Raw genomic sequence first — 57671 nt, 5'->3', positions numbered from 1 at the left:
TCGCTGGAGCAGCTGCGCAAGCAGTCTCCGGCCGCGGCCAAGCTGCTGGAGATCTGTGCGTTCTTCGCGCCCGAGGCGATCCCGACCCGGCTGCTGTACACGCCGCGCTTCACCCAGCCGCTGCTGCCGTACGACCCGGCGCTGCACGACCCGATCCGGCAGGGCCGGCTGATCCGCCAGATCGGCCGGTACGCCCTCGCCTCGGTCGACTCCGGCCAGACCATCATGCAGATCCACCGCCTCGTCCAGGCCGTGATCCAGGGCAGCCTCTCGGCGCAGGAGCGGGAGGAGAACCGCCGCCACGTCCACCAGGTGCTGGCCACCGCCGAGCGCGCAGATCCGGACGAGGTGCCCAGCTGGCCCGCGTACGCCCGGCTCCTGCCGCACGTGCGCGGCTCCCAGGCGAACTCCTCCTCCGATCCGTCGGTGCGGCTGTTCGTCGTCGACGTGGTGCGGTATCTGTGGTCGCGCGGCGACTTCAGCAGCAGCCAGGAGCTCGCCGAGGAGACCGTCGCGATCTGGCGTGCCGACCCGCGCATCGGCGAGGACCAGGTCACCCTCCTGCTCGACTTCCACCTGGGCAACGCGCTGCGCTCGCAGGCCGAGTTCGACCGGGCGCTGGAGATCGACAGCCGGGCGCTGGAGCTGCTCAAGGAGAAGGTCGAGGAGGAGGACGACCCCTACATCGTCATGACCGCCGGTGGCCTCGCCGCGGACCTGCGCGCGCTCGGGCGCTACGAGGAGGCCCGCGCACTGGCCGAGGAGACCTACGCCCGGGCACAGCGCACGTTCGGCGACGAGCACGACCGCACCCTGCTCGCCGCCAACAACGTGGCGGTGTCGCTGCGGCTGGTCGGCGACTTCAAGGGGGCGGCCGCCTACGACGAGGACACGCTCGCCCGCCGGCGGCGCATCTTCGGCGAGCGCAACCTCAACACCCTGCTCGCCGCGAACAACTACGCCCACGACCTGCGAGCCATCGGCCGGTTCGACGACTCGCGGGAGCTGCTCGAGTCGACGCTGCAGATGTACCGCAACCTGCTCGGCGACTCGGCCCCGGCGACCCTGCGCGCGGCCAAGAACATGGCCGTGACCCTGCGCAAGCTCGGCGACATCCGCGCGGCCCGGCAGCTGACGAACGACACCCTGCAGCGGTACCGGGACATCCACGGCGAGGAGCACCCCGACACGCTGTCGTGCCTCATGAACGCGGCGTTCGAGGAGTCGGCGCTGGGCAACGGCGACGCGGCCGAGCGCGTCGCCCGGCAGGTGCTGGCCGGCTACGAGAGCCTGTACGACGAGAAGCACCCGTTCCGGCTCGCCGCGCTGAACAACCTGGCGATCTTCGCGCGGCTCAACCAGCGTGCCGATGACGCCCGGGCGTTCTCGCGCCAGGCGTGCGACCGGTTCGATCAGGCGGTCGGCCCCGAGCATCCGTACACCCTGTCGAGCCGGATCAACCTCGCCAACGTGCTGTTCGACGACGGCGACGTGCACGGCGCCCGCGAGATCGAGGAGCCCGTCCGGCTGATATTCGAGAAGGTTCTCGGCGAGGACAACCCCGACACGCTCGCCGCGTCGGCCAACCTCGTGGTGAGCCGCCGCCGGACCGGCGCCGGCGCGAGCGCTGAGGAGCTGTACAAGGTCACGCTCGAACGCAGCCGGCGCACGCTCGGCGAGAACCACCCCAACACCGTGGCGATCAAGGAGGGCCGTCGCCTCAACTGCGACATCTCCCCGCCGCCGACGTAAGCCCGGTGCCGCACGACGAAGGGCCGGGGCCGTGGTCGCGTGGTGACCACCGCCCCGGCCCTTGCCGTTGGCCGTCGTGGCGACCCCGAAACGACCGACGCCCGGCGGATCTCCGCGGATTCGCGGTGCCCGCCGGGCGGCGTGTGTCGGTCCGGTGCGGCCGCTGCGGTGAGGGCTGGCGCCGGTTTCGGCCGGCGTCACCCTCCTCGGGTGCCGCTCGGCGCAAGCGTTAGAGGGAGGACCCGAAGGCCGAGTAGGTGAGCAGTTCGCGGTGGTCCCGGTCGAACAGCCGTTGCATCACGCTGTCGAGCGTCGTCGTGGTCTCCGCCTTCAGCACGACGGTCTGCAGCCGCTGGTGTGCGAGTCGGACTAATTCTTCGCGTTCACCGGCGCCCGCGGCGTCGCGCGCCCCTGCTTCGTACATGCTTCCACCTTGGATGAGAGTGCTTCGGGTATTGAAAGGTGATCCCCCCGTCAGGCGAACCCGGGGATGGTCTCTGCATTGCCGTTTCCAATGCTGCCCTGTCAACGTGTCGGCGGCGTTACCCGTTCTGGATGACGGCGTCGTCGATCGCGCTGGCACTCTGCCGGGTGGCGGCATGCCATTACCACGGCAGAAGTATGGCACACTCCGGCGAAGGATCTAGGCGCCTCTGGGCGCAGACACCAGGCCCGCGAGGAGTTCCCTGGCCGCGTGCCGGGAATCCGCGGATTGCAATTTGAGCACGGCGGCGCGGGCGACGTCGGGGCGGCGCTCCAGCAGTTCAGCGACGGGGTCCGGCCGGCGCTCACGGTGCCCGATCCACGCCCGCGCGATCGCCAGGCCGAGCCACGCGTCCACGTCGGCGCCGTCGCGATCCAGCCGTGCCAGGCAGGCCCGGCCGGCGCCGTCCGGGTCGTGGCGCAGCAGCATCGCGCCCGCGTCGTCAAGGCCGGGACCAGCCGGTTCGCCCGAACCGGCCAGCTCGGCCGGGTCGGTCCGCCCGTCCAGCCACGGGCGCAGCACGCCGAGGATCCCCGTGGCGTCGACCGGGCGGACGGGCGCGGCGTGCGGCACCGTGCCCGCCGGGCCGAGCCGGTCCGCGCGCTGCCCGGCGCGGATCGCGTCGAGCAGCAGGCCGGGCTCGGCGTCGTCCGGTTGCCAGTTCAGCAATCGCCAGCGCACCGTTTGGGCGAGTACGAATAGGCGGGCGTGAAAGGCGATGGGCTCGTAGACCTCCTCGGCCACCCACCCGTCCAGGGTCCCCGCGAGGACCGTCACGAATTGTTCACCGGCCGGCGTCAATTCGCCGCTGTTGATCAACGAGTGGGCGGCGAGGCGGTTCATCTCGCCCCAATAGACGAACTGCGCCTCGGCGCGGGCGGTGTCGCCCTCGGCGGCCCGCCGCCGGCAGCGCCAGTAGTCGGTCACTCCGGCGTGCGCGTAGACGCCCTGCAGCAGCGCCCCGGCCGGGCGGGGATCGAGCCGCCAGGGCGCGTACAGCGACGCGTGACCCCCGCCGAAGTGCAGGTCCATCAGGTCGAGCAGGCCGCCGAGCTTGGCGTGCATGTGCTCGTGGATCATCAGCAGGGCCACGTCGGCGGCGGTGTCCGGCACCGACATCGCGATCGAGCCGTAGGCGTGCCGGGACGCCGAGCTCACCATCATGCCGCCGTGACTCACCGGGACGACCGAGCGCAGCGCGGCCCGCATCGCCGCCGCGTGCGCCGGGTGGTCCCGCTCGATGAGCAGCCAGGCGTCCTGCAGCAGCTTCGCGAGGTGGTCGGACTCCGCCTCGCCGAGGTAGGGCAGCGGCCGGTAGCCGTAGCAGTCGCGGTACGGGTCCTGGTCCTCGATCGCCAGCGCGTGCCCGCCCGCCAGGGCCACAACGCGCCGCGGCCGCCAGCCGGGGCCGTCGACGCGGACCACGGCGCCGTGCGCCCCCTCGAAGCGGGCGCCCCCCGCGTCGCCGACCGCGCGCGCCGGGCCGTCGCCGAGCCCTGCCGCCTCGCCCAGCCCGGGCACCGCGACCACGCCGGAACGGGTGGGCACCTCGATATCGAAGGCGACGCCACAGGCCAGCGCCGCGGCCGTCGCGATCGCGGCGAGGTGGCCCACCGTCGCCGCGAGGTCGGCGGGGGCGCGGCCGTCGGCCAGGTCGGCCAGGCCGTTGAGGCATGCCATCGCCCAGGAGTCCACGTGCGGATGGGCCAGCACCGCGTCCACCGCGGCCGGGTCGGCCTCCTCGGCCCGCGCCAGCACCTCCATCGCCGCGGCGACCACCGCGGCGTGCTCCGTGCCGCGCGCGTCGCGGCCGACCATCGCCACGAGCGTCTTGCGCTTGGCGAGCTGCCCCTCGCCCAGGACCGCGATCGCACCGGCGTCGCCGTAGCCGGACGCGACGGCGACGAACTGCACCGGACTCAGCCCGCTCATGCCACCACCGCGCCGATCGTCAGGTCGGTGCGGACCCGGCCGGTAATGTGGGTGATCAGGGCGCGCAGGTCGTCGCTGTACACCGACGGGTTGTCGAACCCGGCGGCCGGGCCGGCCTCGGCGTGCGCGGCCGGTTCGGCGTACCGATGCGCCCGCAGGCCGCCGCCGCAGATCGCCGCCACCGGGCACGGCTCGCACGCGGACGGCAGCCTCGCGGGCGCGACCCGCGTCAGGTGCTCCAGCACGTCGCCGAAGCCGTGGGTGGCCACGTGCAGGCCGGTCGCTGGGCCACCCGCGAAGGTGGTCTTCAGCGCGTCGGACTGTTCATATGAGCCGTCGGTCTCGATCGTGACGATGCCGAGCGCCTCACCGCCGATCGCCTCGGTCTCGCTCGGCAGCCCGAACATGCGCGCGATGATCGACTCGAACAGCCGGATCCGGGTCGGCGCGGGACGCTCGTCATACCACGCGTCGAACACGGCCACGAGCCACTCCGCGTAACGCAGCGGCCGGTCGCGCTGCGGCGGGGGATTGGTCCAGTTGCCGTGCGGCAGCAGCAGGTCGAGCTTCGGCGGCCGGAACCGCAGCAGCGCCTGGTACACCTCGACCGGGTCGTTGCGCACGTCGATCGTGCACAGCAGGCCGTTGTAGACGGCCGCGTGCTCGGGCCGCATGAGCTTCGCGATGCCGGCCGCGATCCGGTCGTAGGAGCCGCGGCCGTTGGCGTAGCGGCGGTGCCGGTCGGTCGCCTCCTGGCCGCCGTCGACGCTCACCCCCACCCGCACCCCGTAGCGGTGGAACAGCTCGAGGAACTCCTCGTCGATCAGGATGCCGTTGGTCTGCATCAGGAACTGCACGCCGGGTAGCGCGTCGCGCAGCGTGGCGAGCGTCGCGGCGACGGCCTCGTGCCCGGCCAGCAGCGGCTCGCCGCCGTGCAGCACCACTTCGAGGCCGTCGATGCCCTGCTGGGCGGCGTGTTCGCGGATGCGCCGGGCGATGTGCCCGACGGTCTCGGGACTCATCACCGTCGGCTGCCGGCGCCAGCTCTGGTCGATGCTCTCGTAGACGTAACAGTAGTCGCAGCTCAGATTGCAGCGACTCTCGATCTTCAAGATCAGTTGGCGCATCGGCGTGCCCACGGGGAGTCATCTTTCGCAGACTTCGGGGGCTTGTCCAGAGATTGCCCGGACATCCCCCTCGTTGGGTAGTTGGCGACACCCGGCGAATCCGCGGGTGACCCTCGCCAATATTAGATATGCGGTTGGATTGAGCGCCGTCGGGCTCGTATATTTACCGCTTTGCCATTGTTCGTTGTCGCGCGCACGGGAGGGCGCCGGTGCACGAGCTCGTCTTGGCCGGCGGGCGGAGGCTGCAGTACGAGGTCTCGGGCAAGCCCGACGGGCGGCCGGTCGTGCTCCACCACGGCATGCCGGGCAGCGCCAGCGGTCCCAAGCCCCGCAACAGCGTCCTGTATCGCGCCGGCATCCGGCTGATCTGCTATTCCCGGCCCGGCTACGGCGACTCGACCCGCCACGAGCGGCGCACCGTGGCCGACGCCGCCGAGGACGTGCTCGCGCTGGCGGGCGCGCTGGGCCTGGACCGCTTCGCCGTGCTCGGCCGCTCCGGCGGGGGACCGCACGCGCTCGCCTGCGCGGCGCTGCTGCCGGAGCGGGTCACCCGGGCCGCAGCCCTGGTCAGCTTCGCACCCCGCGACGCGATCGGTCTCGACTGGTATCGCGACATGGCCGCGTCCAACCAGCGCTCCTACGTCGCCGCCGAGGACGGGGGCGAGCTGATGGAGGCGCAGCTGCGGCACGAGTCGGACCGGGTGAACGCCGACCCGCGGCACCTGCTCACCCGGCTGCTGCCGGAGATGCCGGGCGCCGACCGGCGCATCGTCGCCGATCCGGGCATCGAGAGCCAGCTGCTGCAGACCTACGCCGTGGCCGTGCGCGCCGGCGCCGGCGGCTGGATCGACGACCTGCTGGCGCTGAGCTCCGACTGGGGCTTCGACCTGGGTGACATCCGGGTCCCGGTGCGGCTGTGGCACGGCGCCGAGGACCAGTTCGCGCCAGCCAGCCACACCCGCTGGCTCGCCGAGCACATCGCCGGGGCCAAGGCCGAGATCGAGCACGGCAAGGCGCACTTCGACGCGCTGACCGTCATGCTCGACCTGATGTGCTGGCTCGCCGCCACCGGCTCGGCCCCGCGCGCCGCCGCGTAGCCGGCGTGCGCCCGGGACGGCGCTACGCAGCGGGGCGCTCGGTGACCACCCGGGCGAGGAACGCCTGGAAATGGTCCAGGAAGCGCCGCAGGAACTGGGCCGTGCCGGCGTCGGTGACCTCGCCGGCGTCGGTGATCAGGCCGGGTTCGAACCGGATGTACGCCTCCGGGGCCGTCATCTGCGGAGAGTCGCAGTAGTTGAGCACGCCGTGCAGGTGCTGTTGCGCGATCGCGGTCCCGATCTTGCCGGGCGACGCACCGATGATCGCGGTGGGCTTGTGCGTGAACGAGTTGTGCCCCCACGGGCGGCTCGCCCAGTCGATGGCGTTCTTCAGCGCGCCGGGGATGGACCGGTTGTACTCCGGGGTCACGAACAGCACCGCGTCAACGGAGGCGATGGCGTCCTTGAGCGCCCGGCCTTCCGCCGGGTAGCCGGCGTCGTAGTCGTAACTGTACAGCGGGAGGTCCCTGATCGGGATCTCCACGAACTCCAGCTCCGGTGGGGCCATCCGAACCAACGCCTTGGACAGCGCGCGGTTGATCGAAGCGGTCGCGAGGCTACCGACGATGTAGCCGACCTTGTACCTGGTCATGCCGGCTCACCTGCCCGTTCGCGCGGAGGTCACGCGCGATGTGCGAAACGCGCTTCGGTCAGTACGGGTCGATCGTCTGCGGCGCGGCGCCCGGCGGGCCGTCGCCCAGCGCCGCCGCGTTCGCGGCCGCGGCCTGGGCGTGCGGGTGACCCGCGGGCAGCACCGTGGCCAGGGCGGCGGCGGCCGTCGCGGCCGACTCGCGGGCCAGGGCCAGGTTGGCCCGGTCGCCCGTCGCCGCGGCCGCCACCGCCAGGTTGACCTCTGCGATCAACGCCAGCGGGTGCCCCCGGCCGAGCCCCGACCGGTACAGCTGCAGCACCTGCTCCAGCTCCGCGCGCGCCCGCTCGGCCCGGTCGGTCGCCAGCAGGCTCAGCCCCCAGCTGTGCCGGCACGCGAGGGCGTCCGGGCCGGCCTGCCCGGCGAAGCCGGCCATCCGCAGCCAGGCGTCGCCCAGCAGCGCTGCCGCCTCCTGCGGCCGGCCCGCCGCGTGCAGCGACACCGCCAGGTTGGCCCGGGCGGCCACGGTCGCCGGCGCGCCCGGGCCGAGGGTCTCCTCGCAGGCCTCCGCGACCGCGCGCAGCAGGGTGACCGACGCCGTGTACTCGCGGGCGTCGCGCAGGTCGCGGCCCAGGCCGGCGGCCGTGCGCAGCACCGCCGGGTGCCGGTCCGGGCCCGGGAACGGCCGGCGCCGGGCGACCCGCTCGTCGCAGCGGCGGGCCGCCCGGTATCGCCCGGCCGCCCGGTATGCCGTGGCGAGGCCGGTGAGCGCGTCGAGCGTGCGGGCGTGGTCCCGCCCGACGGCCCGTGACCACGAGCGATACGCCCGCAGCGCGAGCTGCATCGCCTCCGTGTAGCGGCCGAGCCCCCGCAGGTCGGCGACGAGCCGGTCGAGGGTCACCAGCGTGTTGGGGTGCTCCGGGCCGAGCAGCCCGGCCTGCGCCCGGGCCACCTCCTCGTCGGTGCGCAGCGCCTCGGCGAAGCGGCCCTGCTCGCGCAGCACGGTGGCGCGCAGGCCGCGCAGGTGCAGCAGCTGCCAGTCGGCGCCGCCCGGGTCGCCCAGCCGGTCCTGGGACCACTCGGCCTCGGTGCGCCCGGCCAGCTCCGCCGCCTGCGCCAGGGCGCCCTCGTGCAGCAACCGGCGGATCCGGTCGAGGACGAGCTCGCGCACCGCCTCCTCGCGGCAAGCGGCCGCCCGGGACACCGCCAGGTGCGGCCAGATCAGGTCCAGCTGCGGCCAGTCCTGGCGCTCGTCGACGTCGCGGCCCTTGGCCAGGCCGGCCAGCACCACGTGGGCCTGATGGCGCACCTGCGGCTGCTGCGGGGCCGGGGTGCGCTCGCGCACGACGCGCTGCAGCAGCGGGTGCATGTGGATCCGCTCGACGCCCAGGTCGGGCTCCAGCAGCCCCAGCCGGCTGATCTGCTGCACCAGTGAGGCCAGGGTGAGCCGGTCGGCGACGAGCTTCTCGTAGGGCTTGAGCACCTCGGCCATGGCGTCGCTGTACACGACGTGCGTCGCGGTGTCGCTGTGCAGCACCGAGAACAGCTGCAGCAGCCGGTAGGCGACCGGGGACTCGCCCTCCAGCCGGGTCAGGGAGTGCTCCCACACCGCCTCCACGGCGGGCATGCCCAGCCCGCCGTCCTCGATCCGGCGCAGGTACTGCGCGGCGGACTCGCCGGAGACGCGCAGCTGCTCGGCCGCGGCGCTCAGCGCCAGCGGCAGGTCGCCCAGCGCCCGCGCGATCCCGGCGGCCCCCGCGGGGTCCAGGCCCGGCATGTGCCGGCCGAGATACAGCACGCTGTCGTTCGGGTCGAACGCCCCGACCTCCATGCGGGCGAACCGGCCGTCCCACGAGCGGTTCCGCGAGGTGATCACCACGTGCCCGGCGCCCTGCGGCAGCAGCGTGCGGACCTGTCGGTAGCTCTCCGCGCCGTCGAAGACGACCAGCCAGCGGCGGTGCGGCGCGCCCAGGCGCAGCGCCGAGAGCGCCGCGGCGCTCGCCCCTGCCTCGCCGGCCGGTGCGACCCCGAGCGCCCGCGCCAGGTCGGCGACGCCGGCCTCGGCCCGGTCGCAGTCCACCCACCACACCAGGTCGTAGGCGCCGGCGTAGCGGTGCAGGTATTCGACCGCGAGTGCGGTCTTGCCGACGCCGCCGATGCCGTGCAGGACCACGGGGGTGACGTGGTGCGGGCCCGCCTGCCCGGCCCGCAGCAGCCGGCGGCGCAGCGCCCGCAGCTGCGCCTCGCGGCCGGTGAACCCGGCCGTGCGGTCCGGGACCCGGCGCACCACCGGCGGCGCACCCGGGTAGCGCAGCCCGGCCGGCGGCCGCGTCCCGGCGGTGCCGCCGGCCAGGTGCAGCAGCCGGTCGACGGCGTCGCCCTCGGCCAGGCCGCGCAGCCGCACCGCGGGCGGCTCCGGGAACGCCGCCACGGCGGGCACGTCGTCGACGTACACCCCGAGCGGCGGCCGGGCCGAGGCCGCGTCGACCGGCTGGCGGGCCGCCTCCGCCGCGGCCCGGCCGGCCGAGATGATCCGCAGCTCGCGCCCCGCCTCCGGGGATGGGGCCGGCGTGGCCCGCTCGCCGGCGTCCTGCACGTGCAGCCCGGCGGCGGCGAGCGTCGCGATCACCCAGTCCGCCCAGGCCTGGTCGGCCGGCTCGTAGTGCACCACCAGCCGGCCTTCCGGCCCGCCCGGACGGCGCTGGAAGACCTCCGCGGTGCGGTGCCGCACGCCGTCGTCGACCGGCGGCAGCCCCCGCACGCCGGGGCCGCCGAGGTGCCAGGCGAGGCGCTCGTAGGCGGCCAGCACCGAGCCGCGCCGGCCCGGCTGCTCGGTCAGCACGGCCATGGTCTCCTCGTACGCGTAGGCGTGGTGGTACGGCACCTCGACGGCCCGCCAGTACGCGTCGCGCTCCCGCTCGCTCATCCCGGTCGGCAGGTCCGGCATCCGCTTGCGGGCCGTGCGCAGGCCGGCCTCGGCCCGCTCCCGCTGCGCCGGGTCGACCCGCATCGGCACCGGCAGGATCCGCTCTGGGCGGTCCGTGCCGCGCATGGTGCGGCGTGCCTGTGCCGCGCCGTCGATGCTCTTGCCGCTGAGCGTGAAGCAGTTGAGCACGACGTCGGGCAGGTGCGAGACGCACACCAGCGCCAGGTCGCCGAGCCCGGAGGGGCTGTCCACGAGGGTGAGGTCGTAGTTGGTCGTCATGTGCCGGCGCAGCGCGTCGAAGAACAGGCCGCCGCCCTTGGCGTAGAAGGCGTCCCAGTCCATGGCCCCGAGCGAGGGTGTGAACGCCGGATCGTGCCGGCCCGCGGGCAGGTAGTCGATGCCGCCGCCGGGCGGGAAGTGCTCCCACGACAGTCGCAGCGGCCGGGGCGGCTCGTAGGTGCCGGCCCGCTCGAAGCGGCGGATTAGGTCGCTCACCCCGCCGGTCTCCTCCGGCCACGGTTGCCCGGGCCGCTCGAGGAAGTGGTCGAAGTACTTGTGCAGCCCCGGCGACTCCAGGTCCCAGTCCACGGCGAGCACCCGCCGCCCGTTGGCCGCGAGGATCCACGCGACGTTGGCCAGCGCCATCGTGCATCCGGAGCCACCGGCGAACGAGTAGAACGTCACGATCCGGCCCTCGCGAAGCTTCGGCATTCATCGATCCTGCCCGAGGAACGACCCGTCGCCAACGAACATCGATCGACTCGCCGAATTGACGCCTGTCAGTAGCGCCGCGATTACCGCACACTGGAGGTACATCGATGGGGGTCGAGTCGGGGGTGGGCAGATGGCGGTGCCGGAGTGGGGTGGATCCCGGACGAGCGTGTCGATCGTCCGGGGGGTTTTCGCCGTCATCGGCCTGGCCGCCTTCGGGCTCGGCTGGGCCGGGATGTACGAGTACAAGGAGGGCAAGCACCCCCTCGACGTGCTCTACTTCGTCCTGCAGCTCTACGTGCTGGGCTCCGACGCGCTGCAGGACGGCGGCCCGTTCCCGTGGCAGCTGGAGGTCGCCCGCCTGCTCGCCCCGCTGTTCACGCTGCTCACCGTCGTGGAGACCGGCCGCCTGCTGCTGGCCAACGAGGTGCGCCGGTTCCGCTCCCGCACCGCCAGCCGGCACGCGGTGGTGTGCGGCGACACCCCGTTCGCCAAGGCGCTGGCCCGACAGCTGTTCAACACCGGCCACCGCGTCGTGCAGGTGCGCGCGCGGGCGTTCGGCCCGCTGGAGCTGCGCCACCGCCGGATGCTCGGCGTCAGCGGCGACGCGCGCTCGGCGAACGTGCTGCGCGCCGCCGGCCTGCGCCGCGCCCGGTACCTCTACGTGTGCGGCGACGACGACCAGGTCAACCACGCCATCGCGGTCGCGGCCGGCACCGAGTTGCAGCTGCGCCGCACGTCGCCGTGGATCTACGTGCAGGTCAACCGTCAGCAGACCTGCCACCTGCTGCAGGCACGCCGGCTCGGCGCCGCCGGCACGAACCGGTTCCGGCTGGACTACTTCCACGTCGACGACGTCGCCGCCCGCCGGCTCTACCAGCGCCACCCGCTGCGCCGCGCCGGCGAGCGGCCGCTGCGGCTGCTCATCGCCGGCGAGGGTTCCTTCCCCCGGGTGCTGCTCGTGGAGACGGCCCGCTTCTGGCGCGCCGCCGGCGGCGCACCGGACGGGCTGCACGTCGACATGATCGGCCCGGACGCCGGGCGGACCGTGGCCACGCTCGCCGCCCGCTTCCCGTTCCTGGAGCAGTCCTGCCGCATCCGCGCCTACAACGAGCTGCTCGACACGTGGCTGCCGCGGGTGGCGCGGCCGGCCCGGTACGACCGCATCTACCTGTGTCACCACGACGAGCAGCGGATGCTGGACCTGGCGCTGGAGAGCCCGCACCTGTGGCACGCGGTCACCGAGGCGGTGTTCGTCGCCACCTACCACAGCGCCGCGCTCGCCGACGCGTTCCACGGCGGCGAGCACAACGACCTGCTCGACGAGGTCGGCGGGCGGCTGCAGGTCTACCCGATCCTCACCCGCGCGTGTGACGCGCGGCTGATCACCGACGACCTGACGGAGCGGCTCGCGCGGGAGTTCCATCAGCGCTACCTCACCGCGACCGGCCGCGGCGGCACCGCCGGCGGCGTGGAGTGGGCCCGGCTGTCGGAGTCGATGCGCAACGCCAACCGCGCCCAGGTGCAGGGGATCGCCGCCAAGATGCGGGTCCTCGGCTGCGTCATCGCCGTGCGCAACGGTGAGGACGCGATCATCACGCAGGAGGAGAACGAGCGGCTGGCCCGGCTCGAGCACGAGCGGTGGTGCGAGGAGCGGGCCGGCCAGGGCTGGCGGTACGGCCCCCGCGACGACCGCCGCCGGCGCCACCCCGACCTGATCGGCTGGGACGAGCTCGGCGAGCCGAGCCGGGAAAAGGCGCGCGACGCGGTCCGCTCGATGTCCGACATGCTGGCCGACGAGGGCTTTACCATCGTTCGGCTGAACGAGCCGGTCGGGATCGCGGCGTAGTGTGGCCGGGAGGGGAGAACCCATGCGGATCGGGATCACCGGCCACACCAATCTCACCGACGGGGCCGCGGCGGTGATCTACGGCGCGCTGGTGCGCCACCTGCGCGCCTTCGACGGTGCCGAGATCGTCGGCGTCACCTGCCTCGCCGACGGCGCCGACCAGCTCTTCGCCCGTGCGGTGCGCGAGGTCGGCGGCTCCTACGAGGTCGTGCTGCCTGCCCCCGACTACCGCCGCATGGTCCCGGCCGAGCGCCGCCGCGACTTCGACGCGCTGCTGGCCGGCGCCCGCGTCGTGCTGCCCACCGGCGAGCGCCGCTCGGGCGCGCCGGCCTACGTCGCCGCCAACCGCATCATGCTGGAGCGCGTCGACCACCTGGTCGCGGTGTGGGACGGCCACGAGCGCGACGACCCGGGCGGCACCTCGGACGTGGTGGCCCTGGCGAGGATCCGTGGCGTCCCGATGACGGTGATCTGGCCGGCCGGCGCCGAACGCACGTGACCGCCGCAGAGCTCGAGGTTGGGATCGCACATGCATGAAGACCAGCTGCTGCCCGCCGAGCCGGGGATCCGCGCCATCGCACGCGAGCTCTACCGGCACGCCAAGGACCTCCCGCTGATCAGCCCGCACGGCCACGTCGACCCCGCGCTGCTGGCCGACGACCGGCCCTTTCCGGACCCGGCCCGGCTCATCGTGGTGCCGGACCACTACATCACCCGGATGCTGGCGAGCCAGGGCATCGCCCCCGCCGCCCTGGGCGTGCCGTCGCTGGACGGCACGCCGGTGCAGACCGACGGGCGCGCGATCTGGCGGCTGCTCGCCGCCAACTGGCACCTGTTGCGCGGCACGCCCTCGCGACTGTGGACCGAGCGGGTGCTCACCGAGGTGTTCGAGGTGCCGGTGGAGCTGGGCCCGCGCACCGCCGACGAGGTCTACGACGCGATCGCCGCCCGCCTGGCCGGCCCCGGCTTCCGGCCCCGTGCGCTGTTCGAGCGGTTCAACATCGAGGTGCTGGCCACCACCGAGTCGCCGCTGGCCGACCTCGGCGCGCACGCCAAGCTCGCCGCCGATGGCTGGGGCGGCCCGGGCGGCCGGGTGATCACCACGTTTCGCCCCGACGACCTCGTCGACCTCGACTGGCCCGGCTGGGCCGAGCGCGTCGCGCAGCTCGGCGCCGGGACGTATGCGCAGTTCCTGGACCGCCTGCGGGAGCGCCGCCGCGCGTTCATCGCGGCCGGTGCCACCTCCAGCGACCACGGCCATCCCAGCGCCGCCACGCTCGCCCTGGACGCCGCCGAGGCCGCCGCGCTGTTCGACCGCGCCCTGCGCGGGCGGGCCGAGCCGGGCGACGCCGAGCGCTTCCGCGCGCACATGCTCGTCGAGTTCGCCCGCATGTCCGTCGAGGACGGGCTCGTCATGCAGCTGCACCCGGGCGCGGTACGCAACCACAACGCCGCCCTCCACGCCCGGCACGGCCGCGACGTCGGCGGTGACATCCCCGGGCCGACCGAGTACGTGCGCGCGCTCAAGCCGTTGCTGGACGAGTTCGGCACCGACCCGCGGTTCCGCATCGTGCTGTACACGCTGGACGAGACGACGTTCACCCGCGAGCTCGCTCCGCTCGCCGGCGGCTACCCGGCGGTCTTCCTCGGCGCGCCCTGGTGGTTCCTGGACAGCCCCGAGGGCCTGCGCCGCTTCCGCGAGGCGGTCACCGAGACCGCCGGCTTCTACAACACCGCCGGGTTCGTCGACGACACCCGCGCGTTCTGCTCGATCCCGGTCCGTCACGACGTGGCCCGGCGCGTCGACGCGGGTTTCCTCGCCCGGCTCGTCGCCGAGCACCGCCTGCCGCTGGACGAGGCCGCGGAAACCATCGCCGACCTCGCCTACCACCTGCCCAAGCGCGTCTACCAGCGTACCGTCCACAATGGAGTAACGACATGACCCGCGTGGCGCGCCTGAGCCGGTCCACGGTGGACCGCCTGGACCCCGCCGCCCGCCCGGCGATCCGCCCCGGCGAGGCCGCAACCGGCATCCTGCACCTCGGGCTCGGCGCCTTCCACCGCGCGCATCAGGCGGTCTACACCGAGGACGCGATCGCCCGGGGCGGCGGTGACTGGGCGATCGCCGCGGTCGCGCCCCGCTCCCGGGCCGTGATCGAGCCGCTGCTGGAGCAGGACCTGCTCTACAGCGTGCTGACGCTGGACGGCGAGCGGGTGCGCCCCCGGGTGCTCGGCGTGCACGCCCGGGCGATGCACGCGGCGAGCGACCCGGCCGCCGTCGAGGCATGCCTCGCCGACCCGGGCATCCGCGTCGTGACGCTGAGCGTGACGGAGAAGGCGTACCGCGCCGGCTCCGAGGTGCTCGGCCTGCTGGTGCGCGGGCTGCGTGCCCGGGCCGCGGACGGCGCGCCGGTGGCGCTCGTCAGCTGCGACAACCTGCCCGGCAACGGCCACCGGCTGCGCGCCCTGGTCACCGCGGAACTGGGGGAGTCCGTCGCGGACTTCGTGAGCTTCCCGTCCACCATGGTGGACCGGATCGTGCCCGCCAGCACCGAGGCCACGCTCGCCGTCGCCGAGGCGTCGCTCGGCCTGATCGACCGGGCCGCGGTCGCCGCGGAGCCGTTCAGCCAGTGGGTGATCGAGGACGACTTCCCCGGCGGCCGGCCCGCGTGGGACCTCGCCGGGGCGATCCTCACCGGCGACGTCGCGCCCTGGGAGCGGCTCAAGCTGCGGGTGCTCAACGGCGTGCACTCCGCCCTGGCCTACCTCGGCGCGCTCGCCGGCGCCCCGACCATCGACCGGGCGCTCGCGCTGCCCGGGATGCGCGCGGCCATGGAAGGCCTCATCCGGGCGGACATCGCGCCGACGCTGTGCCCGCCCGAGGGGCTCTCGACGCAGCGGTACGGCGACAGCGTGCTCGAGCGCTTCGCGAACCCGGCCCTGCGCCACCGTACGCTGCAGGTCGCCACCGACGGCACGCAGAAACTCCCGCAGCGGCTGCTGGGCACGATCGCGGACCGGCGGGCGGCCGGCGCCGTGCCGCGGCACGCGACGCTCGTGCTCGCCGCCTGGATGCGCTTCGTGCGCGGCTACGCCGACGACGGCAGCCCGCTGCCGCTGGACGACCCGCTCGCCGACCGGCTGCGGGCCGCCCCGTCGCTGCTGGAGCTCGACGCCGTGTTCCCGCCCGGCTTCGCCGACGACGCCGAGCTGCGCGACCAGCTCGCCTCGTGGGGCCGTTCGCTGCAACGCCACGGCGTGCTCGGCACGCTGGCGGCGCTGCGGTAACGACCACCGCAGCGCCCGCCGGTGGCCGCCATATGCGCCGTACCGGGTAAGAATTCGGTCGCCGCCCACGCGCGGCGCGACCTAGGCTTTCCGGCATGGCGAACGCGCGGGGCGGTGGGCTGCGACCCGTGCAGGACGTCGTCTCGCGGATCCGCTACGACGCCACCCTCGACGCCGCCCGTTTCCACGTCGGCTACGAGGAGCGCGGCGCCGGCATCCGCGAGACGCCGCTGCTCGCCTTCGTGAGCGGCGGCGACGTGCCGTGGCACCGGGTGCGATATGTCAAGGCCGGCCCGGTCGTCGTCTGGGACCGCCGGGCCCGCGTGGACCTCGTCTTCGGCTCCGGCGACGGGCCGCCCGCCGACCTGGCCGCGCTGAGCGCCGACGCTGCGCGGCGCACCCGGCCGCCTGCCGTCACCGCGGCCGCCAAGCGCGGCGTGTCGGCGTTCGACGCGGCCGCCTGCCTGCGATACGACCCGGCGGCCGGCGACTGGGTGCCGGCCGAGCCATCCCGGCCGCCCGCGCCGGTGCACGTCGACGCCGTCCAGGTCGCCACGTTCAACGTGCTTTCCGACGCCTACGACCGTGAGCTGACTTACCCCGAGCGAAGGGTGCCCGCCTGCGTCGAGCTGCTGGCCGGCCTCGGCGCCGACGTGATCGCGCTGCACGAGGTCACCCACGACCTGTGGGCGGCGCTGCTGGCGGCGCCGTGGATGCGGGAGCGCTACTGGATCTGCGCCGGGCCCGACCCGCGGATCGGCTACGGCACGACCCTGCTCGCGCGGTGGCCGCTCGCGCTGGAGGTGCACCGGCTCTCGGCGTACAAGCGCCTCGTGCTCGGCCGCGCCGAGCTCAACGGCCGGTCGGTCGGCTTCGTCGCCGCCCACCTGACGAGCGACCACACCGAGGGGGCCGAGCAGCGCCGGGAGCATCAGCTGCGGGTCATCGCCGAGCGGCTCGGGCGCGGCGACCTCGACGCCGCCGTCGTGCTCACCGACCTCAACGCGGGCGACGACGCCGCGCCCGCCGTGCCCGGCTACGTCGACGCGTGGCGGGCGCTGCACCCGCACGACGCCGGGTTCACGTTCGACCCGGCGGTGAACCCGCTCGCCGCCGTCGCCTCCCGCACCGGGCGCGCCGCGCGGCTGGACCGCATCCTGGTCCGCGGCCCGCTGACGCCGATCGTCGCCGAGCGCTTCGGCGACCGGCCGTTCGCCGAGGACGGCGGCGAGCCCCGCTTCGTCTCCGACCACTTCGGCGTCACCGCGCTACTACAACCGGCGCGAAGGACCGTCGACGCGCCGTCGGTGCACACCTCCGCGCTGGTGGTGCGCCCGCCGCAGTGGGTGTGGGCGCCGATCCAGGCCGTCCGCGCGGCGCACGACCCGGCGCACCGGCGCTGGATGCCGCACATCAACCTCGTCTACGGGTTCGTGCCCGAGGCCGAGTTCGAGGCGGCCGCGCGGGTGGCCGCCGCGGCGGTGGAGGGCCTGGGCCCGATCCGGATCCGGCTGGCGACGCTGCGGTGCTTCGAGCACCGCGGCAGCACCACCGTGTGGCTGGAGCCGCAGACCACGCCGCCGGGCGCGCTACGGCGCCTGCAGGCCGCGCTCGCCGCGCGGTTTCCCGGGTGCGGCGAGCAGGACACCCGCGGCGCGCACGGGTTCACGCCGCACCTGACGGTCGCGAAGCTCACCGGGCCCCGGGCGCGGATCGCGGAACGGGTCGCCGCCATGCAGCGTGACTGGCACCCGGTCGAGTTCACCGTGACCGTCGCCGACCTGATCAGCCGCCGTGGCGACGAGCCGTTCGCGGTGCGCCGCAGCGTGCCGTTCGCGACCGGCCACGAAACGGCCCGGCTCCTCGTCGCCGACGCCGCCGCGGCGGTGCGGCCCGGCTCGCGGGTGCACGTGATCGGCTCGGTCCGCCTGGGCCTGGACACCTCGGCCATCCCGGACACGGACCTCGACCTGCTGTGGGCCACCCCGCGCCCCGCGGCCGGCGACCCGCTGGGCGAACTCGCCGCGGCGCTGCCCGGGGCGCGCAGGGCCGGGACCGTGGTGCCGGTCCTGCGGGCCACCGTCGCCGGGGTCAGCGTCGACGTGCAGCACGTGGCCGTCGCCGACGTCGACCGCCTCGACCCGGACGATCCCGCGCTCGACGACGCCGCCCGGCGCGCGGTGCTGGCCGTCCGCGACGCCGACGCGCTGCTGGAGGGGCTCGACCCGGCCGTGTTCCGGGCGCTGCTGTCCCGCGTCCGCGCCTGGTCCCGCGAGCGCGAGCTCGACGGCGCCGCGTGGGGCCTGGTCGGCGGCTTCACCTGGGCCGTGCTCACCGCCGAGGCCCTGCGGCACAACGCGGCCGCCTTTGAAGGCCCTGACGGCCCTGAAGGCCCGGAAGGCATTGAAGGCATGGACGGGTTCCTGCGGCACTGCGCCGGCCACCCGCGCCGGCCGCGCTCAGGAGACCGGCACGCGTACTGGCCGGTGTACTCGCCGACGCCGCCCGGGGTGAACACGACCCGCACGATGACCCGGTCGACGGCCGCGCTCGTCACCGCCGCGCTGCGCGGCGACCCGCCGCCGGCCCGCCACGACCGCGTGGTCGAGCTGCCGCCCGACGACGACCTCGACGGCCGGATCCTGGGGCTGATCCTGGCGCTGGAGCACGCCGGCGCACGGGTCCGTCCGTATCCGCGCCGCCGCGCCCTGGGCCTCGACGGCGGCGACCCCGCGGCGATCGCGGCCGCGCTGGCGGACCTCGGGTCGCATTCACCCGGGTGAGCGGTGCGCAGCGTCGATCAGGTCCTGGACGAGGTGATCCAGCAGCTGGCATAGCATGGCGATCGTGGGGTGGATCGTCGAGGACCTGGGCCGGTTCCTGTTCGGCAAGGATCCGGCGGTCCACCCGAGGACGCGGCTCGGCCGGGCGCTGCCGCTGATCGGCGCCGTGGCCGGGATGGTGTCGGTCCTGCCGGCGTATCAGTACTACCTCGGCAACGCCCGCGGGTCCGGCGACCGTGACTGGCTGCTGTTGATCGTCGCCTCGGGGCTCATCGCCGCGCCGATCGCGCTGGTCGCCACCCGGCCGCTGCTGGCCTGGCGGATCGCGTTCCTCGCGGCGATCCTCACCCCGCTGCGCATCCAGCTCGAGCAGGGCACACCCTGGCCATGGCAGCCATTGCAGATGCTCAGCTATCCGCTGATCCTCGCCGTCGTGGCGATCCGCCACCCGCGCGGCGTGGTGCTGTGGACCGGCGTGTCCGCGTTCCTGCTCGTCACGCTGTACGTCCGGCCACCCAACATCGCCGGGCTGCTCCTGCTCGTCATGGCGATCCTCGTCGTCGGCGACCAGATCCGCCGCCGCCGCGAGGTGCAGCGCGCGCTCGCCGAGGAGGAGGAGCGCTCCGAGCTCGCCCAGGCGCGGCGGGCGGTCGCCGAGGAGCGCAACCGCATCGCGCGCGAGCTGCACGACGTCGTCGCGCACCACATGTCGCTGATCGCCGTGCGGGCGGAGACGGCCGTCTACCGCATCGAGGGCGTGCCGCCGGCCGTGGCCGAGGAGCTGCAGGCCATCGCCGGCACCTCGCGCGAGGCGCTCACCGAGATGCGACGCCTGCTCGGCGTGCTGCGCGACGACTCCCTTCCGCTGACCGAGCCGCAGCCGACCCTCGACGAGCTCGACGGGCTGGTCCGGGAGGCGCGGGAGGCGGGCGTGCGGGTGAAGTTCTCGCCGGTGCCGGGCACGCCGGTGCCGCCGGGCGTCGGGCTGGCCGCGTTCCGCATCGTGCAGGAGGCCCTGAGCAACGCCCGCCGTCATGCGACCGGCGCGCCGGTGACGATCACGATCCGCAGGCACGAGTCAGACCTGGTGGTCCTCGTGCGCAACGAGCCGACCGGCGCGACGCCCGGGCCGGTGGGCAAGGGCAAGGGCCATGGCCTGCTCGGCATGCGCGAGCGGGCCACGGCGGTCGGCGGGACCCTGCTGGCCGGCCCGGTCGCCGACGGCGCGTACGAGGTCGTCGCCACCCTCCCGCTGAACGGAGCCGCATGATCAAGATCCTGATCGTGGACGACCAGGCGATGGTCCGGCAGGGCTTCGCCGCGCTGCTGGCCGCCCAGCCCGACTTCACCGTCGTCGGCGACGCGGCCAACGGCGAGCAGGGCGTGACGCTGGCCCGCGACCGCGCCCCCGACGTCGTACTCATGGACATCCGCATGCCCGTCCTCGACGGCCTGGAGGCCACCCGGCGCATCCTCGGCGCCGCGCCCGGGCTGCACCGGCCCCGGGTGCTCATGCTCACCACGTTCGACCTGGACGACTACGTGTTCGAGGCGCTGCGATCCGGCGCGTCCGGATTCCTGCTCAAGGACGCGCCCGCCGCCGAACTCGTCAACGCGGTGCGGGTCGTCGCGGCCGGCGACGGGCTGCTCGCGCCTTCGGTGACCCGCAAGCTCATCGAGCAGTTCGCCGCCCGGCCGCGCGCCGTGGCCCACCAGCCGGCCCGGCTGCGCGGCCTCACCCCGCGCGAGGTCGAGGTGCTGCGGCTCATCGCGCGCGGTCGGTCCAACGCCGAGATCGCCGAGTCGCTGGTCGTCGCCGAGCAGACCGTGAAGACCCACGTGAGCCGGGTGCTGCAGAAGCTCGACCTGCGCGACCGGGCTCAGGCCGTCGTGTTCGCCTACGAGACCGGGGTCGTCAACGCGGGGGAGCAGTAGTCCCGCGGTACGACGCGCGGGATGGCTCCCGGGGATGACGCGCCCGCGCGCGGCGGCCGCCTACCTTCGCGCGCATGTACACGCTGGACATCCTCATCGGTTGGTACCGCGAGCACGCCGCCGACCTGCGCGCGGCCCGCGAGGAGCAGCGCGAGCTGCTCGCACAGCGCCCGATGCGCCCGAAGCTCGACGACATCGAGGCAGAGATCAGCTACCTCACCGTCCGGGCGCTGCGCCCGCACACGGTCGTCGAGATCGGCTCGTACCACGGCTGGTCGACCTCGTGGCTGCTGCGCGCCCTGCGCGACAACGGCGACGGCGTGCTGTACACCTACGACCTTGTCGGTCACGCCGCCCGCACCCTGCCCGACGAGCTGACCCGCACCCGATGGCGGTTCACCCGCGGCGACGTGCGCACCACCGAACTGCCCGACGACCCGGGCTTCCTGCTCGTCGACGCGCGGCACACGGCCGGCTTCGCCCGCTGGTACACCGCGGCCGTCCTGGACCGGCTCAAGCCCGGCGTCGCGGTCGCCGTGCACGACGTCTTCCACGGCCGGCGGCCCTGGCCCAACAGCGAGGGCGCGGTGCTGCTGCGCTGGCTGCGCGAGCGCGGGCTCGGCTACCTCACCGCCGCCCGCCGCGGCGACCCCGACCTGCGCGAGCACCTGCTGGGCGTGAAGCGTCGGCTGCGCATGTCCGCCCCCGTGCACGCCGGCACCCACGACCCGATGGTCTTCTTCGGTACCGCGGAGGTATCCGATGACCGCTCCGCGGTATGACGATCGCACGCCCGCCCCGTTCCTAGCTTCCCGGCATGCGAACGCTGCTGCTGCTCCCCGTCGCCGCTGCCCTGCTCACCGCCTTCGGCCCGACCCAACCGGACGCCACCGCGCCGCCGCTGCCGATCCACAGCGGGCGGTACCCCGACGGCCGCGCCCTGGAGGTCGTCGGCGACCCGTCCGCCGCCCGGACCGTCGTGCTGCTCGTCCCCGGCGTCGACACGACCGTCGCCGACTTCGACCGCATTCTGGCCGTCGGACGGGCGGACAGCAACGACCGTGGAGCGCGGGTAAGACCAGCGGTGACGTTGGCGCAGCGCGGCGAAGCGGTAACCCACCGGAAGTCTGCCGCGAAAGCGGCGTGACAGTCCGGAATCTCCCGCCTTCCAGGCGGGAGAGGACGTCAATTCGTCCTCGGCAGCGAGATCCTCCGCGCGCTGGCCGGCATCGCCCTCGGAGCGGTTTCGTATCAAGCCTTGTAGCCCCCTTCGATGTCCGCCTTCGCGGCTATGCTGCCGGCTATGGTGGACTTCGATGTCTTGGTGCTCGGCGGTGTCGGGGTGGACACGATCGTCCGGGTGCCTGAGCTGACCGTCCCGCCGGGCGACTACCTGCCGGTGCCCCCGGTGCGTGACTACGTGGCCCACTCGGGCAACGGCGTGGCGCTCGGCTTCCACGCGCTGGGCCTGCGCACCAAGTTCGCCGACCACATCGGCGACGACCCGCAGGGCGAGCTGATCCGAGCCCGCTACGCCGCCGTCGGCCTCGACTTCAGCGGCCACCCGGCCCCCAACGGCACCCCGCGCAGCGTCAACCTCGTCGACGCCGGCGGTCGCCGCTTCTCCTTCTTCGACGGCCGCCACCCCGAGGGCATCGTGCTGCCGGAGGAGTTCTACCTGCCCCTCGTCGAGCGCGCCGCGCACGTGCACGTCGCTACCGCCCGCACCCCGGCGGTCTGGGCAGCCGCCCGGAAACTCGGCATCTCCACCTCGACCGACGTGCATGCCTGGAACGGCACCGACGACTGGGCGTGGCCCATGGCCGGCGAGGCCGACCTCGTGTTCCTGAGCTCCGCAGCCGCGCCGGATCGCATCGACGACATCATGAAGCGCATCGCGGCCGAGGGCCGCGCCTCGGTCGTGGTCGCCACCGAGGGCGAGGCCGGCAGCCGCGTCCTGGCCGGATCGGACGGGGCTGTGCGACGCTTCCCGGTGGCCCGCCCGGAGCGCCCGGTGGTGGACAGCAACGGTGCCGGCGACGCGTACAGCACCGCCTTCATGAGCCGGTGGCTGCAGGGCCGCCCGGTGCCGGAGTGCGCGCTGGCCGGCGCGGTCTCCGGCGCCTTCGCCTGCGGGGCGGCCGGCACCCACGAGGAGCTGATCACGGAGCCGGAGCTGGCCGCGGCGGTCATGCGCGCGGCTGCGGGTTTCCGGGACGTCGATCCTTCCCGGACAGCCGCATAGAGCCTTCCTTCTCGGCCGGCCGTATCTGGTCGTCTTTCCCGGCCGCCCGCAGCGGCAGGAGCAGTGCGGGAATCGCCGCGAACGCGGTGAAGCCGGTGACCCACCAGAAGGTGTCCGCGTAGGCGGCGGCCGGCGCGCCAGGGTGGTGGGCCATCCGGTACTGCAGGATCGCCGCCAGCACGGCCGCGCCGACCGAGGCGCCGACGGTTTGCACCATGGTGATGGCGCTGGTCGCGCCGGGGATCATGGTGAGCGGCAGGCCCTGGTAGGCGGCGGCCGAGACCGGGACCGCGACAGCGGCGATCCCGATGCCCCAGACCAACAGCGCACCGGCCAGGACGAGGTCGCCGGTGTGCGAGGTCACCCGCGTGTAGGCGATGGCACCGACCGTGGTCACGGCGATTCCGGTGAGTACGACCGGACGCGCGCCGATGCGGTCGGTCAGCCGGCCGACGTAGGGCAGGGCGAGGATGGTGCCGAGGCTCTGTGGGGCCAGGAGCAGGCCGGCGGTGAGCGCGTCGTGGCCGCGGACCTGCTGGTAGTATAGAGGGATCAGCATCAATGCTCCGAAGATTGACAGCCGTGACACGAAATTGAGCGCCGAGGCGGCGGCCAGTGCCCGGTGCGTGAACAGGCGCAGATCGAGCACCGGGGCGCCGGACGTGCGTAGCGCGTAGACGATGAAGGCGGCCAGCAGGACCGCGCCGACACCCAGCGGGAGGAGCCCGCCGCCGGGCGCGCCGGTCCGGGACAGGCCGAGGACGAGCAGGGCGACGGCGGGCGACAGCACCGCCAGGCCGGGCAGGTCAAGGCGCCGGAACTGCCGCCGACCGTCGTCCGGGATGCCGCGGTAGGACAGCGCCAGCGCGAGCAGGCAGACAGGTACGTTGACGTAGAAGATCCAGCGCCAGTCGAGTCCGTCGACGATCAGGCCGCCGAGCAGCGGGCCGCCGACAGGCGCGAGCTGCGTGGGTACGGCCGAGATCGCCATCACCCGGCCACGGCGCTCCGGGCCCGCGGCGTGCGCGAGGATCATGATGCTCAACGGGACGATCATGCCGCCGCCGATCCCCTGTGCGACGCGGAACGCGATGAGGCTGCCCACCGACCAGGCGGTGCCGCACAGCATCGAACCGACCATGAACGCGGCGAGCGCGAACAGCCACATGGTCCGGATGCCGAAGCGCTCGGCCAGCCGGCCGGCCAGGGGGACCACGATCGCGATCGACAGCAGATAAGCGGTGTTGACCCACTGCACCGTGGCGATGGGGGCCTGGAAGACGCGGGTCATGCCGGCCAGCGCGACGGTGACCATCGTCATGTCCAGCATCGCGGTGATGGTGCCGGTGACGACGACGGCGCTGAGCCTGAGTACAGCGCGGTCGAGGCGCGCGACAGTCTCACCCATGAACTGCACTATACGGTGCAGTGTAGTTGCTGGCTACACTGCACCGTATAGTGGTGGACATGTCGAACGCCCCGGTCCCGCTCCGTCAGGGCTCACCCGTCAAGCGCGTCGCGATCGCGCGCGCGTCGCTTGAGGTCTTCGTGCGGGAGGGCTACGCGCGCGCGAGCGTCGACGCCATCGCCGCGAGCGCGGGCGTCTCCAAGCGCACCATCTACGACTACTACGGGGACAAGGAGCAGCTGTTCCTGTCGACCCTCCGGGAGACTCAGGAGGCGCAGACGGCGGCGTTCAACGAGCTGCTGGACCGTACCCTCGGCCGGTTCGATGACGTTGAGGCCGCCCTGATCCGCTTCGGCCGCGAGTTCGCCATCGAGATCGCCCGATCAGCGGAGCGGGCGGCCGTGATGCGCCTCATGATCGCGGAGGTGTCGCACTTCCCGGCCCTGTTGGAACGGGCCTCCGCCGGCTCCGTCCAGCGTGCCCTCGCCGACCGGCTGGCCGAGCTGGCCGAGCTGGGCCTGCTGGACGTCTCGGACCCGATGGAAGCCGCCGAGTTTCTGGGGCTGCTGGTCACCGGCCGCGTGAACAACCGATCCTGGTACGGCGCAGTGCAACTCGACGATGCCGAGATCACCCGCCTTGCCGTGGGTGGCGTGCAGATCTTCCTGCGCGCCTACGGCCGCCCACGCGAGAGATGATCGGAAGCATGACTGCATTGTTCGCGGACCTCGGTGTCACCTCGCCCGTCATCGCGGCGCCCATGGCCGGTGGGCCCACCACGCCGGCCCTGGTCGCGGCGGCCGGGCGGGTCGGGGCGCTCGGGTTCCTCGCCGCCGGGTATCGCACGCCGGACGACCTCGCCGCCCAGATCGACGCCGTGCGGGCGGGCGGGACGGAGGCGTTCGGGGTCAACGTGTTCGTGCCGAACCCGGTGCCCGTCGACGCGGCCGAGTTCCGGCGGTACGCGGAGGAGTTGCGTGCCGAGGGCGAGCGGTTCGGGCTGGACCTGGCCGCGGCCGAGCCCGTCGAGCACGACGATCACTGGGCGGAGAAGGTCGACCTGCTGCTCGCCCGGCCGGTGCCGGTGGTCTCGTTCACGTTCGGGCTGCCGCCCGAGGGGGTCGTCGCGGCGCTACGGCGGGCCGGCACCGTCGTGCTGCAGACGGTCACGTCCACGCAGGAGGCGCGCGCCGCGGCCGACGCCGGGGTGGACGGGCTCGTCGTGCAGGCGTCGGCGGCCGGGGCGCATTCGGGGACGTTCACGCCGGAAGTGATGCCCCGGGACGTACCGCTGCCGGATCTGCTGCGAGCGGTGCGGGCGACGGTGAACCTGCCGCTGGTCGCGGCCGGCGGGATCGCGACCGCGGCCTCCGTCGCCGACGCGCTGCGGGCCGGGGCCGCGGTGGCGATGGTCGGCACGGCGCTGCTGCGCACGGACGAGAGCGGCGCCTCCGCGGTGCACAAGGCCGCCCTGGCTGAGCGGGCGGGATCGGACACGGTCGTGACGCGGGCGTTCAGCGGGCGGCCGGCGCGGGCGCTGCGCAACCTGTTCGTGCAGCGATACCACGAGCGCGCTCCGCTGGGCTATCCGGCGGTACACCACCTGACGACGCCCCTGCGCCGCGCGGCGGCCGCGGCCGGTGACGCCGAACGGGTCAACCTGTGGGCGGGCACCGGATTCCGGCACGCGACCGACGGCCCGGCCACGGCGGTGCTCACGGCGCTGGCGGCCGACAGCTAGGCTTACGATCTTGGAGCGTGGCATGACCGGGTGGACGATCGAGGAGCGCCCCTGGGACGACCCGGCCGGCGCGGCGTTGCGGGCGGCCCAGCGCGCCGAGCTCGACGCGCGCTACGGCGCCGGTGACCACGAGCCCGGCGCCGCCCCCTCGGCCGCCGACGTCGACCTCTTCCTCGTCGCCGTGCGCGGCGGCGCCGCGGTCGGTTGCGGCGCGCTGCGCCGGCTCGGCGCAACCACGGCGGAGATCAAGCGGATGTACGTCACCCCGCCCAGCCGCGGCACGGGCGTCGCGGCGGCGTTGCTGCGCGCGCTGGAGGCGGCCGCAGCCGAGCGCGGGTGGCCGGTCCTGCGCCTGGAGACCGGCACCGAGCAGCCCGACGCGCGGCGTTTCTACGAGCGGGAGGGGTACCGGCGGATCCCGCTCTTCGGTGTCTACGAGGGCTCGGCGCTCTCGGTCTGCTACGAGCGGGTCCTCACAGCCGGCTAGCCCAGCTCGGCGACGGCGGCCTCGGCGCGCGCTGTGGCGGGGGCGTGGTGCAGCGCCCGGGCGAGTCGCAGCGCCTCGCGCGCGCCCTCGAGGTCGCGCAGCGCGAGCGCGCGGATGCGGCGCAGGTCGGGCTCGGAGAAGCCGCTCTGCCCCGGCAGGCCTCGCTCGATCGCCGCGTCCGCCACCGCTGCGGCCTCGTCGCGCCGGTCCAGCGTGAGCAGCGCGTCGGCGAAGAGCGCCTCGAGCCGCCCGAAGCGGCGCATCGCGTCGCCCAGGTGCTCGCGGGCGGCGGTCATCCGCTCCAGCCCGGCCGTGTCAGCAGGGTCACCCGTGCGTACCTCCGTCCAGCCCAGGACCAGGCCGGCCAGGCTGCGGTACTCCGGATGCCCGCCCCGCTCCGCGAGCGCGAGGGTTTCGCGGGCCGCCGCGCCCGCCGCCACCGGGTCGTCGCGGTCGGCGGCCACGACGGCCACGAAGTACGCGACGTACATGTCCAGGAACAGCTCGCCGACCAGGGCCGCGCGCTCCCGGGCGGCGCGCAGGTGCGCCTGCGCCGCGGCGTCGTCGCCGAGCAGCCCGCAGACGATCGCGGCCGGCGCGTGCGCGCCGATGATCGGGTCCCAGTTGACGATCGGGAAGATCCGCAGGTCGCCGCCGGGCAGCGCCTCGAGCGCGGTCTCGAAGCACCGGTGCGCGCGGGGCAGGTCGAGCACGGTGAGCGCGGCGTGGCCCTCGTGCACCTCGGCGACGAGCGCCGCCCACGGGTCGCCACCCTGCTGGGCGGGGGCGCGGGCCACCGACACGGCGCGCTGCACGTCTCCCGCCGCCGTGTGGAAGGAGGCGTACCCCCACAGCGCCGGCAGCACGTCGAGCACCGGACGCCCGCGCAGGCGCAGCAGCAGCGGCTCCATGGCGGCGTACTGCTCGGCCACGAACGGCGCGAGGTAGCCGTGCGTCGCCTGGTGCATGTAGGCGAGCCGGATGCGCAGGTCGAGCTCGGCGACGTCGCGCCGCTCGCCGGACGGGGCGCGGTGCAGCACCTCAAGGGCCTCCTGCAGCATCGCCGAGGCCTGTTCGTGCGCGGTCCGCTCGTACGCATCGCCGGCCGCCTCCGCGAGCGCCGGCACCACGTCGAAGGGCGAGAGCACCGGCAGCGCCGCCCGCAGGTGCCCGGCCAGCTGCGCGGCGGTGCCCAGCCCGGTGTCGCGCAGCGCCTGCGCCGCGCGGGCGTGCAGCCGGGCGCGGCGCAGCGGGCCCTGATCCTGGTACGCGGTCTGGCGCACCAGGTCGTGCGAGAAGCGCAGCAGCCCCGGGTCGTCGGTGGCCGTGAGCAGCCCGCTGACCACGGCGGTGTCGAGCGTGTCGAACAGCGCCAGCTCGTCGATCTGCACGACCTCGCGCAGCACCGGTACCGACACGTCGCGCCCCAGCACCGAAGCGACCGCGAGCACGGCGTTGACCTGGCCGGGCAGCTTGGCGAGCCGGCGCCGGACGACCTCCTGGACGCGCACGGGCACGTGCTCGGGCGACAGCGTGCGCTCGGCCTCCAGCACGCGCAGCAGCTCCACGACGAAGAACGGGTTGCCGCCGGTGCGGTCGGCCAGCATCGCCACGGTCTCGGGCGGCACGTCGCCGCCGGTCACCGAGCGAGCCAGGGCCGCGATGGCGTCGGGCTCGAGGCCGTGCAGCGGCAGCCGTACCGCGGCCGGATCGGCGACCAGCTCCGCGAGCACGCCGGCCAGCGGCGCCTCGGGGGCGAGCTCGGCCTCCCGATACCCGACGGCGAGCAGCATCCGGCCGCGCCGCAGCGCCTTGGCGAACATGGTCAGCAGCACGGTCGACGGGGCGTCGAGCCAGTGCGCGTCGTCGACGACGAGCACGAGTGGCGCGTGGGCGGCGAGGCGGCACAGTCCGTCGACGATGCCCTGGAAGAGCCGGGACCGCGCCATCTCGGGATCGGCGAGCCGCTCGGCGGTGGACAGCGGCAGGACCTCATTGAGGGTGGGATCGAGCACGCCGGGCAGGTTCCCGTACGGCGCGAACGCCGCCGCCAGGGCCGCCGCCGCGCCCTCGGTCGAGGTGGCGATCCCGCGCAGGATCTGCGCCCAGGGCAGGAACACCGGCGGCGCGTCGCCGTCCACGCCGGTCCCGGTGCCGACGAGCCCCCCGACTCGCCGCTCGGCGCGGGCCGCGACCTCCCGCAACAGCGCGGACTTGCCGATGCCGGGGCTACCGGAGACGAGCAGCAGCCGCCCCCGCCCGGCAGCGGCCTCGGCGAGCAGCCGGTCCACGGTGCGCAGCTCGTCATCACGCCCGACGAGCGCGTCAGCGTCAGCCACGTCCACAGCGCCCGGCCCGCTTACGGCGCCCAGGAGGCCCACGGCGCTCGTAGCGCCCGGCCCGCTCGCAGTGCCGGGGACACTCGTAGCGCCGGGGATACTCGTAGCGCCGGGGATACCCGCAGTGCCGGGGACGCCTGCCGCGCCGGTGGCGCCGCCAGTGCCCAAGACGCCAGCAGCGCCCGGGATACCCGCAGTGTCCGGGACGCCCGCCGTGCCGCCGGCGCCGCCAGTGCCCAAGACGCCTGCCGCGCCGGGTGCGCCGTCAGCGCCCAAGGTGCCCGCAGTGCCGGGGGCGCCTGCCGCGCCGGGGGCGCCCGCAGTGTTCAGGACGCCCGCCGCGCCGACGGCGCCGCCAGTGCTCAAGATGCCTGCAGTGCCCGGGACGCCGCCGTCGTGCAGGACGCCCGCTGCGCGCCCATCGGCCGACATTTCGGAAATCTCCGGAACACCAGGAGGAACAGGCGCTGACGCGGCCGAGGCCGGTGCTGTCGAGATCGGGGCGGCGGAGACCGGTTCGGTGCCTGCGGCGAGGGTCAGGTGCGGAGCCTGACGCAGGATGTCCTGGGCCAGCTGCTGCAGCGCCGGCCCGGGCTCGATGCCAAGCTCGTCGATCAGCCCGGCGCGCGCCCGCGAGTACGCCGCCATCGCGTCGGCCTGACGGCCGCAGCGGTACTGGGCGAGCATGAGCTGACCCCACAGGCGTTCGCGGTAGGGCGCCTCGGCGAGGGCGCCCTCGCTGCGGTACACCACCTCGGCGGCGCGACCGAGGGCCAGCAGCGCCTCCGAGTGCTGCTCCATCGCGGTGAGGCGCAGCTCGGACAGGCGGCTGCGCTCGGCCCGCGCCAGGGGCGACTCGCCGAGCTCCGGCAGCGGATCGCCGCGCCACAGCTGCAGGGCTTCGCTCAGCGTGCGTAGCGCGGCCGCCGGGTCGGTGGCCAACTCCGCGGCGGAGTGCTCCACGGCGGCGGCGAACAGGGCCGCGTCGATGGAGTCGGCCGGGACCTGCAGGAGGTATCCGGGCGCGCGGCTGACCAGCACGGTCGAGCGGTCGCGCGAGGTGCGGCCCGGCTCGAGGGCCCGGCGCAGCCGCGAGACGTATGCCTGCAGCGACGCGATGGCCCGCTCCGGCGGCTCGTCGGCCCACAGCTCGTCGATGAGCCGCTGCACGGAGACGATCCGGCCGGGCTGGGTCGCCAGCATGGCCAGGACGGCGCGCTGCTTCGGGGTGCCCGTGTCGACCGGGTCGCCGGCGTTGGTGACCTCGAGCGGGCCCAGGATGTGGAACTGGAGGATGCCGGACACCTCCCGCCTGTCGACCGGGCCGCGGGGCCGGAGCCTCGCGGCGAACGAACCGTGCGCCGGCGGCGCCGCGACGAGCGTACGGGGCGGGTTCAACCCAGCGAGTCCGGGGGATGGATGAGGACCTGAAGCGGTGAGGCCGGGACGGCCGCCCGGCGTGTCGGGTACGGCCGAACGGACCATGATCGACCCGGTCCGTACGGATGATCCATCTGGTTCGGAAGGCCACAGGACTGCCGCTCGGGGCGGCGGTTTCGGTTGGGTTCTGGGATAATTACAGGCATGGGGCAGCTGCAATTGTTCTCGAAGACGGAATTGGCTGCCATGCGTGACCGGACCAGGTCACGTCGTTATTCTCCGGCGAATGAGCAGTTCCGCCAGGAGCATGCCCGGCATCGGGAATGGGGCCTGGCCAGAAGGCACGCCGAGAAGCTCCGCCGCGTGCGTGGTGACACCCCGCCGACGGTCAGTGACCAGCGCGGCGGATCGGGTCCGGTGCCGTCCTCGCCGCCTCCGCCTCCGCCTCCGCCGGTCACGCCGCCTGACCAGGCGCGAACTGACCAGGCGCGACGTCCCGCGAGCAGCACCGCGGCAGACGACTGCGATCCCGCGCCGCGCCAGGTGGGTGCCGCCGGGCGGCCCGGTCCTGTCCCGAAGCGTCGTCGCGCATCCATGCCACAGTTGCGCCGGCCCGCCGGTCCGGCAACGCGTCGAATGGTCGGCGGCAATACACGGCCGCCGGTGTATCGCGGCTGTCTTTCGACAATGCCGCGCTCGGCCGGGCGGCTTTTCCGCCGAATGCTCCGAAAGGCGGGAACAAGCAACCGCTGTCCCCATGGACCGCCGGTGCCTATTCTCGAATGAGTCTTTCCGCGTAGCGGTTCCAGGACCGTAGGTAGGCATCGGCCGTGGCGGCTGCGACACGCGGAACCTGTTGCGGTGCAAGGGAAGACGCCCAGGGTTCCTGTTACCCGCGCGTTGAGCTGCTGCAAGCAGGCGATCCTGGTCATCCGGGTTCACCCCCTACGCCTATCCGCACGAGGGCCTCGCCGTGCCGGCCGGCCAAGCCCAGAGCCTGGAAGCGGCGCTGCTCGCAGCGAAGATGGCCGGCCACGATCACGTCAACATCGAGGGCACCCTGATCGAGACCGGACCTGGAGTGGTCCGGCGAACACGACAACCACGGCGGGAACATCCAGGCGGTCATCGCCCCGGACGGGTGGCCACCGTGGACCTCGCCGGCACGCCCTGCCGCGAACACGACACCACCGTGCCGCGCGAACACACCGAGCTGCCGCCCCAAACGACCCCGTGGACCGGCGACCCGCTCCGCGTACCGGGCCCCGGGTGCCCGGGCCACGAGGGTGAGGCAGGCACCATCACCGCAACATTCAGCCGCGGAGGGGCCCGGGCGACGCGCGGCCCGGGCCCCTGACGTGCGCTGCCGGTTAGCTCAGCGTGACGGCCGTGTCGTCGATGACGAACGACGTCTGCAGCGAGGAGTCCTCGGTGCCGCTGAACTTGATGTTCACCGTCTGGCCCGCGAAGGCGTTGAGGCTGAAGGTCTTGAACTGGTAGCCCGACGCCTTGTCGAGGTTGGACAGGGTGCCCAGGGTGGTCGTGCCGGCCGAGATGGTCAGTTTGTCGTACTGCGTCGTGGTGGTCGTCTCGGCCGAGTCGATGTGCACGTAGAACGTGAGTGTCGCCGTGCACCCGGCCGGGATCGTCACCGACTGGTTGATCTGCTCGGTGTGGGTCGAGCCGTAGCCGTCCAGCCATGCGCTGTACGTGCCGCCGTGCGCGGCCTGGCCGGAGCCGGCCCACTGGCCGATGGTGCCGGTGTTGCCGGCCCACGACGCCGTGCCGGACTCGAAGCCGGGGTTGAGCAGCTTCTGGCCCGAGCAGCCGCCGGTGGGCGGCGGCGACGACGGCGGGGTGGAGGAGGGCGGCGGCGTGGTGCCGCACGTCGGGTCGCTCGACTGCGCCGGCACGGACACCGCGTCCCACGCGGCCTTGACCGTGTTGAACTCGTTGCAGCTGCTCGGGAACAGGTTCTTGGCCGCGGTCAGCGTCCAGGTGCGGTACTTCAGGTACGACGACGACGAGGTCTTCATCAGCATCGCGTTGTACATGATCTTGATCGCGTTCTGGATGCCGAGCGGGTTGCCCACCGTCGAGCCGTTGCACGTGGGGCTGGCCGGCTGGCCGTTGCCGGCCGAGCCCTGAGCCACCAGGTAGAACCAGTGGTTGCCGGGGCCGGCGGCGGCGTGGACCTCCTGCGACGGCGTGCTGCTGGAGTAGCAGTTGTCGTCACCGGCGAGCGACGGGTTGTACATGTAGCGGATCGGGCCGCTGCCGACGAGGTTGATCTCCTCGCCGACCTGGTAGTCCGGCGGGTCGTTCGGGTTGTTGGCGAACCACTCGGTGGCCGCGCCGAACGTGTCCGCGACGAACTCCTGGGTGTTGCCCTTGGAGATGCCGCCCGGCGTGGTGTCGTCAACGCCGTGGCCGATCTCGTGGCCGACGACGTCGGCGGAGCTGATCCACTGGCCGGCGGTGTTCTTGCCGATCTGGACCTGCGTGCCGTCGTAGTAGGCGTTCTGGTCGTTGAGGCCGACGCGGATCGGCCAGGCGCCGCCGCTGCCGTTCATGCCGTTGCGGCCGAGCCACGACGACAGCATCGCGGCTTCCTGCTGCGCCGCGTACAGCGCGTCGACGCAGCCGGTCTCCCGGTTCGTGCCGACCCCGTTGCCCCACACGTCCGTCGACTTGGTGAACGTGGTGTTGTTCGCGGCGTCCTGGCAGGACAGGTTCGTGATCGACGGGTCCTTCAGGCTGTACGTGCTGCCCGAGAGTGTGGTGTTGATCGTCACCGAGCCGTTGATCCAGCCCGTGCCGGTGCCCCGTACGACATGTTCGGTCGTGTTGAGCAGGGCGCCGCTGGCGGCGTCGACGTCGACGGTGAGCCGGCTGACGCCCTCGGCACCGGTGCCGGACAGCGTGGTCTCGTACGCGAGCTTCGCCGCACCGTCGATCGCGTACACGATGAGCCGCGTGCCCTCGACGTTGCTGACGGTCGTCAGCTGCTTGCGGGCGACGGACTCGGCGTCCGCGGAGCTGATCTTCGCGGCGGTCGAGAGGCTGCCGATCGCCTTGGTCTGCGACACCGACGTGTACTTCGTCGCGCCGGACTTGTCGGTGACGACGACGAAGTCACCGCCGACGACGGGCAGCCCCTTGTAGGTGCGCTCGTACGCGATGTACTTGGCGTTGCCCGAGGCCGTGACCGACTTCTGCACGTAGGCGTCGTCGGTGCTGGGCTGGATCACGCTGGGCTTGCTCTTGACGAACGAGTCGACCGACAGGGCGGCGGCGGCGTTGGACACCTCGACGCGCTCGGAGGACGGCGATGGGGGGGAGGCTTGCACGGCCGCGGCGGTGCCGGCTGTGACCAGCCCGACCGCGAACACTCCGGCCGCTGTAGCGAACCGTGGTGAGAACTTCAAGGGTTGCCTTCTTTCAGCAACGACCCACCCCACCGGGGAATGTTGACGGGGTGCGCCGGAATCAATGGAGACACCCGCACGTCGAAGCGTCTGGATGGCCGGCGTGCGCGCCGTCGACCGGCCTGCCGTCCTCATCGACTTGCGGCGATGCCAGGACCATCACACATCCATCGATGTCTGGACAATAGTCGATGCTTTGGTGCCACCCTCGCCCCCACCCTGTACTTCGAGAGGCGAAACATGCTGGAAATCTCGCGTTCCGTAGATCGAAAGCGCCGCCCGCCGTTACTCCTCGTCAACCGTCAACTGCGAGGTCGCGCCAGGTGGTCAAGCGATCACTCGGCGACATGATGTTAAAGTTCGCGGGTGGAAGCCGAGCCGATCGACCTGGTCGCCGCCGTCGTCTCGGAATCAGGGATCGCCGGGCGCCGGCTGCGCGAGATCATCGCCCGGCTCACCGAGGACCCGCCGACGACCCTCGACGATCTCGTCCGCGATTTCGCGGTCCCGCGGCGCACGGTCGAGGCGCTCCTGCGGGCAGCCGGGCCCCACCTGCGCTCCAGCGGCGGGCAAGTGTCCCTCCTGCCGTCGATCCGGCTGGAGTACCGTGAACGCTTCGCCGCCGACGCGCTGCACCGCACCCCGGAGGTGTCCGGGATGGCGGAGCTCATCGCCGCCGCCCCCGCCGCCGACCAGGCGCTCGACCACGTCTCGGCGACCGCGGAGACCGCGCGGCGCCGGGCGCGCTGGCTGGCGGAGACCTACGACCTGGCCGGCGCCCGGCTGGTGTGCATCGGCGACCATGACCTGACCTCGCTCGCCGTGCGCAAGGCGTGCCCTGATGCCGAGATCACCGTCGTCGACGTCGACGAACGGCTGCTGGCCTACATCGACGGCCAGGGCGCCGGGATCGCCTGCTACCACGCCGACCTGCGCTTCGGTCTGCCCCCGGTGGTCGCCGGCAGCGCGGACCTGGTCTTCACCGACCCGCCGTACACCCCGGAGGGCGTGCAGCTGTTCCTCGGCCGGGGCGCGCAGGCCCTGCGCGACCGGGTCAACGGCCGGCTCGTCATGGCGTACGGGTTCAGCCCGCTGACCCCGGCGCTCGGGCTGAAGGTGCAGCGCGCCGTGCTGGACCTCGACCTGGTCATCGAGGCGATGCTGCCGGCGTTCAATCGCTACCACGGCGCCCAGGCCGTCGGCAGCGCCAGCGACCTGTACGTGTGCCGCCCCACCGCCCACACCTGGCGTGTCCTGGACCGCCGCCTCGACCGGCTGACGGGCTCCGGCAGCTCGGCCAACATCTACACCCACGGCGGGCAGTCCCTGGAGGGCGTCGCGGCGCGCGGCCCCGCCCGCATCCTCGGCGGCGGCCCGCTCGGCGCCGAGGAGGTCACCGTCGACCTCTCGGCCGACCCCGGGCCGTGGCTGGCACGGGTCCTGCTCGCGCTCAACGCCCGATCCGTGACGCTGCTGGTGCCCAACAACCACCCCGACCTGCGCGACGAGGCCGCCCAGGCGGCGCTGCGCGGGCTCGTCGGCGCGAAGTACGACCTGCGCCTGCGCCGCAGCACCCCCGAGCCGCGGCAGGCGACGGTCGAGGCGACCCTGCACCCGCCGGGGTCACCGCCGAGCGTCGCCGAGTGGCTGCTCACACACGCCCATGGCAAGGTCGGCAACGTGCTGCGCGAGGCGCTGCTGCGCGCCGACCCGGCGCTGGAGCGGGCCGAGGCGCAGGCCCGCGCGACGGCGGCGATCGGCCGCCCGGACCATCTCGACGCACGCCTGCTGGACCTGCCCCGGCACACGATCGTCCACCTGCTCAAGGCCGCGAACTGAACCGTTCCACGTAGCGCTTCTGCCACGGCGTCTCGACGGCGTGCGGGTGGTAGTGACGGCGGACGTACGCGACCGCCTGGCCAGCCGGCACGCCGTCGAGGACCGCGATGCAGGCCAGGGCCGTCCCGGTGCGGCCCCGGCCGCCGTTGCAGGCGACCTCCACCCGCTCGTCGCCGGCCCGCCGCAGCGCCTCCGCGAACGCGACCGCGGCCGCCGCCTGGTCCGCGGGCAGGCGGAAGTCGGGCCAGCGCAACCACGCGTACGGCCACCCGGGGGCGGGCGGCGGCTTACCGAGCAGATACAGGCCGTACTGCGGATCCACCGCGGCGGGTGGCCGGCGCAGCCCACGTCCACGGATCAGCCGGCCGGACGGCAGCCGGAGCAGGCCCGGCTCGTCGGAGTGCCACATCCGGCCACCATAGCCCGGTGGCGGGCACCGGCCTGGTGGAATCCGCCGGTCACCGGCTCGGCGGCGGGCGCGGACTACCGGGCCGGGCGGAAGCTGTCGAAGACGAGCTGCAGGTCGGGCCGGGCGGCGGCCCAGTCCGAGTCCGGGGTCTGCCACCAGAAGCCGTACGCCTTGTTCTGGGTGGCGACCACACCACGGTTGTTGACGTGTTGTCTCGTCGAGTTGCCGTCGAAGGTGAACTCCCAGTCGGCGGCCTTGATGAAGTATCCGACCGGCTCGAGGCGCACCTGCGTGTAGTTGCGGAATTCGCCGCGGTTCACCCGGTTCTGCTCCTGCTGGCGCCAGTCGGCGACCGGGTCGGGGCGCGGGGAGTCGGACTGGTCGATGCCCAGCGTGCGGCCGCTGGTGCGGAAGTACACGATCCCGCCCTCCTTCGACTGCCGCCAGCCCGCGGGCACGTACACCGAGAAGCCGCTCGGGTCGCGGTAGTCGATCCAGCCCGGCGGCAGCGGGGGCAGGCTGCGCTCCGTCGTGCCGGCGGCCGGGGGCGCCGACGACGGCTGAGCGCTCCCGGTGGCGGCCACGCTCGGGGAGGCGCTAGGGGAGGTGCTCGGCGAGGCGCTCGGGGCCGCGGTCTGGGTCGCGCTGGGGCTGGTCGGGGCGGGGACCTCGGCGGCCGCGGTCGTCTGCGCCGCGTCGGTGCCCTTCGCCTGCGGGTCGTCGCCGCCGTCGGTGTGCACCGCCAGCCAGACGAGCAGCGCCACGACGAGCAGGGTGCCCACGCCGCCGAGGACGAGCCGGCGCCGGCGCTGTTCGGGGGTGGTGATGCCCGGCGCTGCCGCCTTCACGGCGGTCCCGGCCTTGGGCTTGCGCACAGGTACCGCCGGCGCGACGACCGAGCCCCGCTCGGCGCCGACCGCGACCACCGGCTCGGAACCTGCTTCAGGCTCAGCTTCGGCTTCGAGCCTGAGCTCGGGCTGAGGTTCGGGCTCAGGCTCAGGTGGTGCCGGCAGAGCGGCCGCCTTCTGCCCAACCGGTTCGGCGTCCGCGACCGGCTTGTCCGTGACCAGCTCGTCCGCGACTGCGTCCGGTTCGTCCGAGAGCGGCTTGTCCGTGACCGCGTTCGGTTCGTCCGTGACCGGCTCGGCGTCTGCGACAGGTTCGTCTGTGTCCGGTTCGCCCCTGACCAGCTTGCCCGTGACGAGCTTGTCCGTGACGGGCTTGTCCGTGACCAGCTTGTCCGTGACCAGCTGGTCACGGACCGGTTTGTCCGTGTCCGTGACCGGTTTGGCGTCCGCGAGGGGTTCGGCTGTAACCGGTTCGGCTGGGATCGGTTCGGCGTCTGCGACCGGTTTGGCGTTCGCGGGCCGTGGTGTGACCGGCCGTTGGGCCGGCTCGGTCTTCGCCAGCGGCGCGTGCTGCGCCGGCAGGACCGGCGTGACCGGCTCCGCGCCGCCGCGGCCCCAGCCGCCCAGCCATGACCGACGGCGCTTCGGGGAGTCGTCGCGGACCAGCGCCCGGCGTAGCAGCTCCTCGGTCTGCGCGAAGTCGGCCCGCGTCTTGGGATCCTTGCGCAGCAGGGCCCGCAGCGCCGGGGCGAGCGCGCCCGCGCGCTGCGGCGGGTTCGCCTCCTCCGAGGCGAGCGCGGTCAGGGTCTCCATCGCCGAGCCGCGGCCGAACGGCGAGCGGCCCTCGACCGCGGTGTACAGCGTGGCGCCGAGCGACCACAGGTCGCTCGCCGGGCCGGCGGTTCCCTCCCGCGCCCGCTCCGGGGCGATGAACTCCGGCGAGCCGAGCACCAGCCCGGTGCGCGTGACGTGGCCCTCGCCCTCGACCCGGGCGATGCCGAAGTCCGTCAGCACGACCCGCCCGTCGTCGGCGAGCAGCACGTTGCCCGGCTTGATGTCGCGATGGTCGACGCCCGCCCGGTGCGCGGCACGCAGCGCGTCGAGGACGGCGAGCCCGATCTCGGCGACGCGGCGCGGCTCCAGCAGGCCGTCGTTGCGGATCACCTGGTCCAGGGAGCGCGAAGGGACGTACTCCATCACCAGCCACGGCTGCCCTTCGGCCGCCAGCACGTCGTACACGCGCACCACGTTGGGGTGGTTCAGCCGCGCCGCCGCCCGCGCCTCACGCAGCGTGCGCTCCATGGCCACGTCCCGCGCGTTGTCGAGCAGTTCGGGCGGCAGGACGATCTGCTTGACGGCGACGTCACGGTGGAGGGTCTCGTCGCGAGCGCGCCACACCCGCCCCATACCGCCGGCGCCAAGTGACTCGAGCAGACGGTAACGGTCGGCGACGACGGACGGCGCGGCGGGCATGCATCATTGTGTACCTGACGGATCCCCCAATTCCGCGTAGCCCTCGCCGGGGGTGAGGCGCGTGACAGTCCCCGGTCGCACCGCCGGGGCGGCCGATCTGACAAGGGGCGAGCGTCTGCTCGCATACCGTGGTCGCACGTTGATCCGCGGCCGGTCGTCCCTTGACGGGTACAGAGATCATTTTTAGGTTGGTCGGCATGACCCCGATGCGGGAGCCGACCTTCCTGATCCTGACCGCGCTGGCGGTGCGGGCGCTGCACGGGTACGCCGTGATCCGGGAGGTCGCGGAGCTCTCCGGCGGCCGGGTCGTGCTGGCGGCCGGGACGCTGTACGCGGCGCTGGAGCGGCTGACCGCCGAGGGCCTCGTCGAGCCGGAGGGGGCTGAGGTCATCGACGGCCGGAGCCGGCGGTACTACCGCCTGACCGACGACGGCGCCGAGGCGCTCGCCGCCGACGCGGACCGGCAGCGCCACAACGCCGCCGCGGCCGCGAACCGGCTACGGCTCCGGGCGGCCGACGTGTGCTGATGCGCGCCCGCCGGCCAGGAGGTCATCCAGTGCCCGTCCAGCGTCCATCCAGCGCCCGCCCGACACCCATCCGAGGCCGTCCGAAAGCCATCCGAGGCACTTCCGATACCCACCCGAGGCCCGTCCGACACGCATCCGAGGCCGCGCTCACACGGCCGCGGCCAGGGTCAGGGCGAACCGGCCGGCGCGGTCCGTCCACCAGTCGCGCACCGCGAAGCCGGCCGTCGCGAGCTCGGCGGTCAGGCCGTCGCGGCGGAACTTGGCCGACACCTCGGTGCGCAGTTCCTCGCCCTCGGCGAAGGTCACGTCGAGGTCCAGGTCCGCCACGCGTACCGTCATCGGCCGCGTCGCCCGCAGGCGCATCTCGATCCACTCCTCGGCCTCGTCCCAGCGGGCCACGTGGGCGAAGGAGCCAGGGTCGAAGTCCGCGCTCAGCTCGCGGTTGAGCACGTGCAGCACGTTGCGGTTGAACTGTGCCGTCACACCCGCCGCGTCGTCGTACGCCGGCACCAGCACCGCCGGGTCCTTCACCAGGTCGGCGCCCAGCAGCAGCCACTCGCCCGGGGAGAGCCGGGCGCGCAGTGCGGCGAGGAACGGGGTCCGCTCCGCCGGCGTGAAGTTGCCGATCGTGCCGCCCAGGAACGCCACCAGGCGGGTGCCGGAGTCCGGCAGGACCTCCAGGTGGTTGACGAAGTCGGCGACGATGCCGTGCAGGTGCAGGTCCGGATACTCCGCGTGCAGCTGGCCGAGCGCGTCGCGCAGCGCCGCGCCCGAGACATCCAGCGGGACGAACGAGCCCAGCGTGCCGTGCTCGCGCAGCGCGTCGAGCAGCAGGCGGGTCTTCTCCGACGAGCCGGAGCCGAGCTCCACCAGGACCTTGGCGCCGGTGATGCGGGCGATGGCGCCGGCGCGGTCGGCGAGGATCTCGCGCTCCGCGCGGGTCGGGTAGTACTCCGGCAGCCGCGTGATCTCCTCGAACAGCGCGCTGCCGCGGGCGTCGTAGAAGTACTTCGGCGGCAGCCACTTCGGTGCCGCGGTGAGTCCGGTCCGGGCGTCCTCGCGCAGGGCCGCGGCGAGGTCCTCCTCGGTCAGGTGTACGTCGAGATCGAGCTCCGGCACAGTCACGGTGCAGCACCTTCCAACGCTGTGATGGTCACGGACTCCGGGTTCGCGACGAGCAGGACATGGTCGGGAACGGGAATCCAGCCGGGGTGGGGGAAGAGCGGCTCGGAGGCGACGAGCACGCTCGCGTCCACAGTGGACGTATCGCGGGCGAGGTAGGACAGCGAATGGCCGAACGTGGTCGCCGCGATGGTCTCGCCGTCGGTGAGCAGCAGGTTGAGGCGTGAGCCGGGCGCCGCCGCGCGCACCTGCGCCACGACCGCGCACAGCGCCGTCGCCGGCGGGTCGCCGGCCCGCAGCCGGTCGCGCACGAGCGTCCACAACAGCGCGCTGTCGGTGGGCGCCTCCAGCGTCAGCAGGTCACGCACCGGCAGTGCACCGGCGACGCCGGCCACGCTGTCCGGCCAGCCCGCGATCGTGCCGTTGTGGCTGAACAGCCAGCGACCCTCGGTGAACGGGGCGGCCGCCGACTCGATGACGGGCATGCCGACGGTCGCCGAGCGCACCGCGGCCAGGATCGCGCCGGAGCGTGCCGCCGCGGCCAGCGCCGGCAGCCCGGCGTCGCTCCACAGTGGACTTTCCCGGCGGTACCGTATCGGCTCCTCGCTCTTGGGGTCCTCGAACCACCCGATGCCGAAGCCGTCGGCGTTGATGGTGCCGCCGCCGCGCATGTCCAGGGGCGCCCAGGACTGCCGGGACAGCGAGTGCGGCGGCGTGAACAGCAGGTCGGCCAGGGGGATCGGGGGCCCCAGGTATGCCACGTGACGGCACACTAGGCGAGCTCCTCGGGGCGTGCGTCGCGCGCGGTCCGGAAGCCGCTGAAGATCTGCCGCCGGATCGGGTAGTCCCAGTTGCGGAACGTGCCCCGGCACGCGGCCGCGTCGGTGCCGAACGAGCCGCCGCGCAGCACTTTGTAGTCGGGGCCGAAGAAGACCTCCGAGTACTCGCGGTACGGGAACGCGGTGAATCCCGGGTAGCCGGCGAAGTCGCTGCCGACCCACTCCCACACGTCGCCGATGAGCTGGTGCACGCCCAGCGGCGAGGCGCCGGCCGGGTAGGCGCCGACGGGGGCGGGGGACAGGTGCCGCTGGCCGAGGTTCGCGTGCTGCGGGCCGGGATCGGCATCGCCCCACGGGTATCGGCGCGAGCGGCCGCTCGCCGGGTCCCACCGCGCCGCCTTCTCCCACTCAGCCTCGGTCGGCAGCCGCCGGCCGGCCCACACCGCGTAGGCGCTCGCCTCGTGGAACGACACGTGCACCACCGGCGCGTCGGGCACGATCGGCGCGGTGCGGCCGAACTCGGTGGCGAGCCACCCTCCGGGGTCACGCGCCCAGTGCAGCGGCGGGGTGCCGCCGGCGTCGACGAACTCGGCGTATTGCGCGTTGGTGACCGGTGCCGCGTCGATGAAATACGCCGGCACGTCGACCACGTGCGCCGGCCGTTCGTTGTCCAGCGCCCACGGCTCGGTCGACGTGCCCATCGTGAACGGCCCGCCCGGCACCAGCACCTCGCCGCGGACGTCCACGACGGATGGCGGCGGCGGTGGCGCGGACAGCACCGGGGTGCCGGCCCGCAGCTGGTGCGTGGCCAGCATGGTCTCGTCATGCTGCTGCTCGTGCTGGACGATCATGCCGAAGGCGAAGCCGTCCTCGGTGAGCCTGCTGCCTTCCAGGTGTACCCGCTCCAGCACGTCGAGCGCCTTGTCGCGCACGGTCGCCACGTAGGCCCGCGCCTCCTTCGGCCCGAGCAGCGGCAGCGCCGGCCGGTCCTTGCGCGCGTGCTTGAAGGCGTCGTAGAGGTGGTCGATGTCCGCGCGGACCGCGTCGCGGCCGCCGACGTCGCGCACCAGCCACAGCTCCTCCTGGTTGCCGATGTGCGCGAGGTCCCAGACCAGCGGCGACATCAGCGGCGAGTGTTGCTTGACCAGGTCGTCGTCGTCCACGGCCTCGGTCAGCCCGGCGGATCTGCGGCGGGATCGCTCCAGCTCCCGCGCGACGCGTTCCCTCAGGTCAGCCATTGCGTGTACTCCCTTCGATGACGTCGTCGAGCAGGAGCGACGGCAGTTCGAGCCGCTCCAGGGCGAGCTCGCGAACGGCTCTGGCCGCGCCGGCCAGGATCGGGTCGGCCATGCCGTCGCGGGCCGCCTCCACCCAGCGCCCGGTGGCGGCCGCGCACAGTTCGAGGACCCGCGTGACGGTGGCCAGGTCGGTGAGCAGGGCGTGCAGCAGCGCCGCGGGCGCGAACCAGCCGCGCCCGGGCTGGGTGTCGAGGTAGCGGATCTCCAGGTACCCGCGCGGGCGGACCGGCGGGAAGAGCGTGCTGAGGTGGTAGTCGAGGTCGGCGTACGTCGGTCTTGGGCCCAGTGCGCCACGGATCCAGTCCGCGAACGTCACCCCCACGGGGGTGTCCCAGGCCCCGTCCGGGCGGCGCACGCACAGCAGCGCCGCGTCGAGCGCGTAGCGGGCCCAGGACTCGGCGGGGTCGGCACCGATGCGGATCTGCCGGGTGCGGGACGGGTCGATGCCGCGCCAGGCCTGCTGGCGGGCGGAGGCCCAGCCGGTGTCGCGCCCGGCGAAGCGCCCCGAGTTGGCGAACAGCGCCAGCAGCGGGGGGCCGAGCGCGTGTACGGCGGCCCAGCGCGCGGCCAGTTCCGGCGCCGGGCCGGGGTCGAGGCAGACCTGCAGGCCCGCCGTCGAGCACATCATGATCTTTCCGGACATGCCCCGGCGGTCGAACGCGGCCTCCATCGCGTCATACCGGGGGGTGGAGAGCAGCCGTCGCGGCGCGCGGTGCGGGTCTACGCCGGTCTCGCCGAGGGTGAGTCCGGCTCTCGCGAGCATCGCGGTGAGCTGCTCGATCTCGGCGCCGACGGCCGCGTGGAGGTCGGCCAGTGAGGCGTGCGGCCGGCTGGAGATCTCCACCTGGCCGCCTGGTTCGAGGGTGACGCTGCTGCCGTGTCGTAACGGGAGCGCCGGGCTGTCGGCCCGCAGGGTCGTCGGTGCATGGTCGCCGAGCGCCTGACAGAGCCGGTCACGATCCAGCGAGGCGGAGGGATCGTCGCGCTGGTGAACGGTGAACTCGAGTTCGACACCGACCGCCGCGGGTGGACCGGTCTTGAAGCAGATCGATGCGATGTAGCCCTCGGCCTGCTCGATCGCGGTGATGACCCCATCGTGGTCGGCGGCCGTGCGGATGCCCTGCAAGGTCGCCATGCGAGCCGACGTTACCCCACGATCCGTCGATCGGCGAGCGCTGGTGCTGAACAAATGGTTATCGCCCGACTACGAACGGCGATCTTCAGTGTGGCGCTCGCCGCACCGGCACCGCAAGGTGTTCAGCGCAACATGCGGTACAACTTCAGGGCCTCGCGGTTGAGCGAGCGCAGCCCGGGCATCCTGGCCAGCGAGACCAGGCGGTCGATGAGCGGCACCGCGCGGTCGACCAGCAGGGCCGTCTTCTCCTGGCCGGGGGAGGTGTCGTGCACCCAGTACAGCGTGATGCCCATCTGGCACAGCCACAGCAGCTCGGGCAGGTCGGCGCGCAGCTCGGGGTCGATCTTCGTGGTGGAGCCCTCGACCACGGCGCTCAGGATGCCGATCGCGCGCTCGCGGGCCGGGGCCGACTCCGCGCTGAACGGGCTGAGCGGCGACCCCGGCTCCACGGCGGTCTTGATGAACTTGCCGGCGAAGGCGTGGTACGGCGCCATGGTCTCGACCATCGCGCCGAACGCCACCCGCAGCCGCTCGTCGAACGGCCCGGGCCGGGCGAGCCGGTCGGTGCAGGCGGCGGCGGCGTCGACCTGCACCGTGGCGTAGAACTCCTGGACCAGGTGGTCCTTGGACGGGAAGTAGTAGTAGGCGTTGCCCACCGACAGCCCCGCCGCCTGAGCGATCCCGCGCATCGTCGTCTTGTCGTAGCCCTGGTCGCGGAACAACCGGACCGCCGTGTCGACGATCAGCCGTTTGGTCTGCTCGCCGCGCTCGGAGGTCCGGTCCGCTCCGGTGCTCTTCTCAGATGTCGCAGGTTCCACCACAGTCCCGACGATATCTGCCGCCTGCCTTGCGGCCCGCCGCCCAGCCGTCGTCGAAGCCCTGGTCCCAGCCCTGCGCGAAGTCCTTGCTGCGCAGCGCCTGGCGCAGCGAGCCGGCCGAGGCGGCCACCCGCCGCGCGAGCGGCCGCAGGTGCGGCTGGGCGAGGCGCGCCGCCAGCCCCCGATATCCATCCAGCGCCCACAGGCACGTGAGCCAGGCCGCGTCGCCGGTGTACACGCCGCCGTCGTCGGCGACCACCGTGATGTCGGCGAGGGTCTCGGCCGGGTCGAGCGCCGGATACCGGCGGCGCGCCTCGTCGGAGCCCGCCGCGACGAACTCCAGCGGGACGATCTGCGACCGCGCCGTGAGCCAGGTCCGCGCCGTGCGGCACAGTCCGCAGCCCGCGTCGTACAGCACGGTCAGCCGGGTGATCATCGAGGTGGTTCGAGGCCGTCGTGCGCGGGACCGGCCGGGCCGAACCGGATGCCGGGACCGGTGCCTGGGATCGGCCCCGGAATCGGCCCCAGCATCCGGGCCGGCGCGACGGGCGGGGCCGCCTGCTCGAGCATCCGGTGGCGGCGGAACCGGCTCAGGACGAACAGGTTGAAGAAGTGCATGCCGCCGAGCACGAGCAGCACCAGCCCGAGCTTCATGGCGAGGGCCTCCATCGCCCCGCTGCCGTCCACGATCGACCCGCTGATCTTCAGCGCGACCGCGACGTAGCCGAGGTTGAGCAGATAGAACCCGACGACGAGCAGGTGGTTCACGGAATGGGCGAGGCGTTCGTCCTCGAACGCGTCATCGAGGAACACCTGCCCGTTCCTGAGCAGGGTCCGTGCGACCCACACCGTGAGCACGATGCTGACCAGCAGGTACAGCAGGTACGTGCCGAGCTTGAGGTCCATCTCCGGCCTCCGAAGGATGTCTTGAACGTGTTCAATCAAAAGGTAGACGTTGATCTGAACGCGTTCAACTGTGCCCCCGCTCACGTCTCCCGGGCTTTGCGAAGGCGCGGACGAAGTCCGCCGCGGGGTGCTGCTACAAGGCGGCGATCAGCAGGGCGGTGCCCAGCAGGGCGAGGTGATGCAGGGACTGGTCCGCGGCGTACATCCCGGAGATCGGCGAGGTCGTCTCGGCGAACTCCGGCGAGCGGGTCGCCCGCAGCAATGCCCGCACCGGCCAGCGGCGGTCCAGCAGGCCGTGCGTCGCCGCGGAGAACGCCAGGCCCACGCACACGCCCAGCGGCGAGAGTGGCAGGCGCAGCGCCGCGGCGGTGAGCAGCAGCACGGCGGTGACGGTGACGTGATACCCGATCAGGTGCCCGGCGAGGGCACGCCAGGCGGCGGCGCCCGTGCCGGACTTGCGGGCGGCCTGGTGGTCGGTCTGCGCGATGTGGTCGCCGACGGAATGGCCGACGAAGAGCGCCGCGAGCGTCACGGCGAAAACGACGGACCTGGTGAGCGTGTCATGCGACATGATGCAGTGGCTCCTCACTGAGCGCTTGCGCGGGGAGGTGCGGCGCAGCGGCTCGGTATCGCATCGTTGAGGACATCGGCGAAGCCCCGATCATCCGCCCGCCGGTGACCCACTTCTATGTTGAATACGGCAGAACACATGTGTCCTGGATCGCGGTGACCCGCCCGTACCCGCGAAAGTCGGTAACTCGTCAGTAGCTCGGCGGGCATGGCGCACGTTGCGGCGGCCGTCCGCGAGGCGGTGATAAAGTGGAGGACTACCTCCGATATAAGGTGACGGTGTCATGCAGACGCAGGCGGATGCGCGGCGGCCGCTGCGGGCGGACGCGCGGCGCAACTTCGAGGCGCTGATCGCGGCCGCGCGCGAGGCCTTCGCCGAGCACGGCACCGGGACGTCGCTGGAGGAGATCGCGCGGCGGGCCGGCGTCGGCATCGGCACGCTGTATCGCAACTTCCCCACCCGGCGGGACCTGTTCGACGCCGTCTACCTGGACGAGATCGGAGCGCTGTGCCGCGCCGCCGACGACGTCGCCGGGCTGGCACCGTGGGACGCGCTCACCACGTGGCTGAGACGGTTCGTCGGGTACGTCGCGACGAAGCGCGCCATCTACGAGGAGATGAACCGCGACTCCGAGATGATCCGGGGCACCCGCGGCGTCTTGTACGAGGCGGCCGACCGGCTGCTCACCCGGGCGCAGGAGGCCGGCGTCGCCCGGCGGGACGTGAGCTCCGACGACCTGCTGCGCCTCATCTCCGGGCTCACCGCCGGGGGGTACGTCGACGAAGCCCAGCGCGATCGGGTGCTCGCCGTGGCCATGGACGGCGTGCGGGCCCGCTGAGGCGGATCGGCCGTCCTGATGTCTGGAACCGGCCACCTGCGCCGTGGGGAGGCGGGACAGTAGGCGGGTAGCCTGGTCCGACGCGCGCTTCGTACCGTGATCACGAGGTTGTGGTCCGATCCGGGGCAAGATTCAGCTTGAGTGGATGAGGTGCATCGCAGATGTCCGACTTGGCGCAGATCGGCGTGACCGGCCTGGCCGTGATGGGCCGGAACCTGGCCCGGAACCTGGCCCGCAACGGTTACGCCGTCGCCGTGCACAACCGCTCGTACGAGCGCACCCGCCGCCTCGTGGACGAGTTCGGGCACGAGGGCACGTTCGTGCCGAGCGAGTCCATGGCCGACTTCGTCGCCTCGCTGGCCCGCCCGCGGGCCGTCATCATCATGGTCAAGGCCGGCGGCCCCACCGACGCCGTGATCGATGAGCTCGTCCCCCTCCTCGAGGAGGGCGACATGATCGTCGACGCCGGAAACGCCCACTTCGCCGACACCCGCCGCCGCGAGCAGTCCCTGCGCGAGCACGGGCTGCACTTCGTCGGCACCGGCGTGTCGGGCGGCGAGGAGGGCGCGCTGCTGGGCCCGAGCATCATGCCGGGTGGTTCCCCCGAGTCGTACCAGACCCTCGGCCCCATGTTCGAGAAGATCTCGGCGAAGGTCGACGGCACCCCGTGCTGCACGCACATCGGCCCCGACGGCGCCGGGCACTTCGTCAAGATGGTCCACAACGGCATTGAGTACGCCGACATGCAGCTCATCGCCGAGGCGTACGACCTGCTGCGCTCCGGCCTGGGCGCCACCCCGGCGGAGATCGCGGACATCTTCCGCACGTGGAACACCGGCGACCTCGAGTCCTTCCTCATCGAGATCACCGCCGACGTGCTCGCCCACGTGGACGACGACACCGGCAAGGCGTTCGTCGACATCGTGCTGGACGAGGCCGAGCAGAAGGGCACCGGTCGCTGGACCGTGCAGAGCGCGCTCGACCTGGGCGTGCCGATCACCGGCATCGCCGAGGCCACGTTCGCCCGGTCGCTGTCCGGCCACGCCGACCAGCGCGCCGCCGCCCGCGAGGCCTTCGGCACCGAGATCGCGAGCCTGGAGGTCACCGACCGGGACCGGTTCATCGAGGACGTGCGCGCCGCCCTCTACGCGTCGAAGATCGTCGCCTACGCGCAGGGCTTCGACCACATCCAGGCCGGCAGCGAGGAGTTCGGCTGGGACATCGACCGCGGCAAGGTCTCCACGATCTGGCGCGGCGGCTGCATCATCCGGGCCCGGTTCCTCAACCGCATCCGCGAGGCCTACGACGAGAACCCGGGCCTGAAGAGCCTCATGGTGGCGCCGTACTTCGCCGAGGCCGTCAACGCGGGCGTGCCCAGCTGGCGGCGGGTCGTCACGGCCGCGGCCCAGGCGGGGATCCCGACCCCGGCGTTCTCGTCGTCGCTGGCGTACTTCGACGGCCTGCGCGCGCAGCGCCTGCCCGCCTCGCTGATCCAGGGCCAGCGCGACAACTTCGGCGCGCACACCTACCGCCGCACCGACCGCGACGGCGCCTTCCACGTCGAGTGGGCCGGCGACAAGAAGGAACACACCGCCTGACGGTGAGTGGCCATCGGTAGCTCTCGGCGACCGGCCGTGATCACGGAGAGTTCTTGCTCTCATTCGAGCACGTTCTCTCCGTGATCACGGCGGTCCTCGCGTTGTGGTTGAGGGCCACCACGGCGCCGATCGCCGCCGCGGCCGTCGTCAGCCAGAAGGCCATGCTGTAGGCGCCCTCGTGCAGGGGCAGGGTCAGCACCGCGATCGCGACGGCGCCGGCGAGGTATTGCGCGGTCGTGAGCAGCGCCCCGGCGGAGGACTGCCGCTCGGCCGGCACGTCCCGGCTGCCCACGTTGAACATCGACGTGTAGACGATCCCGTGCGCCAGGCCGCTGACCAGCAGCCCGGGCAGCACCCCGGCGGCGTAGCCGCGACCGGCCGCCACCGCCAGCCAGGCCAGCCCGAGCGCGGCGAGCGCGAACCCGGCGCCGAGCGTGCGGGCCGCGCCCAGGCGGCGCACGAGGCGGCCGGTGAGCGAGCTGCCGACGGTGACCAGTGCCGCCAGGGGCAGGAACGCGAGGCCGGCCCGCAGCGGGGAGTACCCGTCGCGGTCCTGCAGCATCAGCGTCACGACGTAGAACTCCGAGCCGACGCTGGCCATGTACAGCGCGGCCGCCGCCGCCCCGGTGCGCAGCGAGGGGATCGCGCCGTCCGCCGGCCGCCGCCGGGCCAGCAGCGCCACCCCGAGCGCCGCGGCGGCCGCGAGGGTGCCGACCGTCGCCGGGTCGTCCCAGCCGCGGGCGCCGCCGAAGGTGAGCCCGAGCACGGCCGCCAGCACGGCGCCGGTGCCCAGCAGCGAGGCCGCCAGTGGCACCGGCTCGGGGCGCGCCCGGGCGGCGGCGAGCAGCCACACCGCGGCGCCGGCCGCGCAGGCCACGGTCACCGGGACGTTCACGAGGAAGGTCCAGCGCCAGCTGTACCGGGTGAGGACCCCGCCCAGCACCACGCCCGCGGCCAGCCCGGACGCCCCGACCGCGCCCCACACCGACAGCGCCCGGGTGCGGGCCGGCCCGGCCGGGAACCGCGCGCCGATCAGCCCCAGGATCGCCGGCTGCAGCAGCGCCGCGGCGAGCCCCTGCGCGCCCCGGGCGGCCAGCAGCGTCACGCCGCCGCCGGCCACGCCACCGGCCGCGCTCGCCGCGCCGAACAGCACGGTCGCGGCCAGGAACAGCCGGCCCGCGCCGACCCGGTCCGCGAGCCGGCCGCCGAGCAGCAGGAAGCCGGCGAACGGCACGGCGTAGGCGCTCACCACCCACTGCGCGGCGGCCAGGTCGAGGCGCAGGTCGCGGGCGATGCCCGGCAGCGCGACATACACGATCGAGTAGTCCAGGGCGAGCAGGAACTGGGCCGCGGACAGGACGGCGAGGGGCATGCTCGCCATCATCAGACCTTCGCATTAATGTGAAGGTCAACGCGTGGGAGGCACGTCACATGCGCATCGGCGAGCTGTCGGCCCGCACCGGCACCCCGGCCCGGCTGCTGCGGTACTACGAGGAGCAGGGCCTGCTGACTCCGGCCCGGCGGGACAACGGCTACCGCGACTACGGCGAGCACCTCGTCGACCGGGTCCTGCAGATCCGCGGCCTGCTCGAGGCCGGCCTGCCCACCCGCCTGATCAAAGACGTGCTGCCCTGCCTGGACAACCCTTGTAGCATCACGATGTCCGACGCCGGGCCGGAGGTGGTCGCGCTGCTGCGGCACGAGCGCGACCGCATGGACGCCCGGATCGCGTGCCTGTCCCGCAACCGTGACGCCATCGACGCGTACCTGTCGAAAGTGACCTCGCCAGTGAGTCAGCCCAGCATCCGCGTCGCCACGCCGGCCGACCGCGAGGCGGTGGTCGCGACCTTCGTGGCCGCGTTCGCCGCCGACCCCGGCGTGCGATGGCTCCTGCCCGACGACGAGACCTACCCCGCCGAGGCCGCCGCGATGGCGGGCCAGCTGTTCGACCTGCGGGTCGGGCGCGACACGGTGTGGATCGCCGACGGCGGCGCGGCCGTCGCCATGTGGGACCCGCCGCGCTCGCCCGCGGGGAAGGGCGCTGAGCATCCACCGCCGCCCGGCCGGTTCGGTCGCTACCAGGCGGTGGTGCACAAGCGGATGCCGAGCTTCCCGCACTGGTACCTCGGCGTGCTCGCCTCCCACCCGGACCACCGCGGCCGGCGGCTGGGCCGGACGGTCATGGCCGCCGGGCTGGCACGCGCGGCGGCCGACGGGCTGCCCGCCTACCTGGAGACGTCCAACCCGCGCAACGTCGACGTCTACCGCTCGGCGGGCTTCGAGGTCGCCGAGCACCTGACGGTCGACGACCTCCCCGTGTGGATCATGACCACAGGCGAAGGCCGTTCGTAACGCCGCTCATTGGCCCGCGTGAGCGCGCGGGGCGGCGACCGACGCGGTCACCTCCATGCCCTGCCTGAGGGTCGCCGCCACCAGGCAGCCCCGCTCAGCCACCTCGACGAGGTGTCCGAGGTCCGCGGGCGGGCACGAGTCGCAGGCCACCTCGATGCGGATCGTGCCGAACCGGCGGGGATTCGCGGCGAACACACCGGTGACCCGGCAGGTCGCACCCTCGACCGGAATGGATCGGGCCTGGGCGGCGGCGTAGAGAGTGCTCATGAAACAGCCACCGACCGCGGCGAGAAGGGTCTCGCCGCCCATCGGGCCCGCGTCCGATCCGCCGTGCGAGGAAGGGCGGTCTATCACGATGGTGTAATCGCGAATGCTCGCGATGGACGCCGTCTGCCCGCTCTGCGCCAGAGCTACCGTCATTTCATCCATGCCCGCCATCCTTCTTCGCCCGTTGCTCCGGCTTGAGGTGTTCTGTCCGTGTTGACGCGGCATTCGACCGGTAGCTGACCCCTCGTCAGGTGCCACTGGTCCGCACTGATGAAGTTGAGCAGGCGGGCGGCTGACCGTCAATATTGACGAGTCACTATTATAAGAACTGTGTCGTTTCAGGAGAATGCAATCGAGAGACGCACGCCTATTAATGCGCCGCGCCCACGTGACAAAGTCGGAGGCAGGTATGCGTCGTCCTCGAGTCCTCATCGTCGGTGCCGGACTGGCCGGCACGGCAACGGCGATCCGGCTCTTGCGGTTCGCGCGTAAGCCCCTCGAAATCGTCCTGCTCGAGCGCCGCCACGACTACCGGTACGCGGGCGTCGCGTACCACCGCGACGGCAACCCCTGGAACCACGTGTTCAACATCCAGGCCGGTCGCATGTCGGCGTTCCGCGAGGACGTCAACGACTTCGTCCGCTGGGCCAATCACGAGGCCGACCGCCGCGGATGGCCCGCGCCGTGGACGGACTTCACGTTCGTCGAACACGGACCGGCCCCACGCCGGATCTACCACGACTACCTGACCGACCGCATCGCGGAGGCGCGTCTGGAGGCATATCCCGGCGTCGAGCTCATCGAGGCCGAGGGCGAGGCGGTGGACCTCGACGTCCGCGCGGACCACGTCGAGGCGTCGATCCGGCAGCCGTCCGGCGACGGTGCGACGCATACGCGGACGCTGACGGCCGACCACGTCATCCTCGCGACCGGCATGGAGCTCAAGCAGCCGGCCTTCGCCACCGACGTGCTCGAGCACGAGGCATTCATCCGTCACCCGTACTCGACTGACGGCGTGCGGAGGCTCATGGCGACACCGGCGGACGCGAGCGTCGTGATCGTCGGAACGGTGCTGAGCGCGTACGACTCTGTGGCGCTGCTGCTGCGCCAGGGTCACACCGGCACCATCCACCTGGTCTCCAAGTCGGGCGCCACGCCCCGCACGTATCCCGAGGACCACCAGCATGGCGTGGTCCGGCTCCCCGCACCCGCACCACTGTTCGAACCGTACCGGAACCGGACGGACTTCCTGGCGCGCGTCGAGAGCGGGTGGAATGCCGCCTGCACCGCGGTCGCCCGGGACCACCCCGACATGGACCGGCGAATCGTCACGGAGCGGGTGGCCAAGGCGTGGGAACCGCACCTGCCAAGGGTCATCGAACAGATCCCGACGGACGAGCTGCGGCGGTTGCTCGACGAGTTCGGCACGCAGATCGCCTCGCTGCGGGTCGGCGCGGTGCCGTACACGACGTCGATCGTCGAGCACGCCATGTCCTCCGACCACGGCTCGGTCGAGCTTGTCGTCGGGAGGATCGAGCGGGTCAAGCCGGCCGAATCGGGGCGGCTCGACGTCCTCGTCACGACGCAGGCGGCCACGCGCGTCATCCCGGCCGACCTTGTGGTGTGCAACTTCGGCCGGGAGTCCGACTACACCCATGTCGACTCACCACTGTGGATGAACCTGCTCGTCAACGAGCTCGTCACCCCCCATCAGCGCACCGGACGCGGCATCGAGATCAACGACCAGGGCACGCCGCTGCGGCCCGACGGCGAGCCGATCGAGATGCTCTCCGCCATCGGCGTGATGCGCGAGGGCGACGAGATCGTGCGCAACGGCCGCACCGGCGCCTTCGCGTTCAACCTCGCCGCCATCAAGAACCACTCCATCGTGGTCGCCGCACACGTGATCGAACGTCTCGAACTGCACTGCGACGGCTCGGCACACCACGCCGCCACGGAGCACCACCACGCGTTCACCGCCGACGAGACGACCCGCACCGCGTTCGATCAGGCCGTGTCCATGGAAGTCAGGCGGCTCGCCGCGCGGTCCCGGGCCGAGCGCGAACACCTCGACGCGCAACTGGGCACCCACCTGCGCTCCGATCACCGCTTCGAGGCCGTCCCCGCCGACGGGCGCAGCCAGCTGGTGCGCGCCGCGGTCAACCAGGCTGCGATCCAGCGGCTCACGGACGTCTCGGTGACACCTCGCCAGCTGCGCCGGCAGCTGGGCATCACGAACGATGAAGATGCGGAGATTCCGTGACCGAACGACAGATCCGTGGCGTCCTGCTCACTCGCGGAACCGAAACGGTGGTGGGTGGGCCCTGCAACCGCACCGAACGACCGGTGGAGGGCTCCATCCTCGTCACCCCGTCACTCAATCCCAGGCTGTACGACGCGCTCATGACCGCCCGCGCGGTCGTCTGCAGCTCCGGCGGGCGGACCGGGCACATGCAGTCCATCTGCCGTGCCAAGGGCATCCCGGTTCTGCGCGTCGACCCAGCCGACCTCGGCAAGCTCGTCGGCGAGGTGACGCTCGACCTGGAAAGCGGGTCGGTCATCGTCGGTGCCGCCGGCGGCGCCGGTGCCGCGACCACGAATCCCGCCCCCGCGCCGCCGGACGTCCTCGGCTCCGCCTGCGCGGTGATCGCCGACCTCCGGGACATCCGCGGCCTCAACTCGATCGGTCCGCATGCGGCACGCGTCGAGTCCTTCTTCCTCCGTGAGGAGTTCCTGTGCTTCTCCGCGGCCCTCAGCCCCATCGACGCCCTGCGCGGAGGGGCCGCCGTCAACGCTTACGGGCGCGCCGTCGCCAAGCAGTTGCAGGCGTGCGTCGAGGCGCTCCTGCCGGGCCAGCGACTGATCCTGCGCATGCTCGACCTGCGCTCGAACGACGCGGTCCACATCACGGACGAGGCCACGGTACCGCGTGAGCCCAATCCCGACATGGGCCTGCACGGCACCCGATGGCTGCTGCGGTCGGCCTCCTATCCCGAAGCGCTGCACGTCATGCTGGAGACCCTGCGCGAACGACTCGGCGCCGAGGCCGACCGGGTCCACCTGTCGGCGCCGTTCCTCACCGACGCCGAAGAGTTCGCGAAGCTGCGGCCGCACCTCGGGTTGCCGACCGAGACGCCCCTGTCCGCGTTCATCGAGACGCCGGCCGCGGTCTACGCCACGTCAGCCATCTGCGCCGCCGGTGCCGATGAACTGTTCGTCGGCACCAAGGACCTGGTGCAGTTCTACCTCGCCGCCGACCGCAGCAACCATCTGGTCGCCGAGTCCTACCGGACCCGGCACCCGGCCGTCCTGGACGGGCTGCGACGGGTCATCGAGGACGCATGCGACGCCGGCACCCCGACCCGCGTGTTCGCGCTCGGCGCCGACTTCGACTACTACCGCGAGCGGCTGCCGACCCCGACCGGATACATGATGTGCGTCTCCGAGCTCCGGCACATCCTCCAGTCCTCGGCAGGCGGTCGCTCACTGATTGAGAACGATCCTGCTTAGTTGCCCGCGCTCTCGTAGCGGCGCAGGCCGCGCGAGAAGATCCAGCCGCTCGCGACCAGGCTGTACGCCGCGATGAGCGGGGTCAGCAGTCCCACCCAGGCCCGGCCGTGGCCGAGCAGGAAACTCACCGGGAAGAAGCTCACGAACGCGAACGGCAGGGCGAAGCCCAGGGCAGCCTTCAGCGCGAGCGGGTAGACGGAGATGGGGAACCGGGCGAGGTCGCCGGCCTGGTGTACCGCCATCGCGAAGAGCGGGCTGGGGCTCTGCATCCAGAAGGCCGCCGCGTTGGTGGCGAGGTTGATGGCCACCTTGATGACGATCGCGGACAGGATGACCACGACGCCGAGCAGTACGCGGGCGGGCGACCAGTCGACGTCCACATGGGACAGCGCGGCGCCGAGCATGAGGCCGCCGGTCACGATGTTGCTCAGGCCGTTGACGCCGATCTGCATGCTGCTGACCTGCAGGACGATCGGGTACGGCCGGACCAGCATGTAGTCGAGTTCGCCCTGGTTGATCTGCCAGGCGATGTGCCACATGCCCTCGAAGAACAGCGAGCCGACGCCCTCGGCGATGGCGACCATCGCGAACATCGCCACCACCGCCCAGAAGGACCAGCCGTTGATGGCCGGCACCTTCGAGAAGACCGCTGACAGGAAGGCGATGTTGACGACCTGCATGAGCGCCGTGCCGACCATCATGATCCAGAAGTCGCCCTCGTACTCCAGCAGCGAGCGCAGGTGCGCGCCGAGCAGGCGGAAATAGAGCCGCGGCAGCCGCATCGGTTTCAACCCCCGTGTACCGTGAGCTGGCGCAGCGCCCGGCTGAACAGCGCCCGGGCGGCGAACCACAACAGCACCAGCCAGGCCAGCTGGGCGCCGACGAGCAGCAGCGCATGCCGGCCCGAGGCCTGGCCGACGAAGATGAGCGCCGGCGTGGAGGTCAGGCCCGCGAACGGCGACCACTGCGCGGCGCTCGCCAGCCAGCCGGGAAAGTACGCCAGCGGGACCAGGGCGCCCGACAGCAGCGCCGTGATCGCCTGGCGGGCCCACAGCACGCCGACGAAGTTCTGGGTCCAGAAGCAGGTGAGGGTGGTGAGGTACACCACGATGAACTTCAGCGGCACCAGCAGCGCCATGGAGGCGGCGAACAGCGCGAGCTCCGGCCCGGGCGGCAGGTCGGGCGCGCCGCCGGCCAGCAGGGACACCCCGGTCACCAGGGCGACGACGGCCAGCTCGATCCAGACGCCGCCGATCGTCTCCCACAGCCGGGCGCGCTGGTAGTCGACGGGCTTGACGAGGTCGAGCGCGACGAGCCCGGAGCGGATGCGAAACGACATGCGGAAGTCGACGAACGTGCCCACGAGCGCGCCGGAGGCGAACGCGACGAGCAGGTAGCCGCGCATGTGTGGCCAGTCGAAGCCGCCGACCTGCGCGGCCCCGCCGTCGCCGAGCAGCACCCGCCAGACCGCGAGCAGCGCCACCAGCTGGAAGGCGACGCCGCCCAGGGAGAGCAGGAAGCTGCCGCGGTACGCCAGGGCGGACAGGGCCGCCGCCCGCGCGTGCGCGCGGTATGCCCTGATGCCTGCCCTCATGCCCTGTCCAGCAGCAGCTCGCCGGAGTAGACGCGGCGGATGACGTCCTCGATGGACGGCTCGTCGACGTGGAAGTCGACCAGGTTGGTCAGCGGCGCGAGCGCGCTCACCGCCTGCCCCGCCGTCATGACGAACCGGTCGAAGCGCACCGAGAACTGCGTCGGCGTCTCGCCCGGCTCGACCACCGCGCCGGGCAGCGCCGCGCGGAGCCGCTCCAGCGCTACGGCCGTCTCGGTCTCCAGGTTGAGGATGCGCTCGCGGGCGAAGGTGTCCTTCACCGCGTCGAGGTCGCCGTCGAAGATGATGCGGCCCGAGTCGATGATGACCAGCCGGCGGCAGAAACCCTCGATGTCGCCGAGGTCGTGGCTGGTGAGCATGACCGTCGTGCCCTCGTCACGGATCGTGCGGAAGAACTCGCGGACCCGGTCCTTGACCGCGAGGTCCAGGCCGATCGTGGGCTCGTCGAGATACACCACCGGCGGCGCGTGCAGCAGCGCGGCCGCGAGGTCGGCGCGCATGCGCTGGCCCAGCGACAGCTTGCGCCCGAGCACCGGCAGCACTTCGCCGAGGCCGAGCACGTCGTCGAAGCGGGCGAGGCGCTTGCGATACGTGCCGTGGTCGATGCCGTAGATGTCGCGCAGCACCGCGAGGGACTCCGACACCGGCAGGTCCCACCAGAGCTGGGTGCGCTGGCCGAACAGCACCCCGATGCGGTGCGCCACTGCCGTGCGGTCCCGCCGCGGCGACAGCCCGTCGATGCGCACATCGCCCGAGGTCGGCACCAGGATGCCGCTGAGCAGCTTGACCGTCGTCGACTTCCCGGCGCCGTTGGGCCCGACGTAGGCCACCGCCTCGCCGGCCTCGATCGACAGCTCGACGTTGTCCACCGCCACCTTGTCGGTGAACCGGCGGGTGAAGAGGTGCTTGACGGCCCCCCGCAGGCCTGGGTCCTTGTCCGGCCGGCGGAAGACCTTGGTCAGTTGTCGTGCCTCCACGAGTGCCATCGGGGTCGAGCCTGGCAAAGCCGGTCGATGCCCGCAATCTTTTTTCGGGAGGCGAATGAACCCGGGGCCGGTGGTGGCGACCGGCGCCACCGTCGTACTCGCCGCGCGGGCCGCATTGGGGGCCGCCCGTGTCCAGAGAGCGCTCCCGCACTCGCTCCCATCGGCGCCCTTGACCGCTCCACGCGGCGTGACCGGGCCGTGACCAGGGCCGGATTCGAGCTTGGAGAGCGCTCTCCCATTCCGGTGCGGCCATTGACAGGGGTGGACGGAGGGCTCATTGTGGCTTTCTGAGAGAGCGCTCTCTCACACCGCCGTAACACCCCCGCCACGAAGGAGTCATCCATGGACTGGTCGGTCTCCGCCCCCGGCCATCGATCCGTCAGATCCGTGTCGAGCCGCCGCACCCTGCGCTACGGCGTCATCGCGCTCGCGGTGGCCGCCATGCTGTGTGCGTACATCGTCACGGTCGTGACCCGCGCCAACGCCGCCGAGACCCTGCTGTCGCAGGGCAAGCCGACGACCGCCTCGTCCGCGGAGAACGCGGCGACCCCGGCCTCGAGCGCCACCGACGGCGACGCCGGCACCCGCTGGTCCAGCGCCTTCTCGGTGCCCCAGTGGCTCCAGGTCGACCTCGGCTCCCAGCAGTCGATCAGCCGGATCGCGCTGAACTGGGAGACGGCCTACGCCACCGCGTACACGATCCAGACCTCCAACGACGCCACCAACTGGACGAACATCTACTCCACGACCACGGGCGCCGGCGGCAACGTGAGCCTGCCCGTGACGGGCAACGGGCGCTACGTGCGGCTCAACGCCACGGCGAAGAACACGCAGTACGGCGTGTCGCTGTGGGAGTTCCAGGTGTTCGGCGGCGGCGGCTCCACGCCCGGTGGCTGCGGCACCGCCAACGCCGCGCAGGGTAAGCCGGCCACCGCATCCTCGGCCGAGAACGCGGGCACCCCGGCCTCGTCCGCGGTCGACGGCAACACCGGCACCCGCTGGTCCAGCGCCGCCGGCGACCCGCAGTGGCTGCAGGTCGACCTGCAGTCGGTGCAGCAGATCTGCGGCGTCACGCTGAACTGGGAGGCCGCCTACGCCACGGCGTTCTCGATCCAGACGTCCACCAACGGCAGCACCTGGGCGACGATCTACAGCACCACCACGGGCACCGGCGGCGTGCAGGACCTCAGCGTCACCGGCAGCGGCCGCTACGTGCGTGTGTACGGCACCGCGCGGGCCACGCAGTGGGGCTACTCGCTGTGGGAGTTCCAGATCCGGGTGA

At 73.0% G+C, this 57671-nt stretch carries 46 protein-coding genes and 1 pseudogene (2 of these 47 running past the window's edge); 24 read left to right on the top strand and 23 right to left on the bottom strand.

The annotated features are described in order from the left end of the window. On the top strand, positions 1–1752 hold the end of the coding sequence (gene fxsT / locus AB0367_RS06005; RefSeq protein WP_366225048.1) for an FxSxx-COOH system tetratricopeptide repeat protein. It extends 2190 nt beyond the left edge of the window; only the last 1752 of its 3942 coding nucleotides appear in the window; the start codon falls outside the window, past its left edge; its stop codon occupies positions 1750–1752. A gap of 229 nt (positions 1753–1981) precedes the next feature. Here the strand turns inward: fxsT (AB0367_RS06005) and AB0367_RS06000 are convergent, their stop codons facing one another. From AB0367_RS06000 to AB0367_RS05990, 3 genes are all read right to left on the bottom strand, one after another. After that, on the bottom strand, positions 1982–2176 hold the full coding sequence (locus tag AB0367_RS06000) for a hypothetical protein (RefSeq protein WP_366225047.1): 195 nt from the start codon (positions 2174–2176) through the stop codon (positions 1982–1984). Between the two features lie 219 nt (positions 2177–2395). Continuing rightward, complete coding sequence (locus AB0367_RS05995) at positions 2396–4168, bottom strand: HEXXH motif-containing putative peptide modification protein (protein ID WP_366225046.1); 1773 nt, start codon at positions 4166–4168, stop codon at positions 2396–2398. Beyond that, positions 4165–5307 carry an FxsB family cyclophane-forming radical SAM/SPASM peptide maturase gene (locus AB0367_RS05990; RefSeq protein ID WP_366225045.1) on the bottom strand — a complete coding sequence of 381 codons (1143 nt, stop codon included), beginning with the start codon at positions 5305–5307 and terminating at the stop codon, positions 4165–4167. The genes AB0367_RS05995 and AB0367_RS05990 overlap by 4 nt, the downstream gene beginning before the upstream one ends. 197 nt (positions 5308–5504) lie before the next feature. Between AB0367_RS05990 and AB0367_RS05985 the strand changes: the two genes are divergently transcribed. Then, positions 5505–6392, top strand: a complete 888-nt coding sequence (locus AB0367_RS05985; RefSeq protein ID WP_366225044.1) for an alpha/beta hydrolase — start codon at positions 5505–5507, stop codon at positions 6390–6392. A 22-nt stretch (positions 6393–6414) separates the two neighbouring features. Here AB0367_RS05985 and AB0367_RS05980 read toward each other — a convergent pair whose 3' ends face one another. Together AB0367_RS05980 and fxsT (AB0367_RS05975) are read right to left on the bottom strand one after the other, a co-directional pair. Further along, positions 6415–6984 (bottom strand): NADPH-dependent FMN reductase, encoded by a 570-nt coding sequence (locus AB0367_RS05980; RefSeq protein ID WP_366225043.1) that lies wholly within the window; start codon positions 6982–6984, stop codon positions 6415–6417. A 58-nt stretch (positions 6985–7042) separates the two neighbouring features. Continuing rightward, positions 7043–10618 (bottom strand): FxSxx-COOH system tetratricopeptide repeat protein, encoded by a 3576-nt coding sequence (gene fxsT / locus AB0367_RS05975; protein WP_366225042.1) that lies wholly within the window; start codon positions 10616–10618, stop codon positions 7043–7045. Positions 10619–10787: 169 nt separating this feature from the next. Between fxsT (AB0367_RS05975) and AB0367_RS05970 the strand changes: the two genes are divergently transcribed. From AB0367_RS05970 to AB0367_RS05925, 10 genes are all read left to right on the top strand, one after another. Then, positions 10788–12467 carry a RyR domain-containing protein gene (locus tag AB0367_RS05970; protein WP_366225041.1) on the top strand — a complete coding sequence of 560 codons (1680 nt, stop codon included), beginning with the start codon at positions 10788–10790 and terminating at the stop codon, positions 12465–12467. Positions 12468–12489: 22 nt separating this feature from the next. Further along, positions 12490–12966, top strand: a complete 477-nt coding sequence (locus AB0367_RS05965) for a hypothetical protein (RefSeq protein WP_366225040.1) — start codon at positions 12490–12492, stop codon at positions 12964–12966. A gap of 30 nt (positions 12967–12996) precedes the next feature. Then, positions 12997–14409 (top strand): glucuronate isomerase, encoded by a 1413-nt coding sequence (gene uxaC / locus AB0367_RS05960; RefSeq protein ID WP_366225039.1) that lies wholly within the window; start codon positions 12997–12999, stop codon positions 14407–14409. Next, entirely contained in the window at positions 14406–15755 is a 1350-nt protein-coding gene (locus AB0367_RS05955) for a mannitol dehydrogenase family protein (protein WP_366225038.1), read from the top strand. Before uxaC ends, AB0367_RS05955 begins: the two co-directional genes overlap by 4 nt. Positions 15756–15850: 95 nt before the next feature. Continuing rightward, a complete protein-coding gene (locus tag AB0367_RS05950) occupies positions 15851–18538 on the top strand; it encodes an RNA repair domain-containing protein (protein ID WP_366225037.1) in 2688 nt (895 codons plus the stop codon). 55 nt (positions 18539–18593) lie between these two features. Beyond that, complete coding sequence (locus tag AB0367_RS05945) at positions 18594–19808, top strand: histidine kinase (protein WP_366225036.1); 1215 nt, start codon at positions 18594–18596, stop codon at positions 19806–19808. Beyond that, positions 19805–20473, top strand: coding sequence for a response regulator transcription factor (locus AB0367_RS05940; RefSeq protein ID WP_366225034.1), 669 nt, complete (start codon positions 19805–19807; stop codon positions 20471–20473). The genes AB0367_RS05945 and AB0367_RS05940 overlap by 4 nt, the downstream gene beginning before the upstream one ends. A gap of 74 nt (positions 20474–20547) precedes the next feature. Next, positions 20548–21255: a class I SAM-dependent methyltransferase gene (locus AB0367_RS05935; RefSeq protein ID WP_366225033.1), complete on the top strand. Its 708-nt coding sequence runs from the start codon at positions 20548–20550 to the stop codon at positions 21253–21255. 35 nt (positions 21256–21290) lie between these two features. After that, positions 21291–21620, top strand: a complete 330-nt coding sequence (locus AB0367_RS05930) for an alpha/beta hydrolase (RefSeq protein ID WP_366225032.1) — start codon at positions 21291–21293, stop codon at positions 21618–21620. Positions 21621–21776: 156 nt separating this feature from the next. Next, the gene (locus tag AB0367_RS05925) at positions 21777–22718 is read left to right on the top strand and encodes a PfkB family carbohydrate kinase (protein WP_366225031.1); all 942 of its coding nucleotides are present in this window, start codon (positions 21777–21779) and stop codon (positions 22716–22718) included. Here AB0367_RS05925 and AB0367_RS05920 read toward each other — a convergent pair. Continuing rightward, positions 22663–24126, bottom strand: coding sequence for an MDR family MFS transporter (locus AB0367_RS05920; protein ID WP_366225030.1), 1464 nt, complete (start codon positions 24124–24126; stop codon positions 22663–22665). The genes AB0367_RS05925 and AB0367_RS05920 overlap by 56 nt on opposite strands. A gap of 59 nt (positions 24127–24185) precedes the next feature. Here AB0367_RS05920 and AB0367_RS05915 point away from each other — a divergent pair, with 59 nt between their 5' ends. Genes AB0367_RS05915 through AB0367_RS05905 form a run of 3 tightly spaced genes read left to right on the top strand, consistent with a single transcriptional unit; the run spans position 24186 to position 26354 of the window. Further along, on the top strand, positions 24186–24824 hold the full coding sequence (locus AB0367_RS05915) for a TetR/AcrR family transcriptional regulator (RefSeq protein WP_366225029.1): 639 nt from the start codon (positions 24186–24188) through the stop codon (positions 24822–24824). 8 nt (positions 24825–24832) lie between these two features. Further along, a complete protein-coding gene (locus AB0367_RS05910) occupies positions 24833–25867 on the top strand; it encodes a nitronate monooxygenase (RefSeq protein ID WP_366225028.1) in 1035 nt (344 codons plus the stop codon). Between the two features lie 22 nt (positions 25868–25889). Next, positions 25890–26354, top strand: a complete 465-nt coding sequence (locus tag AB0367_RS05905; RefSeq protein WP_366225027.1) for a GNAT family N-acetyltransferase — start codon at positions 25890–25892, stop codon at positions 26352–26354. Here AB0367_RS05905 and AB0367_RS05900 read toward each other — a convergent pair. Beyond that, positions 26351–29998 carry a BTAD domain-containing putative transcriptional regulator gene (locus AB0367_RS05900; protein WP_366225026.1) on the bottom strand — a complete coding sequence of 1216 codons (3648 nt, stop codon included), beginning with the start codon at positions 29996–29998 and terminating at the stop codon, positions 26351–26353. The genes AB0367_RS05905 and AB0367_RS05900 overlap by 4 nt on opposite strands. Positions 29999–30967: 969 nt before the next feature. On the opposite strand from AB0367_RS05900, the pseudogene AB0367_RS05895 reads away from it, so the two are divergent. Next, positions 30968–31265: pseudogene (locus tag AB0367_RS05895) on the top strand (IS5/IS1182 family transposase); the annotation flags it as partial. A 178-nt stretch (positions 31266–31443) separates the two neighbouring features. On the opposite strand, the gene AB0367_RS05890 reads toward AB0367_RS05895, so the two are convergent. After that, positions 31444–33501: a M4 family metallopeptidase gene (locus AB0367_RS05890; RefSeq protein ID WP_366225025.1), complete on the bottom strand. Its 2058-nt coding sequence runs from the start codon at positions 33499–33501 to the stop codon at positions 31444–31446. Positions 33502–33867: 366 nt separating this feature from the next. Between AB0367_RS05890 and AB0367_RS05885 the strand changes: the two genes are divergently transcribed. Continuing rightward, positions 33868–35340 (top strand): bis-aminopropyl spermidine synthase family protein, encoded by a 1473-nt coding sequence (locus AB0367_RS05885; RefSeq protein WP_366225024.1) that lies wholly within the window; start codon positions 33868–33870, stop codon positions 35338–35340. Here AB0367_RS05885 and AB0367_RS05880 read toward each other — a convergent pair. After that, positions 35324–35749, bottom strand: a complete 426-nt coding sequence (locus AB0367_RS05880) for a protein-tyrosine phosphatase family protein (protein ID WP_366225023.1) — start codon at positions 35747–35749, stop codon at positions 35324–35326. The two genes, AB0367_RS05885 and AB0367_RS05880, sit on opposite strands and share 17 nt — an antisense overlap. 74 nt (positions 35750–35823) lie before the next feature. After that, positions 35824–38070 carry a protein kinase gene (locus tag AB0367_RS05875; protein ID WP_366225022.1) on the bottom strand — a complete coding sequence of 749 codons (2247 nt, stop codon included), beginning with the start codon at positions 38068–38070 and terminating at the stop codon, positions 35824–35826. Between the two features lie 197 nt (positions 38071–38267). Here AB0367_RS05875 and AB0367_RS05870 point away from each other — a divergent pair, with 197 nt between their 5' ends. Further along, positions 38268–38597, top strand: a complete 330-nt coding sequence (locus AB0367_RS05870) for a PadR family transcriptional regulator (RefSeq protein ID WP_366225021.1) — start codon at positions 38268–38270, stop codon at positions 38595–38597. Between the two features lie 147 nt (positions 38598–38744). Here AB0367_RS05870 and egtD read toward each other — a convergent pair whose 3' ends face one another. The 8 genes from egtD to AB0367_RS05830 all read right to left on the bottom strand — a co-directional run bounded on the left by egtD (position 38745) and on the right by AB0367_RS05830 (position 45226). After that, positions 38745–39716 carry an L-histidine N(alpha)-methyltransferase gene (egtD, locus tag AB0367_RS05865; protein WP_366225127.1) on the bottom strand — a complete coding sequence of 324 codons (972 nt, stop codon included), beginning with the start codon at positions 39714–39716 and terminating at the stop codon, positions 38745–38747. A 2-nt stretch (positions 39717–39718) separates the two neighbouring features. Continuing rightward, the gene (gene egtC / locus AB0367_RS05860; protein WP_366225020.1) at positions 39719–40492 is read right to left on the bottom strand and encodes an ergothioneine biosynthesis protein EgtC; all 774 of its coding nucleotides are present in this window, start codon (positions 40490–40492) and stop codon (positions 39719–39721) included. Continuing rightward, positions 40492–41736 (bottom strand): ergothioneine biosynthesis protein EgtB, encoded by a 1245-nt coding sequence (locus tag AB0367_RS05855; RefSeq protein ID WP_366225019.1) that lies wholly within the window; start codon positions 41734–41736, stop codon positions 40492–40494. The genes egtC and AB0367_RS05855 overlap by 1 nt, the downstream gene beginning before the upstream one ends. Then, a complete protein-coding gene (gene egtA, locus AB0367_RS05850; protein WP_366225018.1) occupies positions 41729–42931 on the bottom strand; it encodes an ergothioneine biosynthesis glutamate--cysteine ligase EgtA in 1203 nt (400 codons plus the stop codon). Before egtA ends, AB0367_RS05855 begins: the two co-directional genes overlap by 8 nt. 122 nt (positions 42932–43053) lie before the next feature. Then, positions 43054–43752 carry a TetR family transcriptional regulator gene (locus AB0367_RS05845; protein WP_366225017.1) on the bottom strand — a complete coding sequence of 233 codons (699 nt, stop codon included), beginning with the start codon at positions 43750–43752 and terminating at the stop codon, positions 43054–43056. Then, a complete protein-coding gene (locus tag AB0367_RS05840) occupies positions 43730–44185 on the bottom strand; it encodes a DUF393 domain-containing protein (protein ID WP_366225016.1) in 456 nt (151 codons plus the stop codon). Before AB0367_RS05840 ends, AB0367_RS05845 begins: the two co-directional genes overlap by 23 nt. Then, positions 44182–44655 carry a hypothetical protein gene (locus tag AB0367_RS05835; protein ID WP_366225015.1) on the bottom strand — a complete coding sequence of 158 codons (474 nt, stop codon included), beginning with the start codon at positions 44653–44655 and terminating at the stop codon, positions 44182–44184. The genes AB0367_RS05840 and AB0367_RS05835 overlap by 4 nt, the downstream gene beginning before the upstream one ends. A 133-nt stretch (positions 44656–44788) precedes the next feature. After that, positions 44789–45226, bottom strand: coding sequence for a DUF3307 domain-containing protein (locus AB0367_RS05830; RefSeq protein WP_366225014.1), 438 nt, complete (start codon positions 45224–45226; stop codon positions 44789–44791). Between the two features lie 283 nt (positions 45227–45509). Here AB0367_RS05830 and AB0367_RS05825 point away from each other — a divergent pair, with 283 nt between their 5' ends. Together AB0367_RS05825 and gndA are read left to right on the top strand one after the other, a co-directional pair. After that, entirely contained in the window at positions 45510–46064 is a 555-nt protein-coding gene (locus AB0367_RS05825; RefSeq protein WP_366225013.1) for a helix-turn-helix domain-containing protein, read from the top strand. Between the two features lie 161 nt (positions 46065–46225). After that, positions 46226–47662, top strand: coding sequence for an NADP-dependent phosphogluconate dehydrogenase (gene gndA, locus AB0367_RS05820; RefSeq protein WP_366225012.1), 1437 nt, complete (start codon positions 46226–46228; stop codon positions 47660–47662). Positions 47663–47702: 40 nt separating this feature from the next. Here the strand turns inward: gndA and AB0367_RS05815 are convergent, their stop codons facing one another. Beyond that, positions 47703–49034 (bottom strand): MFS transporter, encoded by a 1332-nt coding sequence (locus AB0367_RS05815; RefSeq protein WP_366225011.1) that lies wholly within the window; start codon positions 49032–49034, stop codon positions 47703–47705. Positions 49035–49093: 59 nt separating this feature from the next. Here AB0367_RS05815 and AB0367_RS05810 point away from each other — a divergent pair, with 59 nt between their 5' ends. Further along, positions 49094–50014: a GNAT family N-acetyltransferase gene (locus AB0367_RS05810; RefSeq protein ID WP_366225010.1), complete on the top strand. Its 921-nt coding sequence runs from the start codon at positions 49094–49096 to the stop codon at positions 50012–50014. A 6-nt stretch (positions 50015–50020) separates the two neighbouring features. Here the strand turns inward: AB0367_RS05810 and AB0367_RS05805 are convergent, their stop codons facing one another. Then, positions 50021–50452 (bottom strand): OsmC family protein, encoded by a 432-nt coding sequence (locus AB0367_RS05805; RefSeq protein WP_366225009.1) that lies wholly within the window; start codon positions 50450–50452, stop codon positions 50021–50023. 175 nt (positions 50453–50627) lie between these two features. On the opposite strand from AB0367_RS05805, the gene AB0367_RS05800 reads away from it, so the two are divergent. Together AB0367_RS05800 and AB0367_RS05795 are read left to right on the top strand one after the other, a co-directional pair. Continuing rightward, entirely contained in the window at positions 50628–52544 is a 1917-nt protein-coding gene (locus AB0367_RS05800; protein WP_366225008.1) for an FAD/NAD(P)-binding protein, read from the top strand. Next, entirely contained in the window at positions 52541–53791 is a 1251-nt protein-coding gene (locus AB0367_RS05795; RefSeq protein WP_366225007.1) for a putative PEP-binding protein, read from the top strand. Before AB0367_RS05800 ends, AB0367_RS05795 begins: the two co-directional genes overlap by 4 nt. Here AB0367_RS05795 and AB0367_RS05790 read toward each other — a convergent pair. Genes AB0367_RS05790 through AB0367_RS05780 form a run of 3 tightly spaced genes read right to left on the bottom strand, consistent with a single transcriptional unit; the run spans position 53788 to position 56389 of the window. Further along, on the bottom strand, positions 53788–54573 hold the full coding sequence (locus tag AB0367_RS05790; protein WP_366225006.1) for an ABC-2 family transporter protein: 786 nt from the start codon (positions 54571–54573) through the stop codon (positions 53788–53790). The two genes, AB0367_RS05795 and AB0367_RS05790, sit on opposite strands and share 4 nt — an antisense overlap. A 5-nt stretch (positions 54574–54578) precedes the next feature. Then, positions 54579–55385, bottom strand: a complete 807-nt coding sequence (locus AB0367_RS05785; protein ID WP_366225005.1) for an ABC-2 family transporter protein — start codon at positions 55383–55385, stop codon at positions 54579–54581. Next, on the bottom strand, positions 55382–56389 hold the full coding sequence (locus tag AB0367_RS05780; RefSeq protein ID WP_366225003.1) for an ATP-binding cassette domain-containing protein: 1008 nt from the start codon (positions 56387–56389) through the stop codon (positions 55382–55384). The genes AB0367_RS05785 and AB0367_RS05780 overlap by 4 nt, the downstream gene beginning before the upstream one ends. Positions 56390–56731: 342 nt before the next feature. Between AB0367_RS05780 and AB0367_RS05775 the strand changes: the two genes are divergently transcribed. Beyond that, on the top strand, positions 56732–57671 hold the start of the coding sequence (locus AB0367_RS05775) for a discoidin domain-containing protein (protein ID WP_366225002.1). Its footprint extends 1274 nt past the window's final position; only the first 940 of its 2214 coding nucleotides appear in the window; the start codon lies at positions 56732–56734; the stop codon falls past the right edge of the window.

Source organism: Dactylosporangium sp. NPDC051484 (genome assembly GCF_040689395.1).
Classification (GTDB): Bacteria; Actinomycetota; Actinomycetes; order Mycobacteriales; family Micromonosporaceae; genus Dactylosporangium.
Note: the sequence above shows the minus strand (reverse complement) of the source record. Positions and strands in the feature narration are given on the sequence as shown.

What these genes read in the sequence shown, in the direction of transcription:
- AB0367_RS05945 (WP_366225036.1), top strand. Translation starts at nt 18,594, where the DNA reads ATGGCGATCGTGGGGTGGATCGTCGAGGACCTGGGCCGGTTCCTGTTC.
- uxaC (WP_366225039.1), top strand. Translation starts at nt 12,997, where the DNA reads ATGCATGAAGACCAGCTGCTGCCCGCCGAGCCGGGGATCCGCGCCATC.
- AB0367_RS05950 (WP_366225037.1), top strand. Translation starts at nt 15,851, where the DNA reads ATGGCGAACGCGCGGGGCGGTGGGCTGCGACCCGTGCAGGACGTCGTC.
- AB0367_RS05825 (WP_366225013.1), top strand. Translation starts at nt 45,510, where the DNA reads ATGCAGACGCAGGCGGATGCGCGGCGGCCGCTGCGGGCGGACGCGCGG.
- AB0367_RS05815 (WP_366225011.1), bottom strand. Translation starts at nt 49,034, where the DNA reads ATGCCCCTCGCCGTCCTGTCCGCGGCCCAGTTCCTGCTCGCCCTGGAC.
- AB0367_RS05855 (WP_366225019.1), bottom strand. Translation starts at nt 41,736, where the DNA reads ATGGCTGACCTGAGGGAACGCGTCGCGCGGGAGCTGGAGCGATCCCGC.
- egtA (WP_366225018.1), bottom strand. Translation starts at nt 42,931, where the DNA reads ATGGCGACCTTGCAGGGCATCCGCACGGCCGCCGACCACGATGGGGTC.
- AB0367_RS05955 (WP_366225038.1), top strand. Translation starts at nt 14,406, where the DNA reads ATGACCCGCGTGGCGCGCCTGAGCCGGTCCACGGTGGACCGCCTGGAC.
- AB0367_RS05940 (WP_366225034.1), top strand. Translation starts at nt 19,805, where the DNA reads ATGATCAAGATCCTGATCGTGGACGACCAGGCGATGGTCCGGCAGGGC.
- AB0367_RS05980 (WP_366225043.1), bottom strand. Translation starts at nt 6,984, where the DNA reads ATGACCAGGTACAAGGTCGGCTACATCGTCGGTAGCCTCGCGACCGCT.
- AB0367_RS05810 (WP_366225010.1), top strand. Translation starts at nt 49,094, where the DNA reads ATGCGCATCGGCGAGCTGTCGGCCCGCACCGGCACCCCGGCCCGGCTG.
- AB0367_RS05925 (WP_366225031.1), top strand. Translation starts at nt 21,777, where the DNA reads ATGGTGGACTTCGATGTCTTGGTGCTCGGCGGTGTCGGGGTGGACACG.
- AB0367_RS05830 (WP_366225014.1), bottom strand. Translation starts at nt 45,226, where the DNA reads ATGTCGCATGACACGCTCACCAGGTCCGTCGTTTTCGCCGTGACGCTC.
- AB0367_RS05915 (WP_366225029.1), top strand. Translation starts at nt 24,186, where the DNA reads ATGTCGAACGCCCCGGTCCCGCTCCGTCAGGGCTCACCCGTCAAGCGC.
- AB0367_RS05805 (WP_366225009.1), bottom strand. Translation starts at nt 50,452, where the DNA reads ATGGCGGGCATGGATGAAATGACGGTAGCTCTGGCGCAGAGCGGGCAG.
- AB0367_RS05835 (WP_366225015.1), bottom strand. Translation starts at nt 44,655, where the DNA reads ATGGACCTCAAGCTCGGCACGTACCTGCTGTACCTGCTGGTCAGCATC.
- AB0367_RS05875 (WP_366225022.1), bottom strand. Translation starts at nt 38,070, where the DNA reads ATGCCCGCCGCGCCGTCCGTCGTCGCCGACCGTTACCGTCTGCTCGAG.
- AB0367_RS05935 (WP_366225033.1), top strand. Translation starts at nt 20,548, where the DNA reads ATGTACACGCTGGACATCCTCATCGGTTGGTACCGCGAGCACGCCGCC.
- AB0367_RS05880 (WP_366225023.1), bottom strand. Translation starts at nt 35,749, where the DNA reads ATGTGGCACTCCGACGAGCCGGGCCTGCTCCGGCTGCCGTCCGGCCGG.
- gndA (WP_366225012.1), top strand. Translation starts at nt 46,226, where the DNA reads ATGTCCGACTTGGCGCAGATCGGCGTGACCGGCCTGGCCGTGATGGGC.
- AB0367_RS05870 (WP_366225021.1), top strand. Translation starts at nt 38,268, where the DNA reads ATGACCCCGATGCGGGAGCCGACCTTCCTGATCCTGACCGCGCTGGCG.
- AB0367_RS05905 (WP_366225027.1), top strand. Translation starts at nt 25,890, where the DNA reads ATGACCGGGTGGACGATCGAGGAGCGCCCCTGGGACGACCCGGCCGGC.
- AB0367_RS05910 (WP_366225028.1), top strand. Translation starts at nt 24,833, where the DNA reads ATGACTGCATTGTTCGCGGACCTCGGTGTCACCTCGCCCGTCATCGCG.
- AB0367_RS06000 (WP_366225047.1), bottom strand. Translation starts at nt 2,176, where the DNA reads ATGTACGAAGCAGGGGCGCGCGACGCCGCGGGCGCCGGTGAACGCGAA.
- AB0367_RS05780 (WP_366225003.1), bottom strand. Translation starts at nt 56,389, where the DNA reads ATGGCACTCGTGGAGGCACGACAACTGACCAAGGTCTTCCGCCGGCCG.
- AB0367_RS05995 (WP_366225046.1), bottom strand. Translation starts at nt 4,168, where the DNA reads ATGAGCGGGCTGAGTCCGGTGCAGTTCGTCGCCGTCGCGTCCGGCTAC.
- AB0367_RS05790 (WP_366225006.1), bottom strand. Translation starts at nt 54,573, where the DNA reads ATGCGGCTGCCGCGGCTCTATTTCCGCCTGCTCGGCGCGCACCTGCGC.
- AB0367_RS05920 (WP_366225030.1), bottom strand. Translation starts at nt 24,126, where the DNA reads ATGGGTGAGACTGTCGCGCGCCTCGACCGCGCTGTACTCAGGCTCAGC.
- AB0367_RS05840 (WP_366225016.1), bottom strand. Translation starts at nt 44,185, where the DNA reads ATGATCACCCGGCTGACCGTGCTGTACGACGCGGGCTGCGGACTGTGC.
- fxsT (WP_366225042.1), bottom strand. Translation starts at nt 10,618, where the DNA reads ATGCCGAAGCTTCGCGAGGGCCGGATCGTGACGTTCTACTCGTTCGCC.
- AB0367_RS05800 (WP_366225008.1), top strand. Translation starts at nt 50,628, where the DNA reads ATGCAATCGAGAGACGCACGCCTATTAATGCGCCGCGCCCACGTGACA.
- AB0367_RS05965 (WP_366225040.1), top strand. Translation starts at nt 12,490, where the DNA reads ATGCGGATCGGGATCACCGGCCACACCAATCTCACCGACGGGGCCGCG.
- AB0367_RS05785 (WP_366225005.1), bottom strand. Translation starts at nt 55,385, where the DNA reads ATGAGGGCAGGCATCAGGGCATACCGCGCGCACGCGCGGGCGGCGGCC.
- AB0367_RS05930 (WP_366225032.1), top strand. Translation starts at nt 21,291, where the DNA reads ATGCGAACGCTGCTGCTGCTCCCCGTCGCCGCTGCCCTGCTCACCGCC.